We start from the raw sequence: 57,671 nt of genomic DNA, 5'->3' as shown, positions 1-57,671 counted from the left end.
TTCATGGGATGTTAGGGCGGTCGGGGTTGCTTGGTGCAAGGATTGTAGAAGACTGGCGATTATGGCGTCCTTACTTTAGGTCTAGTAAGCCACTTTCTTTTAATTTTGGATTAAAGCGGAGTTCTTCTTGAACCCCACGAGTTTTGAGCTGTTGAAAAATTTCTTCTTCAACGCGCCGTGCTACATTTTTTAACAGCTTCCCTTGCCCGACTTCATCCATCGCTGGACTTGTAAACTTAGTTTGTTCCTCAGCTGTCATGGCTCGTTTTGCATCAATCGGATCGTTCCATGCAGCTTGTTCGGAACCATTACCGGGAGGGACGGCACCATTTTCTTCAATCCAGGCATTCCGAATGCTTTCTAGCAGGGTACGGTTCGGGCGATCGCTCGTGTGTGCTTTTAGCCAATAGCAGCGTTCGTGTTGACGTACCAAATGTTGCTTGAGACTGAGATTGATATCGCGGGAATAGTTGATCAGTTGCAGCACTTTCTCTCGATCGAATATTGCGTATACGCCAATTTTTCCCTGAAATTTCTCTGGTAAATGTCCGGTTTCGTCGAGGTAAGGGATATATTCTAGGCTGGCAAGAGATGGAATATCGCTTTCAGAAGTCATCGGTATTTTTTGAGTTATTTATTTGACTTTTTGATAATCTCACAGAGGTGGCTCGAACAAATTCCAGAAAAAATATTGCTCTTGAATTTATCCCTAGATTTAGATTTAGGCTTAAACTCAGAGGTTCTTCCTTTAGGTGTCATCTTACTGCCAAAAAAGCGCTAAAAATAATTAACCTTATCTCTACACTTCTGCGCTCACGCTTCACAAGCTTAGTGAAGGATAATGCACCTTCACTATCTTAAAGCGTCTGGAGCAGCGAACGTTGCCGCGCTAACAAGAATTAAATGATTAAGCTATAATAATCAATTTTTTTAATCTGAATGAATCCTTATGCCAATGGGGATGACACAGTTGCTCTATCCGGCAGAAGATTGGAATTATTAGAATAAATAGTGAGTATGGCTACCAGGGAGATTGGCAGAATTGAATACGCAAGGCAAATGGATCTGTGATGGTGTACCGAAAAACAACAATCAACAGTACCCAAGCAATGAAGCCCATCCACCCCAGGAAAATCACGGGCCAGACTGTATTGTTTGTGGCTTGCCTAGAGAGGCAATGAGTCCTCAGAAAAGCCAGAAAACGGTCATTTCTAAACCGCCCGGTTCTAAGCCTTCATTTTTGCTGCCAATCCTGATTCTGCTGGGAATTCTGGCGGCACTGGCGGGGGGATTTGGCTTGTATAAACTGACACAGGGGAATAAACAACCGGCAATCGTAGCGTCTCCTGAGACTCAATCTCCCACCGCTAGCGACAATGCACCCACGGAAACTGCCGATCCGCAAGCGATCGCTAGCGATACTGCTGATAATGCCGAGTTGATCAGTCAAGGCGAGAAAATCCTGTTAAAGGATGCAACAAATTCCCAAAAAACAGCCGCCGCAGTCGCGTTTGCCCAGAAAAATTGGGAGGAAGCGATCGCGCAGTATCAACAAGCGGTTAGCGTCAACCCGAACGATCCCGAAAGCAAAATTTACCTAAACAACGCCAAAGCCAAAAAAGCCGGGAATCCTCTGACAATGGCAGTCGTGGTTCCCATCACCCCCAGTCCGGACACGGCGAAGGAAGTTCTCCGGGGTGTGGGACAAGCCCAAGACGAGTTTAACCAATCTCCGGCGACACCCGGACGCTTATTAGAAGTGGTAATTGTCAACGATGTTGACCCGGTAAAAGCGGTTTCCTTGGCGCAAGACCTCACCAAGTCACCGAATATTTTAGGGGTTTTGGGACACGGGGTAGATAATGGTTCTCAGCAAGCGATCGCCATGTACGAACAAGCTGGGTTAACCGTCCTTTCTCCCATCAGCACTAGCATTACTCCCGGTTCTGGCGGTCAGTCTACCTTGCAAACCATTCCCCTCGCCAAAAAAGCTAACGAGTTGCTGGGTACTTATCTGCAAACCGTCAGTAGCACTTTAGCAAAATATGCCGCTGCAAAGTCCTCAGCGCCATCTGTGGTGGTTTTTTACAATGCCGATAGTCCTTACTCTCAGCAATTAAAGCAGCAGTTTACCACTGCCCTGTCTAAAGTTAACGGCAAAGTCGTTAAGGAAGTAGATGTCACGGGTGCCAACTTTAATGCGGCTGCTGAGATTCAGAATGCAACTGCGGCGGGGGCAAAAATTGGTTTTTTGGCACTCAGTAAGAATAAAGTAGATCGCGCCGTTGCGATTGCGAAAGCGAATCCCACTGGGACGCAAGGGTTACAGTTAATTGGCGGAGATGAACTGTATAACCCAACAATTCTCACTTCTGGCGGCGACGCGATTAAAGGCATTGTGCTGGCAGTTCCCTGGAGTTCTCAACCGAACGATCCGTTTGCCAACCAAGCTGCCACGATTTGGAAAGGACGTGTCAGTTGGCGTACCGCTACCGCTTATGATGCGACGAAAGCTTTAACGTCTGCTTTTAGCCAAAATCCCTCTCGTTCGGGTGTATCTCAGCTGCTGAATCAGGGAGTTGCCATTGGGGGAACGGCTACCGATTTTAATGTTCTCAATGAAGTTCCGCTTGTGCAAGCCGCGCCTGGTTCTAATGGTCCGCCGGGATCTCAGTATGAATTTAACCCGATTTAGAAGCGAATGAACCGCCAAGGACGCAGAGGACGCAGAGGGAAGGGAGGAGAGAGAGGAGAGAGGAGTTTTTGGGTTGATTGCAGTCCGGAGTTGGTAGTTGAAGGACTGTAGTTTATAGTTTGTTTTTGCTTGTCATGAGTCGTTGTTAATGACTCATGATTCATGACCAATTTACAACAGGGTTCTAAGTGAGTCGTTCTCGTCGCGGTTTGTGGTTGTATCCGTTATTCCAGATTCCGTTGATGTTGCTGGGAGCGTGTATAGTCGTGACGGCACTCATCTGGCTGTTAGGATTAGGTAGGCCGCCAGTAGCAGTTGCGATCGCTCTCGACCTCAGCAGCAGCACTTACAGTACGGAATTTAACGCCCCAGGTACAGTTATGTATCAAGAAGTCGCAGCGGTGCGGTCGTATTTGCAACAAAACACCCAGCAGTTGAGAAACAAAAACCAGATACAAGTTTTGGGATTTGGGGGAGTTGTGCGATCGCTTACGGGTGATTTTAAAACAGACAGTCAACAAGTGGACGCCGAATTAACTCAAGCTTTGGCAAATCCCGATCTCCCTCAACTGGTCGCGAACAATACGACAGATATTAACTTAGCGATTCAAAAAGGTACGGAAGCACTCAGCACGATTCCACAAAAGCGCTGTCGAGAATTACTATTAGTAACTGATGGCGGCGCTAATGTCTCACCAGCCATCATCACCGATGCCAGGAATCGTAAAGTTAGAATTAATACAGTTGTGATAGGGGAAGGATCTCCAGAATTGCAAGCCGCAGCTTTAGCTACTGGCGGTATTTATCTATCTGGCGAACAGAATAATCTAGAAATGCTCTTCACCGACACATTTTTTACCCGTTTCAACAGTAACCTTAAATGGCTTATTCTGGGGCTAGGGGCGACATGGATTGCTTTAATGTGGACGCTAATTTTACCCCTAGATCGGTGGCTGTTTCAAGGTTTAATCGGTCTCGATCGTTCCCTTTCTGGTCAATTATCCTTAAGCAATGCCCTATTCTGGAGCGTTTTGACACCTTTGATTGTTTGGCAGCTATTTAATTTATTGGACATCGTTGTTAGATGTTAATGGTTAGAGTGTTTATAAAGTTTCTGGCGAATAGAATTCTCGGCTATACAAACCAAGTCCGCCCACGCGGACTTAAGACGAATGCTATATTCTAAAACCTGCGTAGGCAGGTTTTGTTTGTGTAGCCGCGACTTCCAGTCGCCAGGTTCTAAAATATAGCTACTAGGAGAAAATATTATGGCAGTAGAAGAGAAAAGCATGGTTCCCACTGTATTAGTGGGTATCGGCGGCACCGGACATGAAGTATTGTCACGAGTACGCCGCTTAGTAGAGGAAACTTATGGCAGTCTGCAAAATTTCCCCCTAATCAGCTTTTTAATTATTGATACCGATAGAGAGTACAAAGTCAATAATCCTGCCGCCGCTGGTTCTCCCTTCAAAGACAACGAAAAATATTGGGCAAGTGTTGCTGGTAGTGAAGTCAAAAAAATTATGTCGGATATGGGAAACTATCCCTGGATAGAGAGTTGGTTTCCTACAGAATTAGAGCGGAATATTGGGGCAATTGAAGTTGGTGCTGGACAAATTCGCAGTTATGGGCGATTTGCTTTTTATTGTAATTATCACAAACTTCAAAGACGGTTTAATGAAGCTGCTGATGCCGTCAAAGGACACGAAACCTTTATGCGCGATCGCTATGGCATTAAGGTAGATACAACAGGTTTAAATGTCTTTGTGACGGGTTCTCTATCCGGTGGGACTGGTAGCGGAATGCTGATTGATATCGGCTATTGCGTCCGCCATTGGTTGCGGGGACAAGCGAGTCCAATGGTGACGGCAATTGTGCCGATGCCGACGGCTTTCGCCAGTATTAATGTAGGCGATCGCGTTCTCGCTAACGGTTACGCTGCTTTGATGGAATTGAGCTATTTTTCTGATTATAGAACAGAATATATTGCCCAATTTAGCAGTGGTTTAGTGGATGAAATTCGCAGTAAATCTGCGCCTTTTGATTTTACTTATCTGGTTGGAACAAAAAACGGGGAAAGTGAATTTACTCTCGACCAAATTCGAGAGATGATTTCCCAAAATATCTTTCTTGATTTAACCTCTGATTTTGCGCCGTATAAACGTTCGATTCGAGATAATATTAAAGGAGCTTGGGCGCAAGCAGATCCTGGTGGACGCGGTTATCCTAAGAACTTTATGAGTTTTGGGTTATCTACGGTAGAAATTCCGATAGCTCAAATTCGCACTTCTTTATCAGATAGACTTGCTGCTGATTTTATTCGCTGGTGGCTGAATGAATCGGTACAGTTGCCACCGAATGTATTAGAGATGGTGCAAAGTGACCTGAAACGGATGCGCCTTACAGAAGGGGAACTGATTGCAGATTTAGCGGCGGCTGGTGACAGATCATATATAACCGAAATCTCCGCTTGGGTAAACTCTATCCGCAATGAAATTGCTACGGATAATAAGTTGCAATGTACCCAGCAAGGCGTAAATATTGTTGGTTCAGAAAAGGGCAAAATTCTCCAGTTTTTAGACTACCTCCAGCCAAAAGTTGAAGAATATAAAGCTAATCATTTGCGGAAATTAAGCCCGGATGAGCGATTGCACGGTGACTTCTTGCAAAAGATGTACGATAACCGCAACCGCATCGTACAACAAGGACGAAAAGCGTTAGACGAAGAGTTTTATCGGATTATTGAGGATCGCACGAGAGGGCCAAAATTTGCCGATGCTTTCGTGACGGCGGTGCGCCAAATTTTTGAAAATGCCGCCGAAAAGTTCCGCCGGGAATCAGAAAAAGTTTGGCAACCCAAGGAAACCGAACGACAGAGAGATTACGAAAAGGCGCTGCAAGATATTACTGAGTTTAAGAATAAGTTTGCCCTTACCAAGCACGCAGATATGGAAAAATCCTGCGAGTTAGCGCTAACCGGGTTAGAAGGTAGCTTGGTAGCAACCATTCAAACTCAAGCAAGATATTTAGGTTTAGAAGTCATTACCAGAATGCTAGAACATCTGGATGAATTAAACCGCCGTTTGGCACGCTTAAATCAAAAATTGAAGCAAACCCGTGATAATTTTCAGCAAAAAGCGGATCGACAAGCGGATAGCGCTGATGCTTTGATTGTGAATGGGATTAAGCTTTATAACCGCGAAGAACTCAATGAATTATATCGAGATTTAATTGAGCAACAAGCGGGTGCTAGCGAAGGTTCTAAGAGTCGCTACGAGTTGGGAATTGATGGGATTTGTAGCAATTTGTCAGTACAGGTTCTCGCAGAAGCAAGTCCGCTGTGGAAGCGTAACCGTGCGGCGGGTGAGTTGATGCGACTATTTGATGTGCCGAATTTAGCGGATGTGCAGGAGAATGATTTTAAAGAAATTATTGGCGATCGCGCTAAATTAGTCGTGATCAGTGCGCCGGAAAGTAGCCGATTGAAGCGGGAATTGGCAGCTGGCGATCGCTTATTCAAAGTCTTCAACAACGACGAAGCCGAAATCCGCAACCGCATCGGCACTGCTTACAGCAAATCGAAGCCGCTGATTTTACTCTCTGACGCCGTTCTCAAACGTCAAGACGCAGGCTTTACCCCCGCCCTCAATGCCAAAGTCGCCCTGGTTGGCGGACGCAACAGCAGCGATCCAGCGGCAATTAAGCTCATCCCGATTCTGCGGGAGAGAGTTGGCAGTAACGAAGGGATTACACCGCTGGGAGAAGCTGAACGTCACCGGATTGTCTTTGTACAAGAAATTGGTGGTTTCTCTCTGCGTTGCATTGAGGGAATGCCGGAGTTGCAGCAATCTTATCAAGATTGGAAAGGACAATCCATTCAGGCAAAACGGGCGCAACTTAAAGGCGAAAGCAAAGAACCTCCAATCCCCGTTCACATTCAAAAAGAACCGCCGTTTTGGGATATCTTTCCAGAAAATCCAGATATTTTCCGCCTCGTTGTACAAGCAAGGGCGTTACAAGTTTTGCGAATAGAAGAAAATCGCCTAACCAAAGAAAAGGTAATTCGTTATACCCGACAAACTGTAATTGGTTTGGAAAATGTCGATATCGCCTCGAGTTGGGAAGAAGCGGTACAAGTGCTGCAAGTATTGGCGTGTCGCCCGGATAAAGAAGAAATTCAGCGTCAGGTAACGGCAAAATTAACCCAAGCTGACACGGTGCAGAAAAAACAAGCGCTGTATCACCAACTGAAAGTATATCTGGATCGGCGTGCCGTCGAACTAGAAAAAGAAGGCGCAACCGATAGCCTGAATTACAAGCGCGAAGCAAGAGTGATTCAGGAGATGATTGAAGTTTACAAGCTTTATTCACCGGGTAGTCAACCTGTTGATTCTCCTGTTACAACTCAGCCAATTGGGGTTGCTTCAAATCATTCTCCGGCTCAAGAGACTCGCACTCACGTTTTCTGTACTAACTGTGGAAATCAGAACCCAGCGAACTCAAAGTTCTGTTCTAAATGCGGCACTAAATTAGTGCAACTGAGCTAACATCAATTCTTCGGGGAAGGGTAGCTTCAGGAACTGATGCTGCTCATCAGGCTAGCGATCGCTACCGCTAACTCGTCTGGCTCGATTGGCTTGGTGAGGTGTTTCTGGAAACCTGCCTTTAGGATTTGCTGATGGTTAGTTTCGCCAGCATAAGCGGTTAGAGCGATCGCGGGAGTCTCTCCCCCTTCCTCTGCACTCCTGGCTCGGATTTGACGAATCAGCATATAGCCATCCATTTCAGGCATTCCAATATCGCTCAACAGCAAATCCGGCTTCATCTGAGCTAGCGCCTCCAGCGCCTCAGCCGCCGATGCCACAGCGCGTACCTGTGCGCCACACTCTTCGAGAATGAAGACGATTAACTCCCGCGTATCCACCTCATCATCTACAACCAGTAGCTTTACCCCTTCCAAATTTGGAGAATTATCAAGTAACGGATTGTCCTGACTCGTCTGAGGCGCAGTTGTCATTAGGGGTAGCGTCACAGTGAAGGTTGCCCCTTGCCCTTCTCCCGGACTTGCAGCCGTAACAGTACCCCCATGAAGTTCTACGAGGTGGTGGACAATTGCCAGTCCTAACCCCAATCCCCCGGATACCCGTGTCGTTTGGCTATCAGCTTGACGAAAGGAATCAAAGACGAAGGGCAAAAAGTCTGGGTGAATTCCCCTCCCCATGTCTCTTACTTGGATTTGGGCATAGCAATTTTGATTGAATTTTGATTGAACGAATTCCGAATTCTCTGGACTGGGGACTTGTGAAAGTTGAATTTCTACCTGCCCTCCTATCGGTGTAAATTTAACAGCGTTGGAGAGCAGATTCCAGACGACTTGCTGTAAGCGATTGGCATCCCCCAACACCTTACCGAGATTGGGAGCGATCGCTGAGTGAATTTGAATCGACTTCGCTTCAGCCGCTAGACGCACCGTTTCCATCGCTTCCTCAATCGTTGCCACCAAGTTAACCGGAGCAATATTTAAACTCAGTTTGCCTTGCAGAATCCGCGAAATATCTAGCAAATCCTCGATCAGCCGTGACTGTAATTCGGCATTGCGCTCAATCGTTTCTAGGGCGCGGGCGGTGGTTTTTTCATCAAACTTGCGGCTGCGGAGGAGTTTTGCCCAACCCAGGATTGGATTGAGAGGCGTTCTCACCTCATGGGAGAGGACAGCCAGAAATTCATCTTTCATCCGGTTGGCTGACTCCGCTTGGGCGCGTGCGATCTGTTCCAGCTTGAAGAGGCGATCGCGTTCTTCTTCGGCTCGCTTGCGTTCACTCAGATCGAGGACGTAGCAGACACCCTGCTCTTGTAGAGATCCCTCAAACAAAGCAGTCCCCACCAGTACAAAGACGCGGCTGCCATCTTTACGGATCAATTCTTTTTCAAAGGGAACGCAAACTCCCTGTTCTCTGAGTTCGTTAACCGCCTGCTGAGTCCGCTCGACGTATTCTGGTGGAGTCATCAGATTCCAAGCAATTTCACCAGCTTGTAAATCCTCCCGCGTATAGCCGACGATTTGCAGGAAGGCATCGTTGGCTTCGGTAATTTTGCCGCTCAGATCGCCGAAAAAGATGCCAATGATATTTGAGTCAACGATGCGCCGCAGTCGCATTTCGCTTTCTTGCAGTGCGATTTCTATTTGTTTGCGATCGCTAATATCAGTAACGGTGCCAACATAGCCGATTGTCTCACCGTTTTCTCCAATTTCAGGAGCCGCTTGACCTAATACCCAAGCCACCGAACCGTCGGAACGTTGATATCGATACTCTGATTGGAAAAGCCGGTTCTCCTGCGCGGCTTGATACCATTCGGCAAAGATACGTTGGCGATCATCCGGATGAAGGGCAGTTTCCCAGCCTGCCCCCAATGCTGCTTCTGAAGTGATTCCGGTAAGTTCACACCAGCGTTCGTTGGTATACAAACACTTTCCCTGACTATCCGTATGGAAGATTCCCACCCGTGAAACTCTCGCTAAGGTAGAATACCGTTCCTCACTCTGGCGCAGAGCTGCTTCTGCTTGCTTGCGTTTGCTAATGTCTTGGAACATTACGACACAGACAGGAGAGTGACCGTGCATCGCTGGCAGGGTATCCGCAAAGACCATCAAGGGACGGATTCCTCCTGGCGTGTGCCAGTTCATCTCAAACCCGTTGAGCCGTTCGCCGCGTGCCACTCGTACCCCTGGCATTTGCTCGTCGGGAATCTGCGCTCCCGTCGCATCCGTGCAATAGTAAACGGTGTGGTACTCTTCGGCTGGTTTATTTTTGGGAAATTCGCCTCCTGCCAACTCGTCAGCGGCTCGGTTGGCGAAGAGGACTCGACCCGTCCCTGGCTCAATAAACAACAAGCCAGATGGCAACAGATTCAGCACGTCTTCTAGCCATTGCTGCTGATTCTGGAGTGCTTGCGATCGCAGTTGCAGCGCTTCCTCTGCTCGCTTGCGATCGCTTATGTCTATCAAGAAGGCCATCCCTTCTTGTTGCTGGTCGTAAGGTTCCTGTAACAGGGCACCACCAATAAGAATGGGAACCCGGCTCCCGTCTTTACGGATATATTCTTTTTCAAATGGGGTACAGACACCATTTTTCTTGAGTTCTTCGGCTGCCTGTGCATCCAAATGCAGATATTCCGGCGGTGTTATCTGTTCCCAGGAAAGCCGACCCGAAACCAAATCCTCCCGCTCATATCCGACTAATTTCAGGAAAGCGTCGTTGGCGTAGTTGATTTTTCCGGTAAAGTTGGCGAAGGTGACACCAAAAATATTCGCCTCAACCAGTCGTCGGAAGCGCCTCTCGCTCTCTTGGAGTGCCTTCTCGGTTTGTTTGCGCTTGGTGATGTCGGTCAGCATTGTCAGCACCCCGATAAACTCACCTTGCCGATTGAGAATCGGGTTTGTGGAGAGGATTGCCCAAAGGTCTTCGCCATTTTTACGGCGAAGCCGAAAGTCAAATTGCTCTCGAATTCCCTGTTTACTTCGCTCAATGTGTTGCTCTGCCTCGATGCGTTCCTCTCGATTGATGAAGTCAAAAACAAAGCGATCGCCCATCTCTTGGACGCTGTAACCCAACATCTCAGCTAACCGCTGATTCGCGTAATCTGTCCGCAAGTTTGGGGTAATCAACCAGATGCCTTCGTGAGCTGTATCAATCAGGCGACGGTAGCTTACTTCTAGTTTTGATAAGCTTGCCTCACTTCGTTGCTTCGCAGCCAGTAATTCTGCATTTAACGAACTAATCAGCAGTGCGACTAAGCTAAATATGACTAGCTGGAGAACGTCCGTCTCACGGCTGATTGCTAGCTGATAGATCGGAGGTACGAAGAAATAGTTGTTAGCTAAAACAGCCACTATCGTAGCCACTATCCCTGGCCCCAGTCCGCCATACCAGGCACTGAACGTCACGGCGGCAAAAAACAACGGTGAAATGGATGTTTTAGTCGGCGGCAATAGCAGAAGCAGCAGCAGCGTTAAGGTGACTGACAAAGCCGCGATACCATAACGTTGCAGTTGAGAGCGCGTGACTTTTAACACTTTTAACATAGGACTGTTAGCTGAGTCCTCAGACTAACTTGATAAAACTGTTTTCACTTTATGACCTTATGATAGATAAATATTTTTGTCTATTTACCTTCTGGATTATTTTTAGCTATTTTAAAAATTCTATTTTTTATTTTTGGAGTCCTTTTAAATAAACGCTGCACAAGCTTGAAACAATTGCCTTGTAAGATGCTAAAAATTCAGATACCCGACTTCTTCAAGAAGTCGGGTATCTCGCTTTGACGACTTATGGAGAAGCGCTCATTGTCAACTTACTAGCCCTGGAAATTGGAAATCGCGGCTAAACAAAATAAGTCCGCGCCAAGCGGACTAACGAAAAATCATAAATTTTAAACCAGAGAAGGCAGGTTTTGTGTGTATAGCTGCGGTTTCAACCACCTAGCCTATCTTAATTTAACTGCGCCTTTCTATAAATGGCACAAAGACGAGACGGTTTAAATATTTTTGCTTTGAACATAAAGTTCGGCGGCACGTTGATGATAATATGATCGTCAGATTCTTTATATGTTTCAAATTCTGCTGGCATTCCTTTGGGAGTTGCAGTGCTGTAAGGAACAGGTTGAAAAAGTAATTCTGTAAACTCAACTGCTTCCCAGTTTGTCTGTTCGGTAATTTGGGTGAGAAAAGCTTCACCTGTTAATAAACTGAACAGAGCTTCTTTCGCTTCTGGCGCAAGCGCAAAACTACTGTCAAAATTCTCGACGATTTTAAGACCCATTTTACAAATACACTCTAATTAATCAACAACGGTCAACGCACAGCTATTGGAAAGCAAAGTAGGTAGACCTAAGATATTTTACATATACATGGAGAGTAGATGGAACGCGATCGCGCGTTGATTCAGCCAAGGGATACCTCTAGACAAACGCCGCGCCCTCTTCGCGTTGGGCGATATTCTGCTTTGGTTCTGGGCATCCCTTAAAATGTTCCCAATCCTTTTCACTCATGGATACTGCCATCGGGCATAATTGCCTGAGTCAGAATGGCTCCGCTCAAGTCAACTTCCAACAAATCGGCTCCTCTGAGATTGGTTCGACTCAAATTAGCTCCATATAGATTCACTCCATTCAAGTTAGCTCCTCCTAAAAAAGCTTCACTTAAATTTGCATAACTAAGGTTCGTCCCACTGAGGTCTGCTTTCCATAAGTTCGCGCCAGTTAAATTGGCTTTACTGAGATCCGAGCGTCTTAAGTCGATTGCAGCCAAATCAGCTTGACTTAGGTTAGCGCCAACTAGGACAATTCCGCTTAGACAAGCAGTTCTTAAATTGGCTCCCATCAAGTTAAATGTAGAAATACATAGCTTGCCTGCCTGCATTGTTACCTTACTAAAGGTTCTTTGTCCGGTTGCGTATCGTTTGAGAAGTTCGTCAGCTTTTTTTTGAACTAACTCTGGCTGTGGATTCGCTGATGAATCAGTTTTCTGAGAGATAACTTCCATGTAATACTCTAGCGATTAAATTGAATATTTTTTATCATCCCCCTTTAGACATAAAAATAAGCATCGGAAATGATAAAGAATCTATAAAAGTTTAGTGAAGTTTGTCATTTTTTTAGAGGTAAAGAAATAATTAAGAATTTAAAATTGTAGTGCAATTTTTTAATATTTAGTCATACAGATGGTTATAAAGAGATGCCTGTAAAATATAGATTAAGTTACGTATTTTTCAGGATAAATCAACAAAAAAATTTTTCGCAATTAAGTAATACTACGCAATATGCAATGCTAATACATTTTGTTTTTTGTTTGCAGTATATAGACTTCTTAACTCCCCAATTTATCGGGAAGCTAGAGAAGAACTGACAAAATTTGGGTAATCGTAGGAACGAAAGACCGTAAAATCAAGGCATGATCTATCAACGCCCTCGCCCCGAAATACCCGATTGCACTTGGAGTCGTCCCATTGGTCTCGGCTGGGACAAACCCCACACGGTTCGCTACCCTAGTAATCTCGACGATGGCCCTTGGCACGGGATGCCCTTGGGTGGCTTTGGAGCCGGATGCATCGGTCGTTCTTCGCGTGGCGACTTTAACTTGTGGCATTTGGATGGCGGAGAACACGTCTTCCGGAGCCTGCCTGCTTGTCAGTTCAGCGTCTTCGAGCAGCCAGAAGACTCCCCCGCGCAAGCTTATGCGCTTTGTACAGAACCGCCTGAGGATGGGACTTTATCCCGGTGGTTATGGTATCCGAGCGAATCAAAAATTAAAAATGAACAATTAAACGAGGAATCAAACTCAGCAGGCAGCACTGGAACCTATCATGCGCTGTATCCCCGCAGCTGGTTTGTTTATGAAGGGGTTTTTCAGTCTCAGTTGACGTGCGAGCAATTCTCCCCCATTTGGGCGGGTAACTATCAAGAAAGCTCTTACCCAACAGCAATCTTTCACTGGACTGCCCACAATCCTACGGATAAGCCGATCACGATTAGCATCATGCTGACGTGGCAGAATGTCGTAGGTTGGTTTACGAATGCAATTCAATCTCCAGAAGTGCGGGTGCGGGATGATGGCAGTCCGGTTTACGAGTACCAGCCGCGCTGGGGGGATAGTACCGGAAATTTAAATCAGTGGATTGTGGACTTCCACCGAGTGGGGTGTCTGCTAGATCGGGTGAGGCTACACGATGAAGTCGGAGAGGGAGAAGGACAGTGGGCGATCGCAACTGTCACGAATCCTAGTTTAGAAGTCTTCTATCACGGTCGTTGGAACCCGATCGGGGATGGCTCAGATATTTGGGATTTATTCGCTTGTAATGGCTCGTTGCCAGATCGAGAAGATGAAACTCCGGCAGCACCGGGAGAACAAATCGGTTGCGCGATCGCTGTCCGGTTTACTCTAAAACCTGGGAGAACTCGCCAAATTCCCTTCATCGTCTGCTGGGATTTTCCAGTGATGGACTTCTCACGGAGTACCCAGCAACCAAATCTGGGCACTCAATACTACCGCCGCTACACCGATTTCTTTGGTCGAAACGGCAAAAATGCCTGGTCGATGGTTCGCACCGCTCTCAAGCAAGATGATATGTGGAAGGATGCGATCCGAGAATGGCAACAGCCGATTTTGCAGCGTCAAGACTTGCCCAATTGGTTTAAAATGGCGCTGTTTAATGAGCTGTACTTACTTTGCGACGGCGGCACCCTCTGGACTGCGGCTTCGGAAGATGACCCTGTGGGGCAATTTGGCGTCCTAGAGTGCTTGGATTATCGCTGGTACGAAAGCTTAGATGTGCGACTTTACGGCTCATTTGCTTTGATGATGCTCTGGCCTAAACTGGACAAAGCGGTGCTAGAAGCTTATGCACGGGCGATTTCCACCCACGACGAGACGCCCCGAATTATCGGCTATAACCAAGCCTCAGCCATTCGCAAAGCCGCCGATGCGACGCCCCACGATTTGGGTGCCCCCAACGAGCATCCGTGGGAGAAAACGAACTACACCAGCTATCAAGATTGCAACCTGTGGAAAGATTTACCCTGCGACTTTGTGTTGCAGGTTTATCGAGATTTTGTCCTAACGGGTTCCACAGATATCGAATTTTTGCGCGAGTGTTGGGTGCCGATTGTGAAGACGCTTGCTTATGTCAAGCAATTTGATATCGATGGGGATGGGATTCCCGAAAATTCGGGTGCGCCCGATCAAACGTTTGATGATTGGAAGTTGCAGGGGGTTAGCGCCTACTGCGGCGGCTTGTGGATTGCGGCACTAGAGGCAGCGATCGCCATTGGTGAAATATTACACAAGTCTGAGTTTAATTCCGAAGAAAATTCCCCTGATTACCAATTACCGATTACCGAGTACCAAACCTGGCTAAAACAATCTCGGCAGGTGTATCAAGAAAAACTCTGGAACGGTCAATACTACCGGCTCGATAGCGAAAGCGGCTCTGATATCGTGATGGCAGATCAGCTATGCGGTCAGTTCTACGCTCGTTTATTAAAATTACCCGATCTCGTGCCGCTTGAGCGTGCCGAATCTGCCTTAAAAACTGTCTATAATTCTTGTTTTTTGAATTTCAATCGGCACCTCCCGTCCTCCCAGCCTGAAACCTTTATCGGTGCCGTTAATGGCGTCAAACCCGACGGTACACCAGCAAACCCCGACGCGACTCATCCCCTGGAAGTTTGGACTGGTATTAACTTTGGGCTAGCAGCATTCATGATCCAGATGGGAATGAAAGAGGAAGCCTTCCAAATGACGGAAGCTGTGGTGCAGCAAATTTATGAGAATGGGTTGCAATTCCGAACCCCGGAAGCGATTACTGCTGCCGGTACTTTCCGCGCCAGTCATTACCTGCGAGCAATGGCAATTTGGGCAATCTACGGCATGATAACGCACTTTTAACGGCAGTATCCCGATATTTTGTTATCCGAATTTCCCTTGGGGATGCTACACATTTGATTCCCCCCAACTTTACCCTCAATTGGGGGGCAAAGAGAAGCTTACGGTAATGTTAAATGGGATCGTTTTCCCCGATTAGCCAACAGCATCCTCTAAGGCGAAAGTGAAATTATCCCCCTTCCCTGGTAGGGGGATTGGGGGTTAAGTTTGTCTGATTCAAGAAGGATTGAGCAGCATCCCCGTTTGTGAAATATATCAGATTGATAGAATTTGCTGCTACACTAACGAATTTGAATATCAATTGCGAAAGAAAGTGCGGAATTTACGGAGATAAGAATGTTTATTGTAAAGTTACGATGAACAACTCGAACGATTCCATAAAGCTTCCATCATTTTTTTGTAAAGATTCTGTAAAGTTGTATGGAAGCTATGAGATTCGTTAGCGCCTCGGTTGACAAATCCTCTGTAAATTCACTAAGACATATACATTGTTAACGGTTAAACAGCCTTAACTTCCCTTTAATGCTTTTTTTACAAAAACCTAAAGTTAAAAACTTTAGGCTGTTGATGATTTTCGGAAAATTTATCGAAAAGATGCTTTCTGGCTAAGGATTCTAGCGGTTACTACTGCGATACCTACCGGAAACGCATATTGAGCCAATCACAAACCTTGAAAGCTAAGAGGCTCACTGATGAATCGGATGCTGGTACAGGGTCATCCTCCGCTTCAGGACATACAAAACGCTTACTCTAGCCTTCCCGATATCCTCAATCTCTTGAGGCTGTCCCAATCAGATACGAGCTTTGCTTCCGACTTGAATCAAGCATTTGAACTTTGCGATTTTCAACTGGGCGATCGCCTTGTCAACTATAGTGCCGCCACTGCCTCAGGAAATTCAGTTCGTGATGAACAAAATGAGGGGGATTTTTACCTAGTTTGTGAAGGTCGGGTGCGGCTACTAGCCTTAGACGCAGCACAGGGTAAGGAAGTTCCCGCTCTGGTGGTGGAATCGGGAGAAAGTTTTGGGGCAGAAAAGGTATTTGGCAATCATTGCGAGCTGACGAGCGCGATCGCTGCCAGTGCCGGAATTGTGGCTCGGATTTCAATTGCAGACCTTCAGCCTTGGTTAGAGCGGCTCCCGAATCTGCAAGACTACCTGCAACAGCAGGCAATTTGGCGGCAATGTCTGATTTTCTTCAAAACCTCTACAGACTGGCGGCGCTTGAGCAGCCATACGCTACGACAACTGTTGCCCTACCTAGTAGAAACGCGGATCGAAGCGGGAGCATCTTTGATTGAATCCACACCCTCCGAGGCGGGTCGCTTTTGGTTATGCAGAGGTCAAATTGAAAGCCGACAAGACGCAGATATACCCCCCGCTATCGGACAAAGTTGGGGGTATCCTCATCCCACACCGAGCAGTTGGATTGCCCAGACCGATTTAGTCGTTTATCAGTTGCCTGAGCAACACTTTGAGGCAGCACGAGCAATTGCGCCAATAGCAGTAACTTTCTCAGAGCAGTCAGAAGCAGTTGCCGAGCGATCGCTTGAAAACGGGCACCGTGAATCTACGGAGAAAGGGAAATTGCGGCATCAGCCAAAGAACCTGTCTCCACCAGCGTCTTGGAATGGCAATCGACCGCCACAAATTCAGTCAGAAGTACAGGCAAATATCCAGCCCCCTAAATCGCCTCCGATTGCTTTTCCCAAACCCGTCAAGCGTCCGGGTCGATGGTTTTGGCAACGCTATCCCTTAATTGAGCAGCAAAGCTCTTCTGACTGCGGTGCCGCCTGCTTGGCAATGATAGGGCAATATTGGGGGAAACGATTTAGCATCACTTCCTTACGGAATCTCGCTGGCGTGGGGCGTGCCGGTGCCTCCCTGAAGAACTTAGGCGCAGCGGCAGAAAAGGTCGGATTTCACGCCCAACCCGTGCGGGCAAGTTTAAATCGCCTAGTCGAGGGGAAAAACCCCTGGATTGCTCACTGGCAGGGCGATCACTATGTGGTGGTTTACCGAGTCAAGGGCGATCGCATCTTGATTGCCGATCCTGCTGTTGGTAGGCGATCGCTTTCTGCGGCGGAATTTCTGGCGAGTTGGACGGGATACGCCCTGCTGCTCGATCCGACGCCAGCATTGCACGCCGCCCCAACGGAAAAAAATTCTCTCAATCGCTTTTGGGGTTTGCTTTGGCCTTATCGTTCCGCGATCGGACAAATTATCCTGGCGTCTCTGCTGATCCAGATTTTTGGTCTGATTACCCCCCTGTTTACCCAGATAATTCTCGACCGGGTGGTTGTTCACAAAAGCGCGATCGCCCTGCACGTTTTCAGCCTTGGTCTGCTACTATTTGGCGTTTGGCGCGTCTGCGTCACGGGAATTCGACAATACCTGCTGGATTATTTTGGCAACCGATTAGACCTCACCCTGATCGGCGGCTTTATCAGCCACACCTTAACCTTACCCCTCGCCTTTTTTGAATCGCGCCATGTCGGGGACATTATCACGCGCGTTCAGGAAAACCAGAAAATCCAGATGTTTCTAACTCGCCAAGCGGTCACAGCTTGGTTAGACGCCTCAATGGCAATCGTCTATTTGGGGCTAATGTTTTATTACAACTGGCGTCTCACCTTAGTAGTGGTAGCCCTAATTCCCCCGATTGTTATTTTGACCGTTGTGGCGAGTCCATTTCTCAGAGGAGTATCGCGGAAAATTTTTAACGAAGAGGCGGGACAAAATTCCTCACTCGTAGAAATGATGACCGGCATCGCCACGGTGAAAGCGGCAGCAGCAGAACGACAGTTGCGCTGGCGTTGGGAAGACCGCTTAACCAGCACCCTAAATGCCCAATTTCAGGGTCAAAAACTGGCAAACGGCTTGCAAGTTACCGGCGGCTTAATTAATACCTTGGGTACTACAGCATTGCTTTGGTACGGGGCAACGCTGGTAATTCAGGATCGGCTCACGATCGGTCAGTTTGTGGCGTTCAATATGATGATTGGCAGTGTCATCAATCCGGTGCTGCAACTGGTGAACCTGTGGGATGAACTGCAAGAAGTCATGGTATCTGTGGAACGGCTGAATGACGTCTTTTCAGCGCAACCTGAAGAAAGTCCTCAAAAACCTTTGCTAGTTCTACCTCGGTTGCGCGGCGAGGTGAAATTGGAGAATGTTACCTTCCGCTACTCTCCAGATCAAGAGCGCAATACGCTTCAGAATCTATCTTTTGAAGTGACATCTGGGCAAACGGTGGCAATTGTAGGGCGCAGCGGTTCTGGAAAGAGTACGTTGGTCAATTTGCTCCAGGGTTTATATCAGCCAACTAGCGGTCGAATTTGTGTCGATGGTCACGATACCCGCCATGTTTCTCCCTCCTCCTTGCGGAGTCAGTTGGGGGTGGTACCGCAGGAGTGTTTTTTGTTTTCCGGAACCATTTTAGAAAACATTACGCTCTACTCGGATGACTTTACCTTAGAGCAAGTTGTTGAAGTGGCAAAACTTGCAGAAGCTCATGCTTTTATTCAAGATATGCCGTTGGGATATCACACAAAAGTGGGAGAACGAGGTGCAAATCTCTCTGGCGGACAGAGACAACGAATTGCGATCGCTCGAGCGCTTTTGGGAAATCCTCAAATTATGATTTTAGATGAAGCTACCAGCTCTCTAGATACTGACTCCGAGCGGCGATTCCAGCAAAATTTAGCTCGAATTAGCCGAAATCGCACAATTTTTATCATTGCCCACCGACTCTCAACGGTTCGACACGCTGACTGCATCCTGGTCTTAGAGCGAGGCATTCTAATTGAGCGCGGTACTCATGATGAACTGATTTCGCTTCAAGGTCTTTATTACCATCTAGCGCAGCAACAACTGGATCTTTAACTCCAAATGTTCTAAACCGAGCCAACTTGTATGAATTATTACAGTTTTACTTGAAATTGGTTTCATCCGTTGGCAGGAATGTGGAGCAAATTACAACCGTTACGATGTTAAAGATTCTTGTTCTGCCAAATTCCTCTTCCACGACCATTTGTTCAGTAGTATTGCAATCATCAATTCCAGTCCTCGGTGAATTGGCAGCTAATTCAGAAAATTTGGCAAAAAATATGCCAATTTGGCAGACTTTCCAAGCAGCAGAAATTAGGATAAAAAGGGAGTTCCTGTGGAAAAATTGGTAACGATGAAAAGCCAAACCAAAATGTTGCTGAAACCGGCTAAAAATGGCACCGCTCGTTAAATCCAAGCAACGAGAGCCATCCTCAATCTCAAACTTTGAACTTGCTCATTCTGGGCCACAGCCATGCAAAAACCAATCAGATCGATTTCTGCATCAACGGCCTCAAACCTACCCTTAACTCCACCCGTTGAGCCTTTTGGCTCAGGCTATACAGGTAGCAACCAGAATTCATTCGATAGCCAGGGGATATTATCCCGTACTCCGACTCAAGGCGAGTCGGTTACTCATCCTGGCAAGATTCAGCGTCAGTGCGATCGCTCTTTTGCTGAGATTTATGGGGGTGCGACTGGCTCTATCGAAATGAGCGTACAGCCCACCTCGACTGAAACAGCTAGCAATTCTCAAGTTCATTTCGCGTCTGCCACTTCTCCAGAGACTCGAACCAACCAATGGTCTACCTCGTTGCAGACGGTGCTTGACCAGCCACCTTCCACGCTTCCTCGCCAGCTGATATTGGGCGGAATGGCTTTCTGTCTGGCTTTTGGGGCTTGGGCTACCTTTGGGCAAATTGACGAAGTGGGTCACGCTCAAGGACGGTTAATGCCCAAAGGAGCCGTCTACAAGATTGACCCAGTGGAAATGGGGAAGGTTGCCAACATTGCCGTCAAAGAAGGTCAAGCGGTAAAAGCCGGTCAAGTGTTAGTGGAACTGGATACCCAAATTGCGGCGGGTGAAGTAGAGCGTTTGCAGCAAATGCTGGCAACGAATCAAATGCAACTTATTCAGAAACAAGCGCTTCTAGAGAAAACGCATCTGGAAGTGAAAACCCAGACAGCGATCGCTTCTTCAGACACTCAAGCAGCTTTTGCTGCGATCTCCGAAGTCAATGCCAAAGGATCTGCTACCCGCGAACAAATCGCTCAACTTCAAACGGCAAAGACGGCGAATCAAGAAAGACTCGAAACACTAAAACCCCTGTCGGCGACGACGGCAGAACTGCACAAGAAACTAAAAGCTGATGTAGCGGCGGCGGTAGAGGAAGTCGAGAGGGTAAAACCGCTGGTCAAAGAGGGGGCGATCTCCAAGAAATATTTGCTGGATGCCGAGCAAATGATGCGCGATCGCCAAAGTGCCATCACCAAAACTCAACTAGAAGAAGACACAACTCTTAAAGACCGACTGTTTGAGGCCCAGCAAGCTCTGCGAGATGGCGATCGCGCGATCGCTTCAAGTCAAGGCGATTTAAAGCAGACGCTCGCACAAGCACAGCAACTCCACGCAGAACTCGCTCAAAAACAAGCTCAAGAGCGCAAAACTCAGATAGAAACACAGCAGCAAATTCAGGAATTAGAAGTTGAAATGACTCAGCTTAAAGCCCAAATTGCTGAAACTCAAAATCTGCTGAACGCTGCTAAAGCAAAGCTCAAACAACGGTTTCTGACTGCTTCCGTTGATGGCGTCGTGTCGTCTCTGAAAGTCCGCAACGTTGGCGAAGTGGTTCAACCCAGCCAAACTGTTGCCGAAATCGCTCCCCACAAAGCACCCATGATTCTCGTAGCCAGTTTACCCAATCAAGAAGCGGGCTTTGTAAAAACGGGAATGCCAGTAAAAATCAAATTCGACGCTTACCCCTATCAAGAGTACGGTATCGTTTCCGGGAAGATACAATCCGTCTCTCCCGATGCGAAACCCGATGAGCGACTGGGAGAAGTCTATCGAATTGAAGTAGCGCTGGATCGTAACTATATCAATGCAGATCGTCAAAACATCAAATTTAAAGCCGGTCAGACCGCCTCTGCGGAGATTATCATCCGCCGACGCCGGATTGCCGACATTCTGTTAGATCCCATCCGCCAGATGCAAAAAGGCGGCATCAGTTTGTAAAACCAAATTTATCCAAGGGCAATTGTTATGGCTTATCACATTCCCTGTTCTAATCCTAAACTTGACAAAACCATGAATTCCGAACAGTTTAATCAAGTTGTTGAAGCCATCATGGAAGGAAAGTATTCTTGGGCTTGCGTTTTACTATTGCGGTTTGCTGGTTACAATCCCCTACACTACATCCCCTACCGAACCTACAACCGATTGCTCAAAGAAAACTGCCAAGTTGGCAGACACACCAACTGTAAAACAGATACTTTAAATACAGATAATCAAAGGGCTGCAATCGGGTCAGAGAGCCTAGAGTCACACAAGTGTTTAAGCACAATTAAAGACCTTGGTTATCTAGAAGCGATCGCTGAGCCACAAGTACGGGGAAGCGGGGGTCATTTTGACCCCTGGTTAGTCATAAAAACTCAAAAAATAAACTCAATTTTTCGAGAATTAAAATAACAAAAAAATCTGCTCTTCAAGATTGAAGTTGATTTTTTGACCAGTCGTAAAAATCCTGCCGCGTTCATCTTTACTAAAGAATGGGGCAGGTTTTTCTTTTACAATTGCCAAAAAACTGCTCTCGCACTATTTTTTAAATCATCGAGAAAAAATGCCAAAATGGCAACACGACCTTAACCATACTGTTTATATTGTTTATATCAACCAAACAAGGTTGTTTCAGGAAAAAACTGAATTGCAAAGGAAACATTCAATGATTATTTCTGACCTAAGCCATTTGGAAGTTGCCGACCAATCTCCCAGCCTTGTTGGTGCTGGCTATAGCTACTCCAGCTACAGCAAATATAAGAGCAATTCCAGCTATCTCAATCAATACGCTTCTTCCAAAGCAACGGCTAAATCAGTATTTGGTCCAGCAACAGCCGTAGCAATTTCTACAAATGTAGCCACCGTTACCCAACTAAATTTTTAAACGAGGCGGTTGCTGTTAAATAATGCTCTAAATATTGAGCATTTATCAGGGTAAACCTCTCTGGAAGTCTATCGACAATAGGCTTTCTAACTCGGTTACTCAAAAAGTAAACCAAATTCTCAATCTGGAAAGGAGACATCGAATGATTATTTCTGACCTGAGCCATTTGGAAGCTGCGAAGCAATCTCCCAGTGTTGTTGGTGGTTGGTATAGCTATAGCTATAGCAATTATAAGAGCAATTCCAGCTATGTCGATCAATACGCTTCTTCCAAAGCAACGGCTAAATCATTTTTAAGTTCAGCAACTGCGGTAGCAATCTCTACCAATGACGCCAGCGTTTACCAAATTAATTGATGAAAGGTGACTGCTGCTCTAAACTTTGAGCTTTTTCAGTAGTAAACCTTGGGGAAACTTATCCCCAGAATTGGCTTTTCAACCAGATTTCTGCAAAAAATAAACCCATTTTGAAAAGGAGACATCCCATGATTATTTCTGACCTGAGCCATTTAGAAGTTGCCGAACAATCTCCCAGCGTTGTTGGTGCTGGCTATAGCTACTACAGCACATCTAAGAGCAACTACAGCTATCTCAGTCAATACGCTTCTTCCAAAGCGACGGCTAAATCATTCTTCGGTCCAGCAACTGCCGTAGCAATTTCTTCCAATTCAGCCAACGTTTACCAAAGTAACTAATTAACGATGGCTATTGCTTATAGCCATTGAGCAAATTTAAGTCTGAGAACTGCTGAAAGCCAATTTTAAGTAAATAAAAAGGCTTTCAGCGGCCTTTTTGTTAGCAGGAGGACTCCCATGACTGGATTAACAATCAATGATTTAAATTTTTTTGATTCGGGAATTTCGGACTCAAGTGGGGTGACAGGTGGCTCAAGCAAGATTACCTTACACGACTTTTTGAAAGATATCAGCATCCCGATTGATTATATCGATGTCAAAGACACGGACTACTTTAGTTATTCGACTAGCAGTAGCAAGGGAACAAAAAATAGCCTGAAGGCCACAGCTAGTGCTTTTGGGAGCAAGGGTAATATGTCTGTTTCAACATGGACTTCCGGTGGCTATTAATCTAGATTTGGCAGATAACAGTTCAAGATTTACCCTACCTTGGACTGTTTATCAATCCTTCTGTGACTGTAAAAACTGAAGATAATTATGCCTTAGTTTGCCTTGCTGACTTTATTTAAGTTGTTGATCTAAGGACATATAAACAATATGATTAAATCATCTCAATGCGTTTTGTATCTTGGTCTAGCTGGAAGCTTGATCGTATCTGTTGCTCTACCTTCCCAAGCTAACCCTCCGGGTGGCAAAGATTTCACCAGCGCTTTAAGCGTCATTAGTTCATTTTCCTCTGGAGGTGGTTCTAGTAGTGTCACCGCTACCAGTAGTGCAACAGCAACCTCGTCTGGTGATAGCGGTTTCAGCAGCAGTCAAAGTACCTCTAGCGCATTCTCATCTTCAGCGGGTTCTGGCAGTAGTAGTAGTGCGACAGCGACATCTCCTACAGGAACTCCCAGTAGCCAAAGTGCGACAGTCTTTACTCCTAGCGCAACATCCAGTAGCGCTAGCGCCACAGCTGCCGCATCTACAACTTCTCCTAATATTACGAGCGTCACAGTTGCCGCACCCGCAACCTCTACCAATCCCACTAGCGTCACCGTTCCTACACCTGCAACCTCTGCCAATCCCAATAGCGCTAATATCACTAGCGCTAAAGTTAATGCGCCAGCAACAATCATCCCTAATGCTGCTGGAATCTCAACCACCTTGCCAGTGGCAACCTTCTCTAACCCTAACGTCCCAGGCACTTCCCGCTCATCAACCGTTGCCGCAACCTACATTAGCAACTTCTCTTTGCTATCATCTCTTCCACACAAGAGTGAGATTATTGAACAACGTAAAGACCTTTCTGTTGAAAATAATAGTAGCAACAATGAAGGAGCTTCCTATAGCCTTGTAGGGCTAGGTAGCCGAGTTTTTCCAGGCCTTGGTCTGAGGCTAGTTACTGATTAAGTCTAACTGAGTGGAGTCATAACAATGATATGACCGATCTTTCAGGGGCATCTATTCATCCGAATGAAGTGGTTAATTTCCTGAAAAAAAATTTTCAGTTGAAGGATGTCCATCGAAAAATTTTATATCAAAGAATCATCGAAAAAGCGGCTCAGGAAAGAAACCTAACAGTCACCGCAGAAGAAATTCAGGCTGACGCGGATAGGCTGCGTTATGAGAAGCGTTTGGAGAAAGCCGCAGACACGCTAGCATGGCTGTCAGACCAGATGATTACTGTGGATGACTGGGAGACAGGAATTAACGATCGCATTCTGGCTTGCAAGTTAGCTAATTCTCTATTCTCTAAAGAAGTCGAGAAGTTCTTTGCGGAAAATCGGCTTGATTTTGACCAAGTTTTACTCTACCAAATTATTGTGCCTTACGAAAAGGTCGCTCAAGAACTTTTCTATCAAATTGAAGAAGAGGAGATCGATTTTCATCAAGCCGCTCATCTTTACGATTGTGATGAAAGGCGCAGACATCATTGTGGATTGGAAGGCAAGCTTTTCCGCTGGAACTTAAAGCCAGATATTGCCGCCCTTATATTTAGTGCCCAAATCGGAGAAGTAATTGGTCCCATCCAAACCGAGCAAGGTTATCATCTCTTAATGGTTGAAGAGTTCATTCCTGCGGAATTAACCCCTGAAAGGTATCAAGAAATCCTTGATAGACTCTTTGAAGAGTGGTTAATCAGTGAGTTAAATTGTATGGTTCATAACCAAATGGTTTAAACAAGCCACCAATTTTGGGTGAATTTAAAATTCAATGTTAACTCTTGCTTTTAATTCAGTATTCAGAATGGAGGATATCAATCGTGATCCGTTCTAAAGTCTTAATTCAGCGAATCGTCTCATCTGATGGAAAAAGCGTTGCAGAAGCCAAGAGCGTAGTCATTACGTCGGATGATAGTGAGAATACAATTAGTCAATGCGTCACGGTTGAAGTCTGTTCCGGCAATCGTTGTAGCAGTCGCTCAACATCTAGCGTGACTTCTAAATAGACACCTGCCTGAAAAGTGGGGTGGGATATAATCTTACTGCATCCAAACGAGAATTGTTATATCCCTAGCGATTACAGATCGCCCTTTCTACAAGCATTAGGATGTTCCTATTAGGGACTTCTAGAAAAAATAATCTCTATGCCATTGTAGGGGCACGGCATTGCCGTGCCCCTACAGCAACTATTCCCTACTAAGAGGCTGAAAAATGAAGGCTACGTAGGCAGGCTTCGTTCGCGTAGCTACGACTTTAGTCGCCTGACGTTTTTACTTTGACTTCACTGCAACAGCTTTCTTTCTGGCTTCATATCCAACGCCCATTAAGCAGAATAAGAGTAAAGCTAAGGTACTCGAAAACTCTGGGGTTTCAGCAATTGCCTTACTTGCTTTCACTTTATTTGTCTTAGTTTCTACTAAGGTTAGATAAGTTAAGCTATCGAATTTACGCGAAAACTTACCTTGAATAAAAGCTTCAGCAGTTTCTTCGTTGCCTCCAAAAGAAGTCTCTAAAAAAACTTTATTTGGCTTAACGGTTACGTTGGCGCTCTTCTCATAAGCAAGAAAATCATCAGGTTCTAATGTCTTTATTTTTCCGGCTAAGCTAAAAAAGTCTAAAGGAATCCAAGTCTTCGTATCTTTATTATTCTGGGTGTTATATAACTGAAAATTTATCTCTCCAGACGCACTAGCATATTCAAATTCTGGTTCGTCAATAGAGGTTTTAAGACCTAAAAAAGCTGCAAAATCGAAAGAGAAAGTTTGACCTGCATTTACTAGAAAGTTATAGCCAATCACTCCAGCTACGCTTTTCACCTGTCCAAAATAGCTCTTACCTTCGCCCTCAATTTTACTTAAAGAGAAATTGAAAGCGGAGGTTTTTTTAGGAGAGGGATCGGCTGTAAATTCTGCAAAGGCATCAGCATCGGCAGTCACCTCACTACTGCTTGTAAATATCTCAGTAAAAGCCTCAGTAAAAGCCTCTACCTCAACAGGTGAGTGGCTAAATTTATTCAGTTCTACTGTCGCTTCAGATTTGGCTAGAGTTGCAGCCCAACCAGGCGCAGCAACGAACGCAGAGCTAGCCATCAAAGGCGTTGCGAACAGCAAGAAGCGTAAGCTGGGACGTTGTTTGGTTATCATAAAAACCTTATTTCCTTATGTCACTAAAATTTTGGGCATGAGAATTTTGACCTGCTGAAAGTTGCAGATCGAAGCGATGAACTAACAAAGGAACAATTTCACCTAGACTGTTTTCAATAACAATAAACAGTCTGTTTGTTAAATGGATGTCTCCATTTAACAAGCCTTTGGGTTACGCTGAAAAGACTGATGAGAAAAGTTTCTATTGCACTTTAGCAAAGAAATACTTAAGGACTTTCACGTAAGTATCATAATCCCAATTCTCTAAAATTAGAGTAAAGCTCCAGTAAATATACTGAAATACTTTTTAAAGATTTGATGAAGTAGGAATGGTCATTCGGATGCTGAACAAAATGAAAAAATTGCCGTTCTATCTATTGGTTCTACAAGGAGTGTTGTTCGGGATAGAGCTACAAGTAGCAGCGCAGGCGCTGGTGCCTCTAAAAGCGGTGGAAAGGTTGGGCGGTCGCCAACAGATGCGATCGCTTGAGGCTGCTGTTACCAAGAAGCAGCTATCTGGAAGCCAGAAGTCAGACCGTTTTACTAATAAATTGCAACAGATTCCTCTCGATCGGGGAAGCGCAAATAAGTTGCCTCAAAAAAGTGAAGAGGGGTCAGCACTCGAAATTCCTACCTCTGTCACGTCTCCGTATTCTCACGTATGGGTCATCAAAGACAGCCAAAATCAGCCAGAGCAACAGCCTTTTGCGTGGATGGTCAAAGATACTAAAAAACAGTATGAAGATGGCAGTACGGTGCCGCTACAACCGATATTGGGGCTGCTGAAAGATACCAACCAGGCAGCGCTTCAGATGGCAGACGCGGGTGACGCGGGTAAAGCTACTAAAAAGTCTGGCTTTGATGAAATCGTTAAAAATACGGAGAAGGTGGAAGGGTTGTTTACCCTCTACCGCAACAAGAAGACGGGCAAAATTTATTTAGAAATCAAGCCCGAACAGCTCAATAAAAACTTCCTCGGCACCGTGACGATGGAATCGGGGATTGGAGAACGCGGGATTTATAGCGGAGTTCCCCTAAATGATTTCCTGTTTTATTTTCGTCGGGTGAACGACAACTTACACTTTGTGGTTCGCAATGTTAACTTTCGCACGCGCTCTGGGGAGCCGCAAGAGCGATCGCTCAACCGGGCATTTAGCGACTCTGTCCTCTACTCGCTGGACATCAAAGCGACTCATCCGCAACGCAAAACTCTGCTTATCGATATGGGAGAGTTACTCCTCACCGATTTGCCTGGGTTAACCTCAATGTTAAAAACGTTTTTAAATACTTCCTACCGCCTCGACAGCAACAAGTCGTATTTCGACACCGCCAAAGCCTTCCCCTTCAATATCGAAATTTCCTCGGTTTATGGTTTCTCATCAACGAGTAGCGAGGACGCAAATTTAGCGACTTTGCCCGATAGCAGGGCACTCAGCCTCAAAGTACATTACAGTTTATCCGAGCTACCGGAAAACAACGGTTATATTCCGCGTCTCGCTGACGACCGAATTGGCTACTTTATCACCGCCTACAAGGACTTCTCCAACGACAACCGCAGAGAACCTTTCGTTCGTTATATTCATCGTTGGCACTTGGAAAAGCAAGATCCGAAAGCATCTCTGTCGCCACCCAAGAAACCAATTGTCTTCTGGATTGAGAATTCTGTTCCGGTTGAGTACCGCGACGCCATCCGCGAAGGCGTTCTGATGTGGAACAAAGCTTTTGAGAAGGCGGGATTTAAGGACGCGATTGAAGTGCGGCAAATGCCGGATAATGCCACTTGGAGTCCCGCTGATGTCCGCTACAACACGATTCGCTGGATCAATTCTTTGGATGGATATTCTGCCAGAGGACCATCGCGTGTCAATCCGCTGACTGGCGAAATCTTAGACGCCGACATCATTGTAGATGCCAACATGGTGCAATCGATTAAGCAGCGATATCGCACCCTTATCGAGTCAAGCCAGCCATCGGGAACCGGGTTATTTTCCCAAATTGCGGACAATCCCAATCTCTGCAACGGATTGGAGAGAGGAAAAGCAGAGGGAAATCCTGAATCATCTACCCCCGATTTTTCACAACTCCTGCAAGACCACGATCTCTGCTATGGCATGGAAGCGGCTACTCAATCGGCGATGGGAGCGATCGCATTATCGCTGGTTCACAATGTCTTGCCTAGCAGCAACGAAATGAAAGAATTTGTGCATCAGTATATCCGCCACCTGATTTCCCACGAAATTGGACATACTTTAGGGTTGCGGCACAACTTCCACGGTAGCACTCTGCTAAAGCCGGAAGAATTGAACAACACCGACATCACGCGCATCAAAGGAATGGCGAGTTCGGTGATGGACTACGTTCCTGTCAACTTGGCACCCCAAGGCGTGAAGCAAGGAGACTATTATCCAGCCGTTGTTGGCCCTTACGACAAATGGGCGATTGAGTACGGTTATAAACCGAGTGGGGCAACGAATTTTGTGGCTGAAAAGCGATTTTTAGAGCAAATTGCCTCCAAATCACCCCAGCCAGAATACGCCTATGCGACGGATGAAGACATCTTGGATCTCGATCCGGGTGCCAGCCTTTGGGATTTGAGTGGCGATGTGCTGCGCTACTCACAGTCGCAGATGGACAACGCCCGGATGATGTGGGGGCGTTTAGATAAGCGTTACCCGTTGCGGGGAGATAGCTATGAAGAAATGCGCGTGTTGTTTAACACGATACTAAGTTACTACTTCAGTAACGCTAATTTGATGAGTCAATACATTGGTGGGCAGTCATTTAGCCGCAACCATGCCGGAGATCCCAACGGGCGTTTGCCGTTTGAACCCGTGCCGCTAGAAAAACAGCGCGATGCATTGACAAAGCTTGAAAAATATGTGTTTGCGGCAGACGCTTTTGATTTTCCGCCGGAATTACTCAATCAGTTAGCACCGTCGCGCTGGAGACACTGGGGAAATCCGATCCCGATTTTCCGACTGGATTATCCGATTCATGAAAACCTGCTGTTGCAACAACGTCGCGTATTGCGATCGCTTTTATCAGAAGATCGCCTAAATCGTCTGCGCGACATTGAACTGAAAACGAAACCAGGAGAAGCGCTGACGCTACCGGAACTCTTTGACACCTTGCAAAATAGCATTTGGACAGAGGTGCAGCAATCCGATCGCAAACCCGCGAATATTTCCAGCCTCCGCCGTTCCTTGCAACGCGAACATCTGGAAATAATGCTAGGAATGGTGTTGCGGACTGAATCGGTACCGGAAGATGCCCGAACCCTAGCATGGTACGAACTGCAACAACTGCGGAAATCGCTGGATAGTGCATCGAAGCAGAAGAACCTCGACACCTACACCAAAGCGCACCTTCTGGAAACACGCGATCGCATTAACAAAGCCTTAAACGCCCAGTTGGAATCGAAGTGAATCCACCATCAACAATAAATGGTGCAACTTGAAAGGGTTGGAGGAGAGGTTAAATCTAGGGGAAACAGCCATCCGCGACTAAATATAAACTTTTTTGGTTTTTTGGCTGGCGCATAGTATTTTTAGACTCCAAAGCGGGAATCTTAAACAGGGAGCCGCTGATGCATTCAAAGATGGCGTTGCAAACGACGTTCAACTTTAGCGTGCAATATAGCTCTCTAGGTTTTATTAAAGAGACCAAGGATTTATGTGCTGTCTTTAGTCCCGCTTAGATGGTGTTTATAAAGCACCAACTCCATCATTTTTTTAACTTGAATCAGTAATCGTCAATCAGTTTAAAGACAAAATGAAAAAATCGCCATTCTATGTGTGTTGTCTTCTGGGATTATTATTCGCAAATGTTTCTTCAGTTAAAGCAGCCATTACGAACGCCCAGAAGCCAGTCGGACATTCTCAGGTTTTAGCTAAAGATACAAATATAGAAAATTCAAATTTTCAATCTTTCGAGGATACCGTTAAAAATACTCAAAAATTGGAAGGATTGTTTACCCTCTACCGAAACAAACAAACCGGCACAATATATCTAGAAATTAAACCAGAACAGCTCAATAAAAACTACCTTGCCACCATTACCTTAGAATCGGGGATTGGCGAACGCGGTCTTTACAGCGGAATGCCGCTGCAAGATATGCTTTTCTACTTTCGTCGAGTCAACAACAATTTGCATTTTGCCGTCCGCAACGTGAACTTCCGCACCAGTCCCGGCAATCCAGAACAGCGATCGCTAGAACGAGCCTTTTCTGACTCCGTTCTCAGTTCCCTGAAAATTATCAGCATTCATCCGCAACGCCAAACCATTCTCGTCGATCTGGGGAACCTGCTACTCAGCGATTTACCTGGATTAAGTTCGTATTTAAAAACTGCTTTGGAAGCTTCATACCAGCTAGAAGAAGACAAAACCTACTTCGGTGCTGCCAAAGCTTTCCCCCTGAACATGGAAATTGAGTCGATTTACGGCTTCTCTAACCCTAGTGGAGATGACGGGGCGTATTTGCCGACGTTGCCTGACAGCCGCGCCCTTTCCCTGAAGGTACATTACAGTCTCTCCCAGCTACCGGAAAACAACGGCTATATCCCGCGTCTTGCCGACGAACGGGTTGGCTATTTCACGACGGTTTACAAGGATTTTTCGAGTAAGAGTGGCAAAGATCCGTTTGTGCGCTACATCCAGCGCTGGAATCTAGAAAAGCAAGATCCCGCAGCTTCCCTGTCGCTACCCAAAAAACCAATTGTCTTCTGGATTGAAAATACTGTCCCGGTTGAGTACCGCGACGCTATCCGCGAGGGCGTTTTGATGTGGAACGCCGCGTTTGAGAAGGCGGGATTCAAGGATGCGATCGCAGTGCAGCAGATGCCAGAAAATGCGACTTGGGACCCGGCTGATGTGCGCTACAACACGATTCGCTGGTTCAATTCTTTGGATGCCGCATTTGCATTAGGACCGTCGCGGGTTAACCCGTTGACTGGGGAAATCTTGGATGCTGACATTATCGTGGACGCTGACTTTGTGAATTCGTTCAAGCAGGAATATCACCACCTGATCGAACCGAACCAGAAGGGGAACAGCAGTATTTGTAACCGTGGCTTCTTGCCTTCTCACTCGTCTAAACAAGGTGCAGCGCGGGGTGGTGCCAACAGACAGGTAAAACCTTCGTTATTAGAACAGGATGGTCATAACCATCGGTGCGAGGGAATGCAATTTGCCAATCAGATGGCAGTTGGGTCGTTGTCGCTATCACTATTGCAGAACGTTAGTCCCAGAAGCGATCGCATGAAAGAGTATATTCATCAATTTGTGCGATTGCTCATTGCTCACGAAGTCGGACACACTCTAGGCTTAAGACACAACTTCCGTGGCAGTACCCTCCTCACCCCAGAGGAATTAAATAATACCGACATCACCCGCGCCAAGGGAATGGTGAGTTCCGTCATGGACTATCTGCCACCCAACTTGGCACCCCAAGGCGTCAAGCAAGGAGATTACTATACCAGCAAGGTGGGTGCTTATGACGAGTGGGCGATTGAGTATGGTTACAAACCCAGTGGCGGGGTAATTCCCATCGCCGAACAGCGGTTTCTGGATGAGATTGCCAAGAAATCTAGTCAGCCGGAATTAGCTTATGCCTCCGATGAGGACAGCTTTGACCTCGATCCTACCGTGAACCAATATGACATGAGTCTCGATCCGCTAGGCTACGCGCGATCGCAACTGGATATCGACCGCCAACTATGGGATCGCCTTAACAAAGGGTATCCCGGTACCGGCGAAAGTTACAGCGAAGTCAGCGATCGCTTTAACACCGCGTTCATGCACTATTTGCAAAACGTGTTCTTGATTACTAAGTATATTGGCGGACAGTCGTTCTACCGCGATCGCCCCGGAAACCGCAATGGGCGCTTACCCTTTGAACCTGTGCCAGTCGCCAAGCAGCGCGAAGCCTTGGCAGCATTGCAAAAGTATGTCTTTGCAGAAGACGCTTTTAATTTCCCGCCGGATCTACTCAATAAGTTAGCACCCTCGCGCTGGATGGATTGGAGCAATAATATTGCAATTAATCGCCTTGATTTTCCGGTTCACGACAGCATCTTCTTCCCGCAAAGCATTGTTTTGAGAGAAGTGCTATCGGGCGATCGCCTCAACCGTCTGCGCGACTTGGAACTGAAGAGTCAGCCAAATCAAGCACTGACGCTACCCGAACTATTTAATACCTTGCAGAGTAACCTTTGGAGTGAGTTGCAACCAGCAGATAGCAAGTCGGTGAAGATATCCAGCTTTCGACGGGCTTTGCAGCGAGAACACTTGCAGATACTAATTGGCATGGTGTTGCGGACTGAGGACGTGCCCGAAGACGCCCGGACGCTTGCCTGGTCAAAATTGCGCCAATTGCGTGAAGACATCAACGGCAGCCTCAGACACCGGAGTGGGAACTTAGATGAATACACCAAAGCCCACCTGCAAGAAACACGCGATCGCATCTCTAAAGCCTTAGATGCTCAGATGCAATCAAATTAGGGGATTGGTAATGGGTAATGGCAAGACCATTACCCCTACTTAAACTCCATTGATAATCGGTAATGAGTAATGGCAAGAGCAATTACCAATTAGCCCTTCCCCACCGGAATCGTAATATCCACCGTCGTAACATCAGGCGTGAGACTGGTTAGAGGTGGCTGAATCGCAGCAGCATTTCCGACCACCAGCGTAACAATGTTCTCTGGCTGGAGATATTTTTCGGCAACCCGTTGAATATCCTCAATCGTGGTTGCTTCCACCTCGCGCTGGTAACGGAAGATAAAATCCTTCGGGTAGCCGTAATATTCATATCGCATCAATCGCGACAGAGTTTGGCTGGGATCTTGGAACTTAAAAACAAAAGAATTGAGTTCCGATTCCTTGGCGTAGGAAAGTTCTGCTGGCGTCACCGAAGTTGTGCGAATGCGCTCGATTTCCGATAAAACGCCCTTAATGAAGGGCACAGTCGCATCAGAGCGAGTCTGTCCCCCAGCAAGGAATACGCCTGGGTAGTCATATTGAGCGCCCCAATAACCGTACACCGTGTAAGCAAGACCTTGGCGCGATCGCACTTCGTTAAACAACCGTCCGCCAAAACCGTTTAACACTCCATTTAATACTGATAGATCCGCATAGTCAGGACTGTTCAATTGACCGCCCAGATGACCCATGACAATATTACTCTGCGTCAGCTGCGGCTGATTTACCAGAAAAACCCCTCCTCGCTTTGCCTGTTCCGCCCCTGGTATCGGTGGAGTTTGCGCTGTGCCTTTTGGCTTCCAGTTCCCAAACTTTTCCTGGATCATCTGACGCATCGCCTTACTATCAAAATCCCCCACGATGCCCAGAATCATATTCTTCGGATGAAAATATTTCTGGTAGAAACTGATTAAGTCATCGCGGGAAATGTTGTCTAAGGTTGCATATTCTACGGTGCGAGCATAGGGGCTATTGTTGCCATAGACTAATTTCTCAAATTCGCGGGAAGCAATACCACCTGGGTCGTCATTCCGCCGCGCAATTTCACCGCGCTGTTGCGTCTTGGCTAAATCTAGCTTTTCCTGGGCAAAAATCGGCTCTTGGATTACCTCAGCAAACAAACTAAATACGTCCTTCAAGTCTTCAGAGAGCGTTGTAAAGTCAGCACTACCCGCAGTGCTAACAATACTGCTCTCTACCGAAGCGGCGCGTTGTTCCAACAATTGGTTTAGTTCATCGCTGGAGTGCTTCGCGGTTCCGCCAGTCCGCAGGACTTCCCCAACCAACGTAGCCAAACCTACCTCGTTTTCTGGTTCCAGACGACCGCCGGTGCGAATCATCGCCGTGCCACTCACGAGGGGAAGTTCGTGATCTTCCATCAGATACACAATCATCCCATTGTCCATCTGATAGCGCGTGTACGGAGGTACCTGAATTTCCGGCAACGGCGGAAACTTCAACTCCGTATAATGCCGCGCTGTATCCGCTACCGCTGGCATCAAAAATGTCAAAAGTAAAAAGGAGAAAGTCAAAAGAAACAGAAAATAATTTTTCCTTTGTTTTCCTTTGCCCTTCTTCCGCAAATTCTGCCTAAACCACTGCATACTCATTCCTCTTCCTTCTTCTTCCTCTCAGTCCTCAGTCCTGTTTAGGCAGAATTCGCCCAATTGTCCGGTTTTGTGGCTGGAAAGTTTCTTTCGCCACGCGCTGAATTTCTGCGGGTGTCACGGTAGCGATCGCATCTAGTTGCTTAAACAGGTTCCGCCACGATCCGGTTTTCACTTCATAGTCCACCAGCGACATCGCCATGCCCATATTGGAATCGAGCGATCGCAATAAATCAGCTCTTGCCTGTGTCTTCACCCGATCCAAATCCATCGCCGCTACGGGTTCCGTCTTCAGCCGCTCAATTTCCTTGCTCAAAGACGCCGCCACTTCATCCACTGTATGACCGGGAGCTGTCAGTGCATAGAACAGCATCAAATTCGGATACTTATCTCCCGGAAAACCACTAAAACCTTCCGCATTCAGAGCCACTTGCTGCTCTTCTACTAAAGACTTGTAGAGGCGAGAAGTCCGACCATCGCTCAACAATCGACCGATCAGTTCATAAATCGCATGATCCGGATGATTCATCGCTGGGCGGTGATAGCCTTCTAGATACCAAGGTTGGGATTGCAGCCGCAAGGTGACATCCTGCGCTTCCGTTTGCTTGGGTTCCGTCGGTAATTGCTCCTCCGTCGCAGGTCTCGCTTTGTAACGTCCAAAATAAACTTGAGCCAGCCGTTTCACTTCCGCTGGGTTAACATCCCCAACGACCGCAATAGTTAACTTGCTGGGGACGTAGTGCGTGTCAAAAAACTCCTGCACATTTTCGCGGGTAAGATTGCGGATGTCCTGGTCGTAGCCAATTACTGGACGCTTATAGGGATGCACTTTGAAAGCCGCATCCAGAAAAGCCTCAATCATTTGACCGATGGGCGAGTTATCGGTTCGCAACCGTCGCTCTTCCAGGATGACTTCTTTCTCTTTATAAAATTCCCGAAACACCGGATCTAAAAACCGCTCCGACTCTAGCGACATCCACAGCTCTAACTTGTTAGAAGGAAAGCTGTAGAAATAGACTGTGGAATCTGTAGAGGTTGCCGCGTTTAGACCGACGCCGCCCGCTTGCTCGACAATTTGACCCAGTTCATTTTGCTTGACATATTTCGCTGCTTCGGCTTCAACTTTGTTAAATTCTGCCTGCAACGCTGTCACTTCTGCCGATTTCTTTGCCGCTTTGGCTGCCTGAATTTGTTCGGCTAACTGGTCCAAGCGGTCTAAAAGCGGCTTTTCTGCCTTGTAGTCCTGCGTACCAATGCGGGTAGTTCCCTTAAAAGCTAAATGCTCTAGAAAGTGAGCAACGCCTGTTTGACCATTGGGTTCGTTGGCACCCCCCACATCGGCATAGGTGTAAAACGACACGACCGGCGCTTGGTGCCGTTCCAATACAATAAACTTCAAACCATTGTCTAAGCGAAACTCTGTCACCCGCTGAATCACCCGGTCTAAGTAGGGCTGAATCGATTGGGTTGTGGCAGGTTTTACATCCGCCTTTTCAAGCGTCTGGGTACGAGCTAACGCCACATTGGGCTGCATACCCCACCCCAGCAGCAGCGCGAGCAGAAAAGCCAGAATGCTTCGCCACTGACGCTGTCTTGACGGTTGAGGGCTGGGGTTCAAACTTTCCCGTAACGGTTGTGCTGTCGTTGGGATTGACACACACAGGAATCGACAAAACTGACTCATACAATACTAAAGATTAAGCAGCGCTAATTCCAAGATATTGACTCTAACGTGGATTGTGTGGTGTTAACAATCTGTGAAGGTTTGGGTGATTGATTACTCGCCTATAGCACAATTGCATTAGGGTGTTAGTGGTAATCCATCCATTTATTTCTTAATATGGGAATTTTTAACCGGAAAACGGTAGGAACAACTAAGCAAGTTGCTCATACAGAAGACGATACCCACACCCGAATTTTACAGGCAGCACAGCGATTATTTGCCCGCCAGGGATATGAGGGGACAACGACCCGCGATCTTGCTGCGACAGCGGGGGTTGCAGAAGGAACGTTGTTTCGTCATTTTCCGAACAAAAAGGCGATCTTGATTGAGGTGGCGACGCAAGGCTGGGTAGAAATTCTCACAGATTTATTAACCGAATTGAGTGAAATGGGCAGCTATAAAGCTGTGGCTCAGGTGATGCATCGACGGATGATGAATCTACGTGAAAATGCGGATATGCTGCGGGTTTGCTTTACCGAAGCGCAGTTTCATCCAGAGTTGCGCGATCGCATCCAAGCGGAAGTAATTGTCAAAATGACGGATGTGGCAGAAGCTTTCTTTCAAACTGCAATGGATAGAGGCACCTATCGCCGCATGAATCCGAGAATAGTCGCCCAAGTTTTCTTGGGAATGTTCACAATCGCCGGTTTCAGCCACGACACGCTATTAGGAGAAAATGCTTCCCCGAAAGCAATGCAAGAAATGGCAGAAGGGTTGGCTGATATTTTCCTGAATGGTGTGTTGGCGAAATAAAGCAATCAAGATTAGCTCCGACAATTAGAATTTGCATTAATCCGAGCGTTTAAAATTTGTATTAGCTCTGGCGTTTAGAAATCGCGCCTACACAGACTAAACCCGCGCAGGCGGGTTTAAAACAACGCCCCAGCGATTTCCTATTCGCCCGGTGTCTTAAACTGATGCAAGTGCGCGATAATTGCTCAACCAACAATGAATGCTGAAGAACTTCTAGAAAGATACGCATCAGGACAAAGACAATTTAATGGGGCAAATCTGAGAGGGGTAGACCTCAAAGGTGCAGACCTTAGTGAAATAAACCTAAACCAGGCAAATTTGAAGGGAGCCGACTTGAGTGATGCAACTCTGACCAAGGCGAATTTGAGTAGTGCAAGCCTGAGTAGGGTATCGCTGACAGGTGCAAACTTGTGCTTACGGTATGTCAATGGTATGGGCTTTCGAGGCATTGAACGAGTCACAGGTGTTCACCATACCACTGTCATTTACTGGGTCAAACAGGTTGGAAGACACCTGCCCGATGCTTATGATCCAGAGGAGACTCCACAAGTGGGTGAACTCGATGAACTAGAAACTTTTATTGGGGTGAAAAAAACAAAATCTGGCTCTGGAGCGCAGTAGACCACTTTAGAGCTGGTATCCTGGGTTGGGTATTAGGTGACCACAGTGCAAAGACTTTTACACCGTTATGGTTCATTGTTGGAGCCTGGCAGTGTTTTTCTATGTCACCGATGCTTGAAGTGTTTATACGGGGTTTATTCTACCAGGCGACCAGATTGTGAGCAAAACCTATATGACACGAGTCGAAGGTGAAAATACACGCTTGCGTCACTATCTGGCACGATTACATCGCAAAACTCTGTGCTATTCCAAATCTGAAGCAATGCTGAGGCATTCAATCCGTTTGCTACTTCACTACTTGAGATTTTGGGATGTTCCGATTCCTACTGGATTCCTCCCTCTACTCAGCAACGCCGACCGGCGATCGCACTGGCAGATAATGGAGGGGAATCAGAGTCACGGCAACGGTTTGATCTTTTATAGCTTGCCTGACTCTACCCCTTTCTTAGAGAATTTTCGATCTACTGATACTGCCCCTTCCAGGTTTTTCCTTGACTATTCCATGGCGGACCAGGCGGACCATTCAAATCGACTCTGAACTGTTGCTTAATTTGATCTCGAATTGCGTCAGCAATTTTAGACTTGATGGGGCCAGGTACTCCACTAAATCCAAGGTCATTGATAATGGCTTCAATATGACCCAAAGGCACGTCTGACTGGGGTATATCTTTAGGGCCCCACCGACAGGGGTATGATACCCACTTCGGCGATGGAAAATCCTGCTCCCCAAGCCAACTCATCGAAATAATTTCGTGATTTGAGCTGCAATCAAGTGTTTGTCCGCCATCTGCCGTATCATTTCGTACCATCCATTCAACACCTGCTACAACATAGTCCTTTTTGCCATGTGCAGTGTAGTTTCGACCTACACCTGAGTAGAGTGCATGCCCATTAAGGGAAGGATAGACAACGATGTGCTGTCCATTAACACGCTGAAATCGACTCAATTGCTGCTCGTTGAAGTACTCCCCAACACCGTGTTGCAAAAGACAGACACCAATCAACTGCTTCGTGAAGTTATCAATGCGGAGTACGCAGCATTCCCAGTCACCGTAGTGTTCACCAGCAGGCATTAAGGTTCTATCAGCGGTCGCCGTTATTGTATCAGCCAACAGAAGATTGACATGTATGGTTGCGGGACCGTTGTAGGCATAGAAGAGCCAGAACTGGATGTCAGTATACGGCATTCCAGTTTGCCAATAGGCACGGATGTAAGCCTTCGCTGTGCTGAGATTTCCTCTCTTCGCATCGTCCTGGAGCTTAAGCGAATACGGGCCATTAATATCCCCTGTTGTTGGTAGGTCAGATGGCTTCGGAGATTGTTGTTTCGGGGAAGCCTGATCAAAAAGGGTGCAATGTTGCAGAAACCAGTCAACCGAACACATGTTGTATCTTTCTTCAGGATGAAAGCGGACAACTGGAGCATAGGTCCTAATTGCTTGGTCCAATTCATCCTTAGTCAGCGCTTTTGAAATTGCCCAAATTCTTCTGTTGGTGATAACTTTTAACGTTTCCCAAGGACCTATAGCATTACGATCCGCAGTAACTCCTTTTCCACCACCACTTTCGGCACAAACAAATTGCCCATTAGATGCCTTTAAAGCAACTTTTCCGTTACCCAGCTCAACAAATCCAAAGGTTTCCCAGGAACCTATAGCGTTTCGATCCGCAGTAACTCCTTTTCCGCCACCACTTTCGGCGCAAACAAATTGCCCATTAGATGCTTTTAAAGCACCTTTTCCGTTGCCCAGATCAACAAATTCAAAAGTTTCCCAGGGACCTATAGCGGTCCGATTTGCAATAACTTCTTTTCCACCACCACTTTCGGCGCAAAAATAGTGACCAGTAGATGCTTGTAATTGAATTGCACTTAATGATTTCAAGTTAGAACTTTCTGCACTAGTGATGGCAATCACTGAGCCACTGTTAGGTACTAGCTGCCACGGGCTATTTAATGTTGCTCGAGTCCGAAGCTGCTTATCATCACCAACACCGACAATAGTTCCATCATTCATGACGGTAATGCTAATCACTGAGCCACTGTTAGGTACTGGCTGCCACGGGCTATTTAATGTTGCTCGAGTCCAAAGCTGCTTATCATCACCAACACCAAGAAGTGTTCCATCATTCATGACGGTAATGCTAATCACTGAGCCACTGTTAGGTACTTGCTGCCCTGGGCTAGCTAATGTGACTTGCGAATAAAGCTGCTTGTTATCACCAACACCAAGAAGTGTTCCATCTTTCATGGTGGTTATAGCTGTCAAAACCCCGCCTGCTTTCACACCAAGAAGTGCCCCATCACTCATAACAGTAACGCTAATTACTGGCTCACCAATAGGTAACCGCTTCCAGGAATCAGTTAATGTTGCTCGAGTCCAAAGCTGCTGATCCGTACCAATACCGATTAAAGGCATAAAGTCTGGTCTCTTTATTAAGGGTAAATGTCTATGCTACATGCACTATTCCATTAGCCCAAAATTATTGTGTTTTTATTTAATATTCTTAGTTACGAAACCTCTCTGAACGGGTAACATGGTTTTACCCGTTCAGAGAGGTTTCGTAACTATTTTTGAAGGTGCAGTGGTATTCTTTTTTGTGCTTTCTGCCAAGTTGCTAAGGCTTACAGCAATCCCGGCACCCGCGACAATTAATCCAGTCTTTGAAAATTTCATGTAATCCCGTCGCCCAAATACTCTCCTTATCCTGACGAGTAAGCAACAGTGCGATCGTCAAGTAGGTATGAATTGGGGTTTGATTATCATTGGAGAGAATACCGCACGTATTTTCATATTGGTCAATCTTGGGGAGCAAACGAGTCTACAGTTTACAGAATTATCCGAAAAACAGAAAATACATTGACTAAATCCAGGACTTTCACTCTTCCAGGCAAGAAAAGACTGACCAATTCTGATTATCAGGTACAGGTAGTCCTAGTTGATGTTACAGAAAGCCCTATTAAACGACCTAAAAAAACAAAAAAGTTCTAAAACAGCAAAAAAACAACATACACTCAAGTCACAAGTAGTGGTACAAGCAAATGGTAAAATCATCTGCACCGCTCATGGTAAGGGTAGAGAGCATGATTTTCGTATATTCAAAAACAGTAAAGTTAGGTTGAGAAAAGATATAGAGTGCTTGGGAGATAAAGGTTATCAAGCTATTCAGAAACTGCATAATAATAGTCAAATCCCCAAAAAAAGCCTAAAGGAGGTAAGTTAAGTAATGAAGGTAAAAAGAGTAATCAAGAGTTAGCAAAAATTAGAGTTGTATGCGAGTATATAAATTGGGGTCTTAAGGTTTTTAAAATTTTGTCTCTCTTCTATAAAAATCGTCGAAAAAGATTTATTTTAAGGTTTAATCTGATTGCTGCTCTCTACAATTACGAGCTTTGCACCCCAAAATAAAATCTTCCTGAGGGGCTTTTGCAAGAGGTCTAATGTAAACTTGCAAAATGCAAATCTCCAGGGAGCTAAACTCCGGGTAGTAAGCCTGGATAAAGTCGATTTGTCAAGCTTGAATCTCGCTGATGCGGATTTAGCTGGAGTATACCTGGGAGAGGCAAAGCTTAGAAAAACCTGTTTGCGAGGAGCAAATCTAGAGAGAGCAACACTCCAAAAAGCAGATTTGATAAAGACTAACCTAGATGGAGCCAACTTGAAGAAGGCGATCTTAACTGATGCAAACATTTATGGAGCAAGTGTCAAGGATGCAGCCTTCACGGGTGCGATAATGCCTGATGGAAAACGCTACAAGCTGGAAGCCTTCGATACAATAGCTCCTAAACAAGAAGCATCGTTACCAACACAAATACCTATGACACGCAAAGTAATTCGTACAGAGAACGCACCAGCACCAGTCGGGCCGTATAATCAAGCGATCGCTGCTAGTGGTCAGATGATCTTCGTCGCTGGTCAAATTGCCATCGATCCCAGAATCGGAGATATTGTCTACACCGACGATGTAGCCAAGCAAACAGAACAGGTAATGGCTCATCTTGAAGCGATTCTGTCTGCTGCTGGGGCTAACTTTGAGAATGTGGTCAAAACCACCGTCTTTCTCAAAGATATGAATGATTTTGCTGCGGTTAACGCAGTTTATGGTAAATATTTTGACGCAGAGACAGCCCCTGCTCGTGCCTGCGTGGAAGTATCCCGTCTCCCCAAGGATGTGCTGGTAGAAATTGACTGCATTGCGGTAATTTAAGACTTCCGACAGAGGAAAGAGCGATCGCATTGTAGGTTAGAACTCGCTACTCTAACCTACGCCTGTATAGCCTGCAAGCGATTGGTAGAAGGGTTTGCCGACAAAGCGCTACCCGTGTCGCGTATGATAATAGTTATCATTATTAAAAATATCTCGGCATTCTGAGAACCTGCCATGTCATCGCAGACACTGCGCTGCATAGCGTAAATCTATGTCTGCATCGCTCAATTAATCCAGAAAGGGCAATGAACAATCTTACAGCACCCAAACAAAACCTAATTCCGGATATTCCTAAACGGGGAATGCCAGTCACGATCGTTACAGGCTTTTTAGGTAGTGGTAAAACAACGCTGCTAAACCATATTTTGCATAATTGTCAAGACTTAAAGGTAGCAGTTTTAGTTAATGAATTTGGCGATATTAATATCGATAGCCAGCTATTGATTTCCGTCGATCAAAATATGATCGAACTCACAAATGGCTGTATTTGTTGCACAATCAACGATGGATTGCTCGATGCAGTTTATCGGGTGCTGGAACGGAGCGATCGCATTGATTACTTAATTGTCGAAACAACCGGAATCGCAGATCCATTGCCCATTGCCTTGACCTTCATTAGTACAGATTTGCGAGATTTAACTCGGCTCGATTCTATCTTGACTTTGGTGGATGTGGAGACCTTTACACCGGAGCATTTTGAAAGTGATGCCGCCCTCAATCAGATTTCCTATGGTGACATCATTCTGCTAAACAAAACTGATTTGGTTCCAGAAGCGCAAGTCAAGGAATTGGAAGACTACATTCGCGCAATGAAAGTAGGGGCGAGAGTTTTGCGAACCTCCTACGGACAAGTTCCTCTGCCACTAATTTTAGATGTGGGATTTTCCCAAGCGGAATCTTATCCAGCTAAACAAGAATCTAGCCATCATCATCACGAGCATCATCACGAGCATTCCCTCCACTTAGAAAATGATGGTTTCATGTCATTTTCTTTTCAAAGCGATCGCCCTCTCCTTTTAGAGAAATTTCAACAATTTTTAACCGAACAACTTCCCGAAGACGTTTTTCGCGCCAAAGGTTTACTCTGGTTTAAGGAGAGTAGTTTACGCCACATCTTTCAACTGTGCGGTAAACGGGTTGAGATGAAAACTGACAAGTGGATTTCTCAAAAGAGCAATCAGCTAGTATTTATTGGGCGTAACTTGAATGAAGCCCAAATTCAACAGCAGTTAAAAGATTGCCTAGAGTAAATAAAATAGGGATTGTGTCTTATGGCAACTTCAACGATTTCTGCACCTACTACTGTCGGAATTGGCGGAACCGTTCAGGAATATCTCTGGGCTTGGGAAGGGCAACAGTTACCCATCGTTTATGAAACTCTAGGCAAAGGATCTCCCATATTACTTTTGCCAGCTTTCAGCACTGCTTCCACACGCGCGGAAATGCGTGGACTGGCAGAGTTATTATCATCTCAGTTTCAAGCCGTTGCTCTCGATTGGCCTGGATTTGGGCGATCGCCTCGTCTACCCTTGAACTACCAACCCGCCCTATACCACCAATTTCTGCAAGATTTTGTCAAAAATGTTTTTAATACTCCAGTAGCCATCGTAGCCGCTGGACACGCTGCTGGTTACGCGATGCAACTAGCGCAACAACAACCGCCCGTTTTGTCGCGGATTGTTTTAGCGGCTCCCACTTGGCGCGGGCCATTTCCGACGATGATGGGTAAACAGCAAGGGTGGTTTGGAACGCTGAGAAATGTAGTGCGATCGCCCATTTTAGGACAAGCTCTCTACAAGCTAAACACCACCGAATCTTTCATTAGCTTGATGTATCGTCGCCATGTCTACGTTGAACCTGACTCGTTGAGTCCCTCTCGACTCGAACAAAAGTTGCAGACAGCACATCAGCCAGGAGCGCGTTTTGCTCCCGCCGCTTTCGTCACCGGAGGTTTAGATCCGGTGAATCATAGAGACGATTTTCTCGCCTGGTTTCAGCCTTTACCGTTACCCGTGATGGTAGTCATTGGCGAACAAGCGCCACCGAAATCAAAAGCAGAAATGGAAGCAATGGCTAACGTCCCAGGAGTGCAGACACTCCGGCTTCCCGGTTCGTTGGGATTACATGAAGAGTACGCAGATGCGGTAGGCGCGGCTATCTTGCCATTTTTGATAGGTGGATGAGCGCGATCGCATTTACTTTGTCCTCAAGCCAAGCCAAGCTAACACAGCTAAGGATTTGGTTGCCGTTAAGCAAAACTTAGCGGGCAATTAATTGGCTATAATGCCATCAAAAACTGTCAGCTTTTGAATTATGAACAGAATTGCTCTTGCTTTGCTTACTTGTCCGATAATTTTGGCATCAATGCTCCTGCTAGCGAATACAGCACAAGCCGCTGAAGCTTCAAATATGATGCTGTCTGCACCAACTGCACAAGTTATTGTCGTGCAATATCAACAAGTGCTTGCATCTGTGCAACCGAGTAATCCTATCAAAGACCATCTAGGGTGCAGTTGTGCTGCTTGCACTAAGGCTCTGAGTCAAATGCAAGGTCAGTTTACGCTTTAGTCAAGATGGACGGCGATGGCAAAAAAGCGATCGCGCTTTCTTGAGTTGAAGAATTTCCTTTTCTTTACCCACTGTGCCCGTCTTCAGGCGGTGATGGTGGGTTTTTGCTTAATCCACGTAACTTTTAGGCGATCGCTCTTACCACGCTACTCGCGCTAAAATTACTATCCATTTAGTAATATTTAAAATCTCTATCAACTGTCAGCTTCAAGCTAACAATTCATCTAGCGCTACACTAAATCCTCTGAGTACAAGTTGCGTACTCACTACATCACCAGTATTAAACCCTAATGTCTGACTTTGAGTAATTAACAATACCCGACGACTCTCAGGAAATACTAGCCAGACTTCCGAACAACCCGATTCTAAATACTCGCTTGCTTTGGCAAACAAATCCTCGGCTGAATCCGTTGGAGAAGCGATTTCAGCAATTAGCGGTGGACTTTGTGGCAACCCTCCTGCCTCACCAAACTGCGCTACCAATTCCGCTGTGAGGTAGGATACATCAGGACGACGTCCCTGCCTTAAAGTCCGGCAGGGAAGTTCTACAGCAACCTCCCCTCCTTGTCCAGATTGGGTAATGAAATTTTTCCAGCCCCAAGCTAACCTAGTCTGAACTATACTATGTTTTACCGTCATTCCCGTTTTCTCCACAAGTTGTCCATCCACCCACTCCATGCGATCGGGGGGATTAGCCATAAAGTCTTCTAGAGAGCAGCTTTCGGTTACAGTAGCGATCGCCATAGTCATCTACTCGCTTTGGTCAGGTACTAATATTATGGCAGGCTGCACATAGACGATACCCCCAACTTCCTGATAAAAAGAAGTTGGGGGTATGTATTATCTATAAATTACGAAAAATTATTAACGAACCCTAGCCGTTTCGCACTCCAAACGAGGTGCAATTAGCTCTTTAGATACCATCTCATCTGGAAAATGTTTATCTATAATTTCAGGGATTTCTGTAGCGTTAATCCGAGTGTAGCGGGTTTTATCCGGCATAACGATATTTGGCCCTGATTTGCAACGCTTCATGCAGCCAGTTCCTTTAATCGTAACCTGGTCGTCCAAGCCGCGATCGCGCAAACCTTCTTCCAAAGCCTGACAAACTTTATTAGCACCCAACTTGCAACAATCGGACTTTTTACACACCAAAATTGTCGCTTTGACGCCGGAAGGTAGAGGCAATTTTTTAGCAGGTCGAGGCAATTCCTGAATTTCCTCAACTTGTGTAACTCCCTGCAATTGGCTGGGAGGAACACCGGGTTTAACCAGATAAGCTTTTTGTTTGACTTCTCCACTTTTTAACTTAAGCTTGGTTTCGCCAAAAACCTCAACCCAAGTACCGGGTGTCACTCCTGAGCGAAATAGGGAAATCCGAGCTTCTTTGGCAAGCTTGATCTGACATTCACCCTCTGAAGTTGCGAGTCTCAAATATTTGATTTTATAGCCATCTTCGATGACAAAACCGAGTAACCATCCCTCAAGGCGGAATTCTGAGTTGTTTTGTTTAAATTTACTCATGCTTTTTTACAACCTCTTTTAACTTTCTTTTGGATCGTTACTCGTCTGCCAGCAGCGTTCCAGATGGCTCACTAACTCGCCGCGCGATGCCGTTAACTGCCTAACAACACTCCACAGCTGAATCGCTGCTGTCGTGTTGTAGACCTCAACCAGCAAGGGCTGGTCAACCGCACACCCACAGGAAATTCCTAACTCTCGCAAGCGGTAATAAACTTGCCACCGATCTGCTCGATTCACCTCAACAACCTTGCCGGTTTCTGGTTGTGGCTCAATTGGCTCTATTGGATTCATTCGTTCCCACAGACGCGAAAAATTAGCATTGTCTATAACTTCCCTGGACTCGCTAGCCTTTCCGAAAATTCCCTGACGTAGGGAATTTTTACAATTTCACCCTAGTTAATACATATAACTCAAACGACAACAATTCTCAACTAGCTTAACTGAAAATTTAATTGCTTGCGAGAAATAGGCAAGGATACAACTGAGGAACTAGCGCTTGCTGCGGATCGGGTCAAACTGGCTCAGACTATAGTGAGACACCAAAATTGGGTTAGCGTGATACACTTACTGCATTAGCAACAACCGTTGCTTATTGAGAGGAGAATACAACGATGTCCGAAACTCAGAGTGTATTGCGCTCCTTCGGTCAGGTTTATGACAATCCGGTGTTGCTGGATCGCAGTATCACCACGCCGGTTTGTGAGGGCTTCAACATTGCTCTAGCGAGTTTTCAGGCGCTGTACTTGCAATATCAAAAGCATCACTTTGTGGTCGAAGGTTCAGAATTTTATATGCTGCACGAGTTCTTCAGCGAAAGCTACGAACAGGTGCAGGGACACGTTCATGATATTGGCGAACGGTTGGATGGACTGGGTGGCGTTCCAGTAGCTGGCTTTGCCAAGCTAGCAGAGCTGTGCTGCTTCACGCCAGAAGATGAAGGGGTATTTTCCTGCCGCCAGATGGTGGAACACGACTTAGCCGCCGAGCAAGCAATGATTCAGCTCATCCGGCGTCAGGCAGGACAAGCAGAAAGCTTGGGCGATCGCGCAACCCGTTATCTGTACGAAACAATCTTGCTGAAAACCGAAGAGCGGGCTTATCATCTGGCTCACTTCCTCGCTAAAGACAGCTTGACCTTGGGTTTTGTCCAGACTACGAATAATTAGTATCTGCCTCTTGAATCCCGTTGAGGTAAGCTAGATGTAGCCTCGATATGCAGGCTGCTAAAATTTTCAGTACCTAACCTGTGGTTCTTTAAGACAGAGAGTAACACTAACTGAGCAGAGGGAAGATATCTTCTCTCTGCTTGTTTATTATGAAGTTATAAAAGTTTTGATTAAGTTGTAAAGAAAAATCCAGAAATTAATTTTAAGCTTGTTGAAATTAGTTGTCAACTAACCTAAAAGGCGGATTTCTTGGCTTCCCTACATCATGGGAATGAGAACCGAAGAGTTCAGAATGGAAGGGCGGATTTGACGCGATAGAGACGGGATAACTTGGTCTCTAACATCGATAGCCTCGCTCAAACTGCCCGGTCAAGGGGAGCTGGTTGTACCAAGAAGACACTTGCCAGTTGACAGAAAAGAAGTTGCAAAAACCTTTCCTCCTCAAATCTTGGGCAAATTGGCAAAAACCACTACCAAGCACAGGGAAGAAAGCCTTTAAAATAATCTGGACTTAAAACAGTCACGCTAGGACAAACAACTATGCCCCGCCGCCAGGACATCCACAAAATTCTGTTACTAGGCTCTGGTCCAATTGTGATTGGACAAGCCTGCGAGTTTGACTATTCAGGCACTCAAGCCTGTAAGGCGCTCCGGGAGGAAGGATATGAAGTCGTGCTGGTGAACTCGAATCCAGCCAGCATTATGACCGACCCGGAAACGGCCGATCGCACCTATATTGAACCGTTGACACCAGAAATCGTAGAAAAGGTAATCGCCAAAGAACAACCTGATGCGCTGCTGCCCACAATGGGAGGTCAGACAGCTCTAAATATAGCCGTCACCCTTGCGAAAAATGGAGTATTGGAAAAGTACGGGGTCGAGTTAATTGGAGCCAAGCTACCGGCAATCGAGAAAGCCGAAGACCGGCTGCTGTTTAAGGAAGCGATGGCGAAAATTGGGGTAAGCGTGTGCCCATCGGGGATTGCTAGCACCCTCGACGAAGCGAAGGCGATCGCGTCCCAAATTGGCAGCTATCCCTTGATTATCCGCCCTGCTTATACCCTAGGCGGCACCGGCGGCGGCATTTCTTACAACCAGGAAGAATTTGAAGAAATGGCTCAGGGCGGTTTGGATGCCAGCCCAGTGTCGCAAATTCTCATCGAACAGTCGCTGCTGGGTTGGAAAGAGTACGAACTAGAAGTCATGCGCGATTTGGCAGATAACGTCGTGATTATCTGCTCGATTGAGAACCTTGACCCGATGGGCATCCACACTGGGGACTCGATTACCGTAGCACCCGCGCAAACCCTGACCGATAAGGAATACCAGCGGTTGCGGGATGCGTCGATTAAAATTATTCGCGAGATTGGGGTAGAAACCGGCGGCTCGAATATTCAGTTTGCAGTTAATCCTCTGACTGGCGACCTGATTGTCATTGAGATGAACCCCCGCGTTTCTCGCAGTTCTGCCCTGGCTTCTAAAGCGACCGGGTTCCCAATTGCGAAGATAGCGGCAAAGTTGGCGGTAGGCTATACCCTCGACGAAATTCCCAACGATATCACCAAGAAAACGCCGGCGTCCTTTGAACCGACCATTGACTATGTGGTGACGAAAATACCCCGATTTGCCTTTGAGAAATTTCCGGGTTCTCAGGCAATCCTGACGACGCAGATGAAGTCGGTGGGAGAAGTGATGGCGATGGGGCGGACGTTCTGCGAGTCGTTCCAGAAAGCATTAAGAGGCTTGGAAACGGGTCGCGCGGGTTGGGGATGCGACAAGAACGAGAAATTGCCAAGTTTGGAACAAATTCGTTCGGGACTGCGGACGCCTCATCCAGAGAGAATTTTCACCGTTCGTCATGCCATGTTGATGGGGATGACGGTAGAAGAAGTCTATGAACTGACGGGAATCGATCCGTGGTTTCTAGATAAGATGCTACAACTGTTGGAAACCGAGAAGTTCTTGAAGCGAAGCAAGCTGAAAGACCTGACAAAAGAAAAGTTGTGGGACATCAAGCAGGAAGGTTTTAGCGATCGCCAGATCGCCTACGCTACTAAAACGACCGAAGATGAAGTCCGCGACTACCGCAAGCAGTTGGGCGTCGTCCCCGTCTACAAAACCGTGGATACTTGTGCGGCGGAATTTGAGGCACTGACTCCTTATTACTACTCAACTTACGAGGAAGAATCGGAGGTATTGCCTTCAGATAACCGCAAGGTCATGATTTTAGGGGGTGGCCCGAACCGGATTGGACAGGGGATTGAGTTTGACTACTGTTGCTGTCATGCAGCTTATGCTCTCTCCAAGCAAGGGTTTGAGACGATTATGGTCAATTCAAACCCGGAGACCGTTTCCACCGATTATGATACGAGCGATCGCCTCTACTTTGAGCCGCTGACGAAAGAAGATGTTCTCAACATCATCGAGGCGGAACAGCCAGAGGGAATTATCGTGCAGTTTGGGGGTCAGACGCCGCTAAAATTGGCTTTGCCATTGCAGGAATATCTGCAATCCCACCCCGAAATCACCGCTAAAATTTGGGGAACCTCGCCAGATTCGATTGACACCGCCGAAGACCGAGAGCGATTTGAAAAAATCCTGCGGGAACTTGATATCAAGCAACCAGCGAACGGAATTGCTCGGAGTTTTGAAGACGCCTTAGCGGTCGCGCAGCGCATTGGCTACCCCGTCGTGGTACGTCCTTCTTATGTATTGGGAGGACGGGCGATGGAAATTGTCTACTCCGATGAGGATTTGCAGCGCTACATGATGTATGCGGTGCTGGTGGAACCCGATCATCCGATCTTGATCGACAAGTTTTTGGAAAATGCGATTGAGGTGGATGTGGATGCGATCAGCGATCGCACTGGTAAGGTGGTGATTGGCGGCATCATGGAGCATATCGAACAAGCGGGCATTCACTCTGGGGATTCTGCCTGTTCCTTGCCCTATACTTCCCTATCGGAAGCAGTCTTGGATACCATCCGTACCTGGACTATCGATCTCGCCAAGACCCTCAAGGTGATTGGATTGATGAATATCCAGTTTGCCGTTCAGGGGGAACAAGTTTACATTCTAGAAGCCAACCCCAGAGCCTCGCGCACCATCCCTTATGTCTCCAAAGCGACTGGAGTACCCCTAGCCGCTCTGGCGTCCCGAATTATGGCAGGTGCCACGCTGGAATCCCTCGACTTGACAGAGGAGGTACTGCCGCGTCACGTTGCCGTCAAGGAAGCCGTACTGCCTTTTGAAAAATTCCCCGGTGCTGACACCCTTCTGGGGCCAGAAATGCGCTCGACGGGAGAAGTGATGGGGATTGACGTGGATTTCGGAAGAGCGTTTGCTAAGGCAGCGTTAGCAGCGGGACAGCGGTTGCCCTTATCTGGCACAGTGTTTGTCTCAATGAACGACCGGGACAAGGCGGCGGCGGTGCCAGTGGTCAGAGATTTGATCGAGTTGGGCTTTCATATTGTCGCCACCGTTGGCACGCGCAAAGTGCTGCGGGAACATGGGCTAGAGGTGGATGTGGTGCTGAAACTGCATGAGGGGCGTCCTCACGTTCTGGATGCGATCAAAAACAACAAGATTCAGCTGATTATCACCACACCTTCTGGGGAAGAAGCGCAGGCAGATGGACGCTTGATTCGTCGCAGTGCCCTCACTTACAAAATCCCTATGATCACGACGATTGCAGGTGCTAAAGCTACTGCGGCAGCGATTCGTGCCTTGCAGTCAGCTCCTTTGGAGGTGAAAGCGCTGCAAGACTATATTGGCATCCCCAACTATAGTGATGCCAAGTTGAGTCCAATCCAGGTTTAACCCTCCAGTCCCCTTTTCGGAATCGGGAAGGGGAGGGGCAAGGTCAGAGTGTATGGCATAAAAATAAGAACCGCTATAGATGCCAAACGCCCTTCCGGGAATCCCCCATGAATCTTAGGGGATTTTACCGAAGCGATCGCAAGGTTGCTTACCCAAACCTGTTTTCTTCGAGAACAGGTTTGGGTTCTTTCCAAACTAAGCCGAAATCTACGTAGTGGGATCGTATCCCTACTTCAGTTAGGACTTCAATCAGGTTTTGCAAGAGATAAGCATCCCCGTTCTTAAACCATTTCCCGTTCAAAATGTCAAGCTTGTCATCCCAGAAACCGACGCTGAGCTTTGACAATTTATTGGCAACCTTTATGAATTATTAGGGATAGGTATAAATTTATTGCCCTTCGTAAAGGCAATAGTTGGCAGCAACTGAGTTGAGATTTTTTGACATTCAGAAGAAATTACTACTTTGTTAAATTGTCAGCAAATCGTCAGATTCGCCTTCTATCGAGAAGCGTGGATTCACAATTATTCTTTTATGCAATTTGATAGAAACTTGACTAAAAAGGCATTTCGAGCAAAGGGAATGTCAGTAGGTAAAAGTATTATAGATTACATAGTAATTTCGCTTGGTGTTTCCCTGATGCAACTGAACCGATGCGATCGCCACATAGCCATTTCAATTGCAGCATATGCTGTCGGCTACGCAACACGATCGCTCGATAAGCGATCGCCCAAAGTCCCTCAAGCAGCTCAAGGTTAAATCTTCTTTTTCTGAGTCTGATAAGTGTCTTCCCGTAACGATCCCAGCTATTTTGTTGGGGAAATGCCAACCAATCGAACTTTAGACAAAAACAACCGTAAAGTTTTTTCGAGCGAGTTCAATCCAGAAATCAAAATCCAAGTAACCCAAGTATAAAAAGATACTAAATATTGCTTTTGTTTTACTGGTTGAGAATCAAAATTTTTTTCTACAACTCATGCAGCTTCAGACATCTAGACGAAAAGGAGTTTGTTACTTTTCCATAACTTGATGAACCCTCAAATTCACGTAAATTTTAGTGGATATTTCCCCAGCGATCGCAGTGCAATGTTATTTTTAGAATGGGTTTACTTAAGCTAAATGATGTTGAGGTAAAAAATGCAATACTCAAATTCTAAAAAATCCCACCTAGAGATGGTTGATGAGGAGTCAACAGACAGTCTCGATAAATCCTTAGAAGCAATTTTGGCTCAACTAGAGCAAAATAACCAATTTGTAAGTGAATATCCGGATGTCGAGGAACTGGGGTTGAAGCATATTAGTCGTAACAAGAGGGCGGTAATAGAGAGAATGATTGCCCTCTGCCTATTCAGGTCCAAACAAAAGCCTAATGAAAGCCGGACAGAGTTTGAATGTGCCTAATGAGAAATCTCTCCAGCGACTGAAAGACTTGATCTTACACGTTGTAGAGGCAGATACAGATAACTTCCTTGAATTAGCAGAAATTGCTGGATTAAATCCCGTGAAAGATTTTGCGGGTGCTAATCTTAGTGGCGTTGACCTACATGGTGCCGACTTAAGCGGTTCGATTTTGCTGGGTACGCTGCTGCTGGGTGCCAATCTGATTGGTGCCGATCTCGCGGGTGCCAAGCTGAATAAAGCCAACTTGAATATGGCTGATTTGAGCGGTGCCAATTTGCTCAGTGCCAATCTCAACAGAGCTGACGCCATTAAAGTCTGTTTGATGGGTGCCAACTTGATTGGTGCTAACCTCAACAGTGCCAACTTACTATGTGCCCAACTGAATGAGGCTCAAATGATTGGAGCCGACCTTTGTCGCGCCAACTTAATTGATGCTTCCTTGTGTAGTGTCAACTTGAGTGAGGCGAACTTGAGTTATGCTATCCTGCGTCGTGCTGACCTGAGTAGTGGCACGTTGATAGGTGCAAACTTGATGGGTGCCGACCTAAGCGGTGCTGACCTGCGTCGTGCCAATTTGAGCGATGCGGATTTAGGCACGGTAAAAGTGGAAAAAGCTCGATTTGGAGAGAATACAGGACTTTCAGAAGCAATGAAGCGTGACTTGAAGCGGCGAGGGGCAATCTGGTAAGAATATTTGCGCTCGTCGTTGCTCCTCAAGAGCCGCTTACCGAATCCGCCACAACTAAGTTTTATAATACTTTTCGGTTAACCTCTCTCCAAAGAGTTTAGATGGGGGAGACACGCAGGGAAGTAGAGAATTCCGTTTGCCGATAAAGAGGGACTCTCCCACTCCAGAAGCCAGATTGGGTAATGCTATAGGTTGAGTATAGGATCAATGGTTGTTGATTATTGGGGCGAGTGTAGTGAATGCGATCGCTTCCGCATCCCAAACGCCAAAACGCTCAAAAACACCAACCCGATTACCCCCGCCAAGGGATTCCTGTCCACGCCGGTAATCCAGTCGGAAACTTGACCAGAAAATTGCACCAGATTTCCCACATTAATGATGTAGTATCCCCAAACCAAGCCAGCGTGCAGACCAATCGAGAGTCCCAGACGCCCCCTGCTTCCGCGCTTTGCCCAAACCAGGGTTAATCCCAGCAGCAACAACCCTGGAAATCCCGGCAAAGTCCGAAAAATTTCCCTCAGCGGCTTCAGAAAATGCAGCAGCGCAAAGATAAAAGCGTCTGCCAAAAGAGATACACCGGGACGATAATCCCGTTCCAACTCATCTAGCAGCCAGCCTCGGAATACCAATTCCTCTGCAAAACCGATACCCAGCGCGCTCGCTAACCCTTCTAAAATCAGCTTGGCTAATGGAATTGTCGGAGGCTGCCACACCAGCCAACCCAATAGCCCCTCCAGCCCAAACAGACTGAAAGTAATCAAGACGCCAACACCCAGCCCAGAGAAAAGCTCTTTGGCATTTTGCCGCGTTCCTTGTAAACCATAGCGTCTCAGTAGCTGGGGTTGCTGATAGACTTTCTGACCCCACCACCGAATAAGCAGGAGAAACGCTGCAAACAACAGCCCCATCGTCAGGATGGTGACTAAGTTGGGATCTTTACTCAAGAGTAAATAAATGGGTGCAGCCACCGGCAACCAGAGCAAGAGTAAACTCAGCACAAAACAGCCCAGCCGCGCCGGTGCCGGGTACTGGGCTAAACGGACAAAGTTTATTTTTAACAACCTCTTGCCTCTTACTTGTTGCCTGGGCGTATTTTATTCGTCTGGTTCTATGGTGCTGGTCAATCCGTGGTTGTTCAATGTTTCGCTATAGAACTCCGCATGCTCCAAGGCGCAAGTAATCACGAGAGCAAGCCCATTGGTATGAGCTTCCATCATGATACTGACAGCCTGAGGTTGCGTGATACCAGGCACCGTCGTTATCAAAACCTGCACCACGTACTCCATTGGGTTGAAGTCATCATTATGGAGCAACACACGATAACGAGGTGCGAGTTTACGGACTGTTGAAGGCTTTTGTACGGTTTCGACAGACACTGCTCTTCCCTCTTCGTTACTGATCTACGATTGATAAACGCTACTTGAACTCTCCCCTTCTCTACTCCAGATGCGATGCGAACACAGCTTGCGTACTACCATACGGAAAGCCGCTACGCGCCTACGTTACCCCATCTGAAGTCGGGTCGCTCAAGGCAAATGTTAAGATTCTAGCTGCTTTTTTTATATTACTCAATACTTATGCGTTCTGAGGAGGCGATCGCTCCAGCATTTCCCCTGCGCCTGAGCAAAACCTTTCCTCAACATAACTAACGTGGATGCAGCAACCAAGCCCTTAGACAGAACTACTGAATGTCTAAGGTCATCCAGCCTTCCTGAGAAGCTAAAATAAAGAAGTTAACATTACTTAACATTTTTGTGACATGCAGGCAACCCCAGCAGCCTCTACCGTCCCCATTCCCGGCACTTATTGGCAATGGCGGGGGCAATCCATCTATTATGTACGGGCAGGACAACCGCAACCCGAACGCCCGCCCCTATTATTGATTCATGGCTTTGGTGCCTCTACAGACCACTGGCGCAAGAATATTACTGAACTGAGTCAGGATTTTGAAGTTTGGGCGATCGATCTGCTGGGCTTTGGTCGTTCAGCCAAGCCGGAGTGGGAGTATGGTGGCGACTTGTGGCGAGACCAACTGTATGATTTCATCACTAACGTGATTCGTCAGCCAGTTGTGTTAGCAGGAAACTCTCTAGGCGGCTATTGCGGGCTTTGCGTGGCAGCCCAACGTCCATCAGCCGCTGTTGGATTAGTATTGCTCAATAGTGCTGGCCCGTTCACCAATCTTAAGGTGCCGACTCAACCGAACCCCATCCAAAAAGTGATGGGTGAAGTCGTTCAGTCACTTTTTCGCCAACCCTGGGCTAGTTTTCTGTTGTTCCAGTATGCGCGACAACGTTCAGTCATTCGGAATACACTCCAGAAAGTTTATCTCGACCAGAGTGCGATCACCGATCGGTTGGTGGAAGAAATCTATCGCCCCTCTTGCGATCCCGGTGCTGCTCAAGTATTTGCTTCTGTCTTTAGAACGCCTCAAGGCGAAAAAGTTGACGTTTTATTAAAGCAGATGCGCTGCCCGCTGTTGCTGTTGTGGGGAGAAGCAGATCCCTGGATGAATGCAAGAGATAGAGCGGAGCAATTTCGCCAATACTATCCTCAACTGACAGAGCATTTTTTACAAGCAGGTCACTGTCCCCATGATGAGGTACCAGAACAAGTAAATGCTCTGATGCGCTCGTGGGTATTAAGTAATTAAAAATTCAAAAAAACGCCAAATAAAAATCAGAGAATGTTTAATTTGGCGTTTTTAATTGTTTACCAAGGATTGCCGATCATCGTAAACGCTGCCCAATAATAGGGATGAGAGAGTTTCTTCTCTCCTAACCCTGCCAACTCCGGAGGTAGCGAGATATCCTCTCTGGAAGTATGCATTTTGTTTCCCTCAATGCTTACTTCTCCATTAATCATCGATATCTGTGCCTGCCGTAGTGCCTCCGCTTTGATGGGGGCTTTTTTCAATTGTGAATAGAAGCTGGTCATCAGTCCCAGCGTCCCTTCATCACTGACGTACCACAGGCTTCCCATTGCCGATTTCACTCCTGCTTGCACAGCCAATCCAGCAAAGCCCATCTCCGCCTGTTCATTGCCTAACGCTGTGCGACAGGCGCTCAGCACTAATAGCTCTACAGGTGGATCGTTCCAGCCCATTTGCTTTAGCTGATTCAATCGCAGTTTCGTGTCCCATAGCTGAATGTAGGATTGGCTAGGAGGGCCTAATTCAAATTCGGCATGAGTTGCTAGATGGACAATCCCAAAAGGCTGCGAGTAGCGCTGAGACTTCAGATTCTTGAGGGTGAAGGCGTCGTTAAGGAAGGCTTTGCCTTTCCACAGCTGGGGCGTAATCATTGACAACTCCAGGGGCACTGATGGTAACGCGCTTTGTTCGGGAAACTTCTCCGCTCCCATTGCCAGAACTTGGGAATTTTTAATATCTTTGAAGAGAGTATCCGTCAAACTAAGACTGGGCATTAGCCCCGTACTGTATTTTTCCACCAGAAACTTTTGACCATCGTGGAGAGCGGCAATCGGGATAGAGCGTAACCCACTGTCTGCGAGGAAGACCATATTCTGGATGCCCCGCGCTTGTAAATCGGCTTCAATGGGTGCAATCATCCACTTATAAAGTTTTTGGGCTGGAGCCAGGTAAGCCTTCTGTCTTCGGGGGTTAATCACTTCGGCACGGAATTGATCGGCAACCTTGATTACTTGCGATCGCGTTGTCCCCGGAACCCGCTTGCGAATGGGGACACCATCAGAAGTCACCACCAATATTTCCAACTGGTCGCTATTGTTACGCCCTGCCCGATTGACCTTACCTAGGAAACTAGATTGCTGCACATTTTCTGGTTGATTTAACGGCTGTAGTGACTTAGTTCCATTGAAAGCCGTTGTATCCAGTAGGCTCGGATCGAGTGCAATCGTCTGAGGCACAAAAGTTACATAGATGAGTGCTGGTTTCACCCCAGTCGCTTTCTCAATTTTTTGCAGAATATTCCGAGCCTCTACCAGTGTGGTTGTCTGAGAATCAACCTGCTGACCCAAATATTCCTCAAATTCACGGGTGAAGGATTCTTCCAGAACTGCAACAGATTCACTTGCATCAGTTTGTGAAGATGATTCCGCATCCACCTTTCGTGATGATGAATTTTCCTTGCCGGAAGAGGTGGAAACCGGATCGTTTCCTGAGCCGGATAAGTTATCTCCCTGACTTGTTCCGTCATCTCCCTTGCTTGCTTGATCGTTGCTAGGGCTGCCGGAGCCTGTGTTTTTGCCCGTGCCACCAGTGCCGGTACTACCGCCCCCCGTGCCACCGGAGGAGCCTGTGTTTTTGCCTGTGCTTCCACCCGTACCGCCAGAGGAACTTGTGTTTTTGCCCGTGCCACCAGTGCCGGTGCTACCACCCCCCGTGCTACCGGAGGAGCCTGTGTTTTTGCCTGTACCGCCCCCCGTGCCACCGGAGGAGCCTGTGTTTCCACCCGTACCCCCGGATGAGCCGGTGCCGCTGCCACCTGTATTACTGCCCGTATCTATGCCGCCGGTACTACCACCTGTATCTATGCCGCCCGTGCCGCTGCCACCTGTATTACTGCCCGTATCTATGCCGCCGGTACTACCACCTGTATCTATGCCGCCCGTGCCGCTGCCACCTGTATCTATGCCACCCGTGCCGCTGCCACCTGTATCTATGCCACCCGTGCCGCTGCCACCTGTATCTATGCCACCCGTGCCGCTGCCACCTGTATCTATGCCACCCGTGCCGCTGCCACCTGTATCTATACCACCCGTGCCGCTGCCACCTGTATCTATACCACCCGTGCCGCTGCCACCTGTATC

Annotated in this window: 42 protein-coding genes and 3 pseudogenes (1 of these 45 running past the window's edge); 29 read left to right on the top strand and 16 right to left on the bottom strand. The window is 46.7% G+C overall.

The genetic code is table 11. The annotated features are described in order from the left end of the window. Together NDI33_RS22345 and NDI33_RS22340 are read right to left on the bottom strand one after the other, a co-directional pair. Nucleotides 1-5: the 5' portion of a protein kinase gene (locus NDI33_RS22345; RefSeq protein ID WP_190676806.1), read on the bottom strand. The gene continues 1,828 nt to the left of window position 1, outside the view; 5 of the gene's 1,833 nt are visible here — the first part of the coding sequence; it begins with the start codon at nt 3-5; its stop codon lies off the left edge, out of view. 65 nt (nt 6-70) lie between these two features. Then, nucleotides 71-616 carry a GIY-YIG nuclease family protein gene (locus tag NDI33_RS22340; RefSeq protein ID WP_190529296.1) on the bottom strand — a complete coding sequence of 182 codons (546 nt, stop codon included), beginning with the start codon at nt 614-616 and terminating at the stop codon, nt 71-73. A 426-nt stretch (nt 617-1,042) separates the two neighbouring features. Here NDI33_RS22340 and NDI33_RS22335 point away from each other — a divergent pair, with 426 nt between their 5' ends. From NDI33_RS22335 to NDI33_RS22325, 3 genes are all read left to right on the top strand, one after another. Further along, on the top strand, nt 1,043-2,695 hold the full coding sequence (locus NDI33_RS22335) for an ABC transporter substrate-binding protein (protein WP_190676804.1): 1,653 nt from the start codon (nt 1,043-1,045) through the stop codon (nt 2,693-2,695). 188 nt (nt 2,696-2,883) lie between these two features. Next, nucleotides 2,884-3,786, top strand: coding sequence for a VWA domain-containing protein (locus NDI33_RS22330; RefSeq protein WP_190676802.1), 903 nt, complete (start codon nt 2,884-2,886; stop codon nt 3,784-3,786). 177 nt (nt 3,787-3,963) lie between these two features. Beyond that, complete coding sequence (locus NDI33_RS22325) at nt 3,964-7,242, top strand: tubulin-like doman-containing protein (protein ID WP_190676800.1); 3,279 nt, start codon at nt 3,964-3,966, stop codon at nt 7,240-7,242. 26 nt (nt 7,243-7,268) lie between these two features. On the opposite strand, the gene NDI33_RS22320 is transcribed toward NDI33_RS22325, so the two are convergent. The 3 genes from NDI33_RS22320 to NDI33_RS22310 form a co-directional block, all read right to left on the bottom strand. Further along, nucleotides 7,269-10,778, bottom strand: a complete 3,510-nt coding sequence (locus NDI33_RS22320; protein WP_190676798.1) for a PAS domain S-box protein — start codon at nt 10,776-10,778, stop codon at nt 7,269-7,271. A 406-nt stretch (nt 10,779-11,184) separates the two neighbouring features. Beyond that, on the bottom strand, nt 11,185-11,514 hold the full coding sequence (locus NDI33_RS22315; RefSeq protein ID WP_190415183.1) for a hypothetical protein: 330 nt from the start codon (nt 11,512-11,514) through the stop codon (nt 11,185-11,187). Between the two features lie 221 nt (nt 11,515-11,735). Next, nucleotides 11,736-12,236: a pentapeptide repeat-containing protein gene (locus NDI33_RS22310; protein ID WP_190676796.1), complete on the bottom strand. Its 501-nt coding sequence runs from the start codon at nt 12,234-12,236 to the stop codon at nt 11,736-11,738. 408 nt (nt 12,237-12,644) lie between these two features. Here NDI33_RS22310 and NDI33_RS22305 point away from each other — a divergent pair, with 408 nt between their 5' ends. The 8 genes from NDI33_RS22305 to NDI33_RS22270 all read left to right on the top strand — a co-directional run bounded on the left by NDI33_RS22305 (nt 12,645) and on the right by NDI33_RS22270 (nt 23,205). Beyond that, entirely contained in the window at nt 12,645-15,137 is a 2,493-nt protein-coding gene (locus NDI33_RS22305) for a GH116 family glycosyl hydrolase (protein ID WP_190676794.1), read from the top strand. A 689-nt stretch (nt 15,138-15,826) separates the two neighbouring features. Further along, complete coding sequence (locus NDI33_RS22300; RefSeq protein ID WP_242033186.1) at nt 15,827-19,018, top strand: peptidase domain-containing ABC transporter; 3,192 nt, start codon at nt 15,827-15,829, stop codon at nt 19,016-19,018. 418 nt (nt 19,019-19,436) lie between these two features. After that, on the top strand, nt 19,437-21,197 hold the full coding sequence (locus NDI33_RS22295; RefSeq protein WP_242033185.1) for an HlyD family efflux transporter periplasmic adaptor subunit: 1,761 nt from the start codon (nt 19,437-19,439) through the stop codon (nt 21,195-21,197). A gap of 27 nt (nt 21,198-21,224) precedes the next feature. Then, a complete protein-coding gene (locus tag NDI33_RS22290) occupies nt 21,225-21,650 on the top strand; it encodes a HetP family heterocyst commitment protein (RefSeq protein ID WP_190415179.1) in 426 nt (141 codons plus the stop codon). Between the two features lie 151 nt (nt 21,651-21,801). Beyond that, a complete protein-coding gene (locus NDI33_RS22285; RefSeq protein ID WP_348245668.1) occupies nt 21,802-22,122 on the top strand; it encodes a hypothetical protein in 321 nt (106 codons plus the stop codon). A gap of 142 nt (nt 22,123-22,264) precedes the next feature. After that, on the top strand, nt 22,265-22,477 hold the full coding sequence (locus tag NDI33_RS22280; protein ID WP_190429766.1) for a hypothetical protein: 213 nt from the start codon (nt 22,265-22,267) through the stop codon (nt 22,475-22,477). Between the two features lie 128 nt (nt 22,478-22,605). After that, on the top strand, nt 22,606-22,815 hold the full coding sequence (locus tag NDI33_RS22275; protein ID WP_190415176.1) for a hypothetical protein: 210 nt from the start codon (nt 22,606-22,608) through the stop codon (nt 22,813-22,815). Between the two features lie 117 nt (nt 22,816-22,932). Further along, nucleotides 22,933-23,205 carry a hypothetical protein gene (locus NDI33_RS22270; protein WP_190676792.1) on the top strand — a complete coding sequence of 91 codons (273 nt, stop codon included), beginning with the start codon at nt 22,933-22,935 and terminating at the stop codon, nt 23,203-23,205. 365 nt (nt 23,206-23,570) lie between these two features. On the opposite strand, the gene NDI33_RS22265 is transcribed toward NDI33_RS22270, so the two are convergent. Beyond that, nucleotides 23,571-23,948, bottom strand: a complete 378-nt coding sequence (locus NDI33_RS22265; protein ID WP_190676790.1) for a hypothetical protein — start codon at nt 23,946-23,948, stop codon at nt 23,571-23,573. Between the two features lie 234 nt (nt 23,949-24,182). On the opposite strand from NDI33_RS22265, the gene NDI33_RS22260 reads away from it, so the two are divergent. Further along, the gene (locus NDI33_RS22260) at nt 24,183-24,923 is read left to right on the top strand and encodes a peptidylprolyl isomerase (RefSeq protein ID WP_190676788.1); all 741 of its coding nucleotides are present in this window, start codon (nt 24,183-24,185) and stop codon (nt 24,921-24,923) included. A 533-nt stretch (nt 24,924-25,456) separates the two neighbouring features. Here NDI33_RS22260 and NDI33_RS22255 read toward each other — a convergent pair. Continuing rightward, nucleotides 25,457-26,329, bottom strand: coding sequence for a hypothetical protein (locus tag NDI33_RS22255; RefSeq protein ID WP_190676786.1), 873 nt, complete (start codon nt 26,327-26,329; stop codon nt 25,457-25,459). A gap of 341 nt (nt 26,330-26,670) precedes the next feature. Here NDI33_RS22255 and NDI33_RS22250 point away from each other — a divergent pair, with 341 nt between their 5' ends. Together NDI33_RS22250 and NDI33_RS22245 are read left to right on the top strand one after the other, a co-directional pair. Further along, complete coding sequence (locus tag NDI33_RS22250) at nt 26,671-29,754, top strand: zinc-dependent metalloprotease (protein WP_242033184.1); 3,084 nt, start codon at nt 26,671-26,673, stop codon at nt 29,752-29,754. A gap of 346 nt (nt 29,755-30,100) precedes the next feature. Continuing rightward, entirely contained in the window at nt 30,101-32,827 is a 2,727-nt protein-coding gene (locus NDI33_RS22245; RefSeq protein ID WP_190676785.1) for a zinc-dependent metalloprotease, read from the top strand. 89 nt (nt 32,828-32,916) lie between these two features. Here the strand turns inward: NDI33_RS22245 and NDI33_RS22240 are convergent, their stop codons facing one another. Both NDI33_RS22240 and NDI33_RS22235 read right to left on the bottom strand, forming a co-directional pair. After that, nucleotides 32,917-34,416 (bottom strand): pitrilysin family protein, encoded by a 1,500-nt coding sequence (locus NDI33_RS22240; RefSeq protein WP_190676783.1) that lies wholly within the window; start codon nt 34,414-34,416, stop codon nt 32,917-32,919. Between the two features lie 28 nt (nt 34,417-34,444). Continuing rightward, entirely contained in the window at nt 34,445-36,031 is a 1,587-nt protein-coding gene (locus tag NDI33_RS22235; protein WP_348245669.1) for a pitrilysin family protein, read from the bottom strand. Nucleotides 36,032-36,253: 222 nt separating this feature from the next. Between NDI33_RS22235 and NDI33_RS22230 the strand changes: the two genes are divergently transcribed. The 3 genes and pseudogenes from NDI33_RS22230 to NDI33_RS22220 form a co-directional block, all read left to right on the top strand. After that, nucleotides 36,254-36,889 (top strand): TetR/AcrR family transcriptional regulator, encoded by a 636-nt coding sequence (locus NDI33_RS22230; RefSeq protein ID WP_190428402.1) that lies wholly within the window; start codon nt 36,254-36,256, stop codon nt 36,887-36,889. A 195-nt stretch (nt 36,890-37,084) separates the two neighbouring features. Next, a pseudogene (locus NDI33_RS22225) lies at nt 37,085-37,254 on the top strand (pentapeptide repeat-containing protein); the annotation flags it as partial. Nucleotides 37,255-37,300: 46 nt separating this feature from the next. Further along, a pseudogene (locus NDI33_RS22220) lies at nt 37,301-37,835 on the top strand (IS1 family transposase); the annotation flags it as partial. A gap of 136 nt (nt 37,836-37,971) precedes the next feature. Here the strand turns inward: NDI33_RS22220 and NDI33_RS22215 are convergent. Further along, entirely contained in the window at nt 37,972-39,927 is a 1,956-nt protein-coding gene (locus tag NDI33_RS22215; RefSeq protein WP_190676778.1) for a Vps62-related protein, read from the bottom strand. 306 nt (nt 39,928-40,233) lie between these two features. Here NDI33_RS22215 and NDI33_RS22210 point away from each other — a divergent pair, with 306 nt between their 5' ends. The 6 genes and pseudogenes from NDI33_RS22210 to NDI33_RS22185 all read left to right on the top strand — a co-directional run bounded on the left by NDI33_RS22210 (nt 40,234) and on the right by NDI33_RS22185 (nt 44,284). Then, entirely contained in the window at nt 40,234-40,500 is a 267-nt protein-coding gene (locus tag NDI33_RS22210) for a transposase family protein (RefSeq protein WP_206753683.1), read from the top strand. Then, complete coding sequence (locus tag NDI33_RS22205) at nt 40,451-40,732, top strand: transposase family protein (RefSeq protein ID WP_190676774.1); 282 nt, start codon at nt 40,451-40,453, stop codon at nt 40,730-40,732. The genes NDI33_RS22210 and NDI33_RS22205 overlap by 50 nt, the downstream gene beginning before the upstream one ends. 219 nt (nt 40,733-40,951) lie before the next feature. Next, a pseudogene (locus NDI33_RS22200) lies at nt 40,952-41,716 on the top strand (Rid family detoxifying hydrolase); the annotation flags it as partial. A 245-nt stretch (nt 41,717-41,961) separates the two neighbouring features. Continuing rightward, the gene (locus NDI33_RS22195) at nt 41,962-42,966 is read left to right on the top strand and encodes a GTP-binding protein (RefSeq protein WP_190676770.1); all 1,005 of its coding nucleotides are present in this window, start codon (nt 41,962-41,964) and stop codon (nt 42,964-42,966) included. 21 nt (nt 42,967-42,987) lie between these two features. After that, nucleotides 42,988-43,899, top strand: a complete 912-nt coding sequence (locus NDI33_RS22190) for an alpha/beta hydrolase (protein ID WP_190676768.1) — start codon at nt 42,988-42,990, stop codon at nt 43,897-43,899. A gap of 130 nt (nt 43,900-44,029) precedes the next feature. Then, complete coding sequence (locus tag NDI33_RS22185) at nt 44,030-44,284, top strand: hypothetical protein (protein WP_190676765.1); 255 nt, start codon at nt 44,030-44,032, stop codon at nt 44,282-44,284. Between the two features lie 207 nt (nt 44,285-44,491). Here NDI33_RS22185 and NDI33_RS22180 read toward each other — a convergent pair whose 3' ends face one another. The 3 genes from NDI33_RS22180 to NDI33_RS22170 form a co-directional block, all read right to left on the bottom strand. Continuing rightward, a complete protein-coding gene (locus NDI33_RS22180; RefSeq protein ID WP_190676762.1) occupies nt 44,492-45,028 on the bottom strand; it encodes a Uma2 family endonuclease in 537 nt (178 codons plus the stop codon). A 120-nt stretch (nt 45,029-45,148) separates the two neighbouring features. Next, entirely contained in the window at nt 45,149-45,808 is a 660-nt protein-coding gene (locus NDI33_RS22175; RefSeq protein WP_190676761.1) for a (2Fe-2S) ferredoxin domain-containing protein, read from the bottom strand. An 18-nt stretch (nt 45,809-45,826) separates the two neighbouring features. Continuing rightward, complete coding sequence (locus NDI33_RS22170; RefSeq protein ID WP_190415158.1) at nt 45,827-46,099, bottom strand: Asr1405/Asl0597 family protein; 273 nt, start codon at nt 46,097-46,099, stop codon at nt 45,827-45,829. 320 nt (nt 46,100-46,419) lie between these two features. On the opposite strand from NDI33_RS22170, the gene NDI33_RS22165 reads away from it, so the two are divergent. The 5 genes from NDI33_RS22165 to NDI33_RS22145 all read left to right on the top strand — a co-directional run bounded on the left by NDI33_RS22165 (nt 46,420) and on the right by NDI33_RS22145 (nt 52,880). Beyond that, entirely contained in the window at nt 46,420-46,974 is a 555-nt protein-coding gene (locus tag NDI33_RS22165) for a Dps family protein (protein WP_190415157.1), read from the top strand. Between the two features lie 540 nt (nt 46,975-47,514). Further along, complete coding sequence (gene carB / locus NDI33_RS22160) at nt 47,515-50,793, top strand: carbamoyl-phosphate synthase large subunit (RefSeq protein ID WP_190676758.1); 3,279 nt, start codon at nt 47,515-47,517, stop codon at nt 50,791-50,793. A gap of 580 nt (nt 50,794-51,373) precedes the next feature. Next, the gene (locus NDI33_RS22155) at nt 51,374-51,550 is read left to right on the top strand and encodes a hypothetical protein (RefSeq protein ID WP_348245667.1); all 177 of its coding nucleotides are present in this window, start codon (nt 51,374-51,376) and stop codon (nt 51,548-51,550) included. 378 nt (nt 51,551-51,928) lie between these two features. Then, nucleotides 51,929-52,192, top strand: coding sequence for a hypothetical protein (locus tag NDI33_RS22150; RefSeq protein WP_190415153.1), 264 nt, complete (start codon nt 51,929-51,931; stop codon nt 52,190-52,192). Next, entirely contained in the window at nt 52,161-52,880 is a 720-nt protein-coding gene (locus NDI33_RS22145) for a pentapeptide repeat-containing protein (protein WP_190429621.1), read from the top strand. Before NDI33_RS22150 ends, NDI33_RS22145 begins: the two co-directional genes overlap by 32 nt. A 218-nt stretch (nt 52,881-53,098) precedes the next feature. Here the strand turns inward: NDI33_RS22145 and NDI33_RS22140 are convergent, their stop codons facing one another. Then, nucleotides 53,099-53,932 carry a CPBP family intramembrane glutamic endopeptidase gene (locus tag NDI33_RS22140; protein ID WP_347275921.1) on the bottom strand — a complete coding sequence of 278 codons (834 nt, stop codon included), beginning with the start codon at nt 53,930-53,932 and terminating at the stop codon, nt 53,099-53,101. A gap of 42 nt (nt 53,933-53,974) precedes the next feature. Next, the gene (gene clpS / locus NDI33_RS22135; protein ID WP_190415151.1) at nt 53,975-54,256 is read right to left on the bottom strand and encodes an ATP-dependent Clp protease adapter ClpS; all 282 of its coding nucleotides are present in this window, start codon (nt 54,254-54,256) and stop codon (nt 53,975-53,977) included. A 383-nt stretch (nt 54,257-54,639) separates the two neighbouring features. Here clpS and NDI33_RS22130 point away from each other — a divergent pair, with 383 nt between their 5' ends. Continuing rightward, complete coding sequence (locus NDI33_RS22130; protein ID WP_190676755.1) at nt 54,640-55,533, top strand: alpha/beta fold hydrolase; 894 nt, start codon at nt 54,640-54,642, stop codon at nt 55,531-55,533. Nucleotides 55,534-55,592: 59 nt separating this feature from the next. Here NDI33_RS22130 and NDI33_RS22125 read toward each other — a convergent pair. Beyond that, the coding region (locus NDI33_RS22125) for a CHAT domain-containing protein (protein ID WP_242033181.1) at nt 55,593-57,671 on the bottom strand (2,079 nt) is incomplete at its 5' end.

Origin of the sequence: Trichocoleus sp. DQ-A1 (assembly GCF_039961955.1) — a bacterium.
Taxonomy (GTDB): Bacteria; Cyanobacteriota; Cyanobacteriia; order Cyanobacteriales; family FACHB-T130; genus FACHB-T130.
The sequence above is the reverse complement of the archived record's forward strand: the minus strand, read 5'-3'. Positions and strand labels throughout refer to the sequence as shown.

Excerpts from the sequence above, each read along its gene's own strand:
- NDI33_RS22340 (WP_190529296.1), bottom strand. The coding sequence starts at position 616 with ATGACTTCTGAAAGCGATATTCCATCTCTTGCCAGCCTAGAATATATC.
- NDI33_RS22325 (WP_190676800.1), top strand. The coding sequence starts at position 3,964 with ATGGCAGTAGAAGAGAAAAGCATGGTTCCCACTGTATTAGTGGGTATC.
- NDI33_RS22320 (WP_190676798.1), bottom strand. The coding sequence starts at position 10,778 with ATGTTAAAAGTGTTAAAAGTCACGCGCTCTCAACTGCAACGTTATGGT.
- NDI33_RS22315 (WP_190415183.1), bottom strand. The coding sequence starts at position 11,514 with ATGGGTCTTAAAATCGTCGAGAATTTTGACAGTAGTTTTGCGCTTGCG.
- NDI33_RS22310 (WP_190676796.1), bottom strand. The coding sequence starts at position 12,236 with ATGGAAGTTATCTCTCAGAAAACTGATTCATCAGCGAATCCACAGCCA.
- NDI33_RS22305 (WP_190676794.1), top strand. The coding sequence starts at position 12,645 with ATGATCTATCAACGCCCTCGCCCCGAAATACCCGATTGCACTTGGAGT.
- NDI33_RS22300 (WP_242033186.1), top strand. The coding sequence starts at position 15,827 with ATGAATCGGATGCTGGTACAGGGTCATCCTCCGCTTCAGGACATACAA.
- NDI33_RS22295 (WP_242033185.1), top strand. The coding sequence starts at position 19,437 with ATGCAAAAACCAATCAGATCGATTTCTGCATCAACGGCCTCAAACCTA.
- NDI33_RS22290 (WP_190415179.1), top strand. The coding sequence starts at position 21,225 with ATGGCTTATCACATTCCCTGTTCTAATCCTAAACTTGACAAAACCATG.
- NDI33_RS22285 (WP_348245668.1), top strand. The coding sequence starts at position 21,802 with ATGCCAAAATGGCAACACGACCTTAACCATACTGTTTATATTGTTTAT.
- NDI33_RS22280 (WP_190429766.1), top strand. The coding sequence starts at position 22,265 with ATGATTATTTCTGACCTGAGCCATTTGGAAGCTGCGAAGCAATCTCCC.
- NDI33_RS22275 (WP_190415176.1), top strand. The coding sequence starts at position 22,606 with ATGATTATTTCTGACCTGAGCCATTTAGAAGTTGCCGAACAATCTCCC.
- NDI33_RS22270 (WP_190676792.1), top strand. The coding sequence starts at position 22,933 with ATGACTGGATTAACAATCAATGATTTAAATTTTTTTGATTCGGGAATT.
- NDI33_RS22260 (WP_190676788.1), top strand. The coding sequence starts at position 24,183 with ATGACCGATCTTTCAGGGGCATCTATTCATCCGAATGAAGTGGTTAAT.
- NDI33_RS22255 (WP_190676786.1), bottom strand. The coding sequence starts at position 26,329 with ATGATAACCAAACAACGTCCCAGCTTACGCTTCTTGCTGTTCGCAACG.
- NDI33_RS22250 (WP_242033184.1), top strand. The coding sequence starts at position 26,671 with ATGCTGAACAAAATGAAAAAATTGCCGTTCTATCTATTGGTTCTACAA.
- NDI33_RS22245 (WP_190676785.1), top strand. The coding sequence starts at position 30,101 with ATGAAAAAATCGCCATTCTATGTGTGTTGTCTTCTGGGATTATTATTC.
- NDI33_RS22240 (WP_190676783.1), bottom strand. The coding sequence starts at position 34,416 with ATGAGTATGCAGTGGTTTAGGCAGAATTTGCGGAAGAAGGGCAAAGGA.
- NDI33_RS22230 (WP_190428402.1), top strand. The coding sequence starts at position 36,254 with ATGGGAATTTTTAACCGGAAAACGGTAGGAACAACTAAGCAAGTTGCT.
- NDI33_RS22215 (WP_190676778.1), bottom strand. The coding sequence starts at position 39,927 with ATGCCTTTAATCGGTATTGGTACGGATCAGCAGCTTTGGACTCGAGCA.
- NDI33_RS22205 (WP_190676774.1), top strand. The coding sequence starts at position 40,451 with ATGTTACAGAAAGCCCTATTAAACGACCTAAAAAAACAAAAAAGTTCT.
- NDI33_RS22195 (WP_190676770.1), top strand. The coding sequence starts at position 41,962 with ATGAACAATCTTACAGCACCCAAACAAAACCTAATTCCGGATATTCCT.
- NDI33_RS22190 (WP_190676768.1), top strand. The coding sequence starts at position 42,988 with ATGGCAACTTCAACGATTTCTGCACCTACTACTGTCGGAATTGGCGGA.
- NDI33_RS22185 (WP_190676765.1), top strand. The coding sequence starts at position 44,030 with ATGAACAGAATTGCTCTTGCTTTGCTTACTTGTCCGATAATTTTGGCA.
- NDI33_RS22180 (WP_190676762.1), bottom strand. The coding sequence starts at position 45,028 with ATGGCGATCGCTACTGTAACCGAAAGCTGCTCTCTAGAAGACTTTATG.
- NDI33_RS22175 (WP_190676761.1), bottom strand. The coding sequence starts at position 45,808 with ATGAGTAAATTTAAACAAAACAACTCAGAATTCCGCCTTGAGGGATGG.
- NDI33_RS22170 (WP_190415158.1), bottom strand. The coding sequence starts at position 46,099 with ATGAATCCAATAGAGCCAATTGAGCCACAACCAGAAACCGGCAAGGTT.
- NDI33_RS22165 (WP_190415157.1), top strand. The coding sequence starts at position 46,420 with ATGTCCGAAACTCAGAGTGTATTGCGCTCCTTCGGTCAGGTTTATGAC.
- carB (WP_190676758.1), top strand. The coding sequence starts at position 47,515 with ATGCCCCGCCGCCAGGACATCCACAAAATTCTGTTACTAGGCTCTGGT.
- NDI33_RS22155 (WP_348245667.1), top strand. The coding sequence starts at position 51,374 with ATGTCAGTAGGTAAAAGTATTATAGATTACATAGTAATTTCGCTTGGT.
- NDI33_RS22150 (WP_190415153.1), top strand. The coding sequence starts at position 51,929 with ATGCAATACTCAAATTCTAAAAAATCCCACCTAGAGATGGTTGATGAG.
- NDI33_RS22145 (WP_190429621.1), top strand. The coding sequence starts at position 52,161 with ATGAAAGCCGGACAGAGTTTGAATGTGCCTAATGAGAAATCTCTCCAG.
- NDI33_RS22130 (WP_190676755.1), top strand. The coding sequence starts at position 54,640 with ATGCAGGCAACCCCAGCAGCCTCTACCGTCCCCATTCCCGGCACTTAT.